Below are 57,671 nucleotides of genomic sequence, written 5' to 3'. Positions count from 1 at the left end.
GTGACGGCGCCATGAAAAGCGAACGCTTGTGTCCTGGATCACTCTCGTCTACGGTTCCGACGTACGGCCGTTCGTTCGTCTCTTGGTGCGTTTCACGTTCAGAGGTCGCTTCGCCGTCAAATCCTCGTGCGGGTGAAGTGCATCGAAACCAGTCCTCATGCAAAGAGAGCCACGATGACAAACTCAACGTCGCTACCCAAATCCGCACATACGGGCATACCGCTGACGTATGACCGCGAAAAGCAGGCCAAACGTGCTGCCATGTCGAGCTTCTTCGGCGGCGCACTCGAGTACTACGACTTCTACCTCTACACATCGGCAGCAGCACTCATCTTTCCCACCCTCTTCTTCTCGAAAGAGCTGGGAACCTCGAGTGCGACTCTGGCATCACTGGCCACGCTCGGTGTCGGCTATCTCGCGCGACCGGTCGGCGCGATCGTGTTCGGGCACATCGGTGACCGGTTGGGCCGCAAATCCGTACTGGTCGCCACCCTCGCCTTGATGGGGGTTGCGACGACGATCATCGGATTCCTTCCGACGTACGAGAGCGTGGGAGTGCTTGCTCCTGCGCTGCTGGTGGTCTGCCGACTCGCCCAGGGGCTCTCGGCCGGGGCAGAGACCACGGGTGCGAGCACAATTTCCATGGAGTCCGCACCCCCGGGACGGCGGGCGCAATACACCGCATGGACTCAGAACGGGAACTACGCAGGCTTCATCCTCGCCAGTATCGCCTGGCTCGGTGCCTCCGCGATGCCACGGGAGGTCCTGCTGTCGTGGGGATGGCGGATACCGTTCCTCGCCTCCATCCTGGTCGCCCTCGTCGCGTTCATCGTCCGCAGGAAGCTGGTCGAGCCGGAAATCTCCGCCGAGAACGTCAAGGGCAATTCGGGCACGCCGCGCAAGCCGCCGCTGATCGACGTTTTCCGGAGTCATCCGTGGCAGGTCCTTCGGACTGCATTGGTCTTGTTCCAAGGTGTCGGGTTGACGATCGTCTTCGGATTCGGTCTCACCTACGCAACCCAACCCCAATACGGAATCGAACTTCCCTACACGACCATGCTCTGGGTGGCCATCGTCTCGAATGCCGCTGCCATCGTGGCCCACCCCCCCTACGGAAAGCTCTCCGACCGTATCGGCAGACGCCCAGTGATGATTTTCGGAATGCTGGGGACGGCCGTCATGGGATTCGCCTACTTCGCGGCCGTGACGGCGAGGAACGTACCGGCGATCTTCCTGTGCGGCATCCTTCTCACGGGTGTCACGTTGGCAGCAACGACCGGCGTCTTCATGACGTTTCTCGGCGAGCAGTTCGACGCATCCGTGCGGATGACGGGAACCTCCGTCGGGTTCCAGATCGGGATGATCCTGGGCGGATTTTCTCCGACCATTGCGGCCGCCCTCATCGACGGCACCGACTGGCTGCCCGCAGCGTGGATCATCGCCGCGGCCTTCGTTATCGCTGCCACCGCAGTGTTCACCGCCCCGGAAACCAACAAGACGCCCCTGGAAGATCTCGGGCAGACCACGCACCGACGACAGAGCGAGCGAAGAGGAGCATTGTGATGCAGTCTGCCGAGAATTCCCCGCTGCCCGGTGTGCTGGATGCCGATCTCTACCAGGAAATCTGCCGACTCAAATCCGACTACTTCTTCGCGCTCGACACGAAGGACTGGGACCGCCTCCGGGGAGTATTCCACGCTGACGCGAGATTCGAAGGCTTCACCTTCGACGGGAGGGGAGCCGACGACTTCGTCCGCGGAGTCTCGGAGTGGCTGCGCGACATGAGAACAGTGCACCACGGCATGATGCCGGATATCCGCAGGGTGAGCCCGGCGCGCATCCGTGGACGGTGGGCGATGAGCGACTACTTGACCTGGCGCGATCGCGACTTCGTCTACAAGGGTTTCGAGATACCGGGAATGTACGGAGTGCGCGGATACGGCTTCTACGACGAGGAATACGCCCAGCAGGACGACGGTCGATGGAAGATCTCCTTCATGAGGCTCACACGCCTGTGGATCGATCCGCTGGTAGGTGACTACATCGATCCGCCCCGCTACAACGTCCCGGCCGTCGACCGGAACTGGCTGGAACCGGCCTGGACCGAACAAGTTCGCGCCCTGAACGAGATCGCCGGATAGGGCTGCAGTCGACCCGCGGCAAGCACCGGCCGCCCCCTCCCGTGGCGGCGGCCGGCGCCGTCGCGGGGAGTGCCCAGATGCCGCGGCGCTTCCGGCCGGCGGAGGCCCGGACGGACCGTCAGGCCGATGTGGGGCCCGCGAACTCGACACCGGGAATCGGAAATGTTTGACCAGTGGGTTTATCGGCCGTAGTCTTAAACGAACAATCGCTCGTACGTTAACGCGGCGGGTGCAGTCGGCGCTTTGAGGAGATTCGATGACAACGAATTCGGTGGGGACCGCCCCCCGGGTCCTGGGGCAACCCGACCGCTGGTGGGAAGACCTCGGCGTCGGAGACGTCCTGCGCGGTCCGGGCATGACGGTGACCGACGCGCACCTGGTGAACTGGGCCGGCCTGACCTGCGACATCGTCTCGCTACACCTCGACGAGGAGTACGCGGCCACCACCCAGTTCGGCCAGCGCATCGCACACGGACCCTTCACGCTGTCCCTCGCACTCGGTCTGACCACCCAGACCGGCTACTTCAGCAAAGTGGTGGCGTGGCTCGGCCTCGACGAGGTCCGTGCCCTACGCCCGGTCGTCATCGGGGACACGATCCATCCGGAGGCCGAGGTGATCGCCGCCCGTCCGACCAAGAAACCACAGCAGGGAATCTGGACGCTGTCCTACCGCGCCGTCAATCAAAAGGGCGACACCGTGATGACGTTCCAGAGCTCGTTCATCGTGCAACGCCGCCCCGAGGATGGAATCTGACGATGCTGTTCGAACCCCTGATCCTGCGCGGGACCACCTTCCCGAACCGAGCCTGGGTCAGCCCGATGTGTCAGCACTCCGCGACCGACGGTCGCGCCACCGACTGGCATCTGGTCCATCTCGGGTCCCGGGCGGTCGGCGGCGCCGGCCTGGTGATGGTCGAGTCCACCGCGATCCGGGCGGACGGGCGCATCTCGCCGTACGACGCCGGCCTCTGGAGTGACCAGCAGATCGACTCCTGGCGACGGATCACCGACTTTCTGCGCGAGAATGGTGCCCGTAGCGGGGTCCAGCTCAGCCACGCCGGCCGCAAAGCCTCCACCTACCGGCCCTGGGAGGGGACGGGCCCGCTGCCCGCGGAGGAGGGCGGCTGGCCGACTGTGGCGCCGTCCGCGCTGGCCTACACCGGTTTCGCGACCCCACATGCGTTGACCGAGCGAGAGATCGCCGAGATCGTCGTCCAATTCGGTGACGCCGCTGTGCGCGCGCATCGGGCGGGGTTCGACGTCGTGGAGATCCACGCCGCCCACGGATACCTCCTCCATCAATTCCTCTCACCATTGTCGAACACGCGGACCGACGGATACGGCGGAAGCTTCGACGCTCGTATCCGTCTGACCGTCGAGGTGGTGCGGGAAATCCGGTCCCGGCTCGCGGAATCGACACCGGTCTTCGTCCGCGTCTCCGCGACGGACTGGACGGACGGGGGATGGGACCTCGACGACACCATCGAACTGTCACGGCGTGTGCGCGATCTCGGCGTGGACCTGATCGATGTCTCGACCGGTGGCAACGTCTCCAACGCGCGGATACCAGTGCACCCGGGCTACCAGGTCGGCTTCGCCGAACACATTCGTCGTGCCGCCGACCTACTCACCGCCGCGGTCGGCCTGATCAATACTCCCGAACAAGCCGGCACCATCATCGCCACCGGGCAGGCCGACGCCGTGATGATCGGACGCGCCCACCTCGACGACCCCTACTGGGTCCGGCACGCAGCCGCCGCTCACGGCCACCAGGTACGCATCGACCAGTACGACCGCCCCGACCTGCGCAAGAGCACCACCTCCCCGAGCCGCTGACCTCGGACGCCTCGCGCTCAGCGGAGGCCCCGCACCACTGTGAAACAGACGTTTGTATCGAGAGGAGTACTGATGGCCGAGCAGGACAAGCCCGTTGTCACTCGCAAGGGCGAAGAAGTCCAGAACACCGGACAGTCCGGCGGCGCCGTTCGCGTGTCCGGGGTAAGTGTCCAGCACACCCCGGCAACGAAGATCTGGTTCGGGAAAGTCTTCAACGAGCCCGGTTACCGATCGCTCCCACATCACCACGGTGAGGCCGAGACCGGAGGATATGTCCTGACCGGACAGGCGCGAATCTACTTCGGCGAGAACTACAGCGAGTACATCGACATGTCCGAGGGCGACTTCGTCTTCGTCCCCCCGTTCATGCCGCACGTGGAAGCCAACATGAGCACCACCGACGAACTGGTGTGGCTGACCACTCGAACGCCGGAAAACATCGTCGTCAATCTTCCCGAGGTCGACGACAGCACCCTCGCCGGTTACATCCGCGTTAATGCCGCAGCGACCTCCTGAGCGACTGCGTCCGTAGAAGCATCGGCGTCACCGGAAGGGTGCGGACGGTCGCCGAACCCGTGACCGCCACTCGCGAGACGAACACCCCGCGCCCCGACGCGAGGATCCTGCCGGTGGCGCGTCCCAGCCCGCATCGAATGGAATTGTGGTGAACGTGTACTCCGACCGATCTGGTCAGCCGTCGGCAACGGAGGTGGGCTCGCAATCAGGTTCTCGATCCGATACGTCGTTGCATGATGAACACGTGAACGAGGGCGTATTCCTGGAGTTGCTGGCGAGGGGTGCCGATGCCTCGGCGTTCGATGAGCAGGTGCGCCTCGCGGCGGAATCCGGAGCCGGTCCGGAGCGCCTCGCAGAGCTTGAACGTCTGCGCGGACTGGCGCTGCGGACCACCGCCGTGCTCGAACGTCACGAGCGTCGAGAGTCGGAATTGGCCGTCCTCTTCGAGACGGCTCAGGATCTCACTCGCATTGGCGATGTCGATCGCCTGTTGCATGCCGTTGTCCGGCGGGCCCGCCGCATCCTGGCGGCCGATGTGGCCTACATTGCGTTGATCGATCGGGATCGACGCGACACCTACATGAGGGTCACCGACGGGATGGCTTCCTCGCCCATCCGCACCACACGTCTACCGATCGGGATCGGTCTCGGTGGTCTCGTGGCACAGGACGGAGTGCCCTATGCCACCAGCAACTTCTTCGAAGACGAGAGGTTCTCGCACACCGAAAACGTCGACCACGCAGTGCGTTCCGAAAACATCGTGGCGATCGTCGGCGTGCCGCTGTCGGTAGAATCCGACGTCGTCGGAGTCCTCTACGCTGCCGACCGGCATCCGCGTGAGTACCAGCCGGAAGACATAGCCCTGCTGTCGTCTCTGGCGGCCCTGTCGGCGGTCGCACTCGACGCCGCGAACGCGCTCGAAGAGGCCCGGCGTGCGGCCACGGAGTTGGCCGCCTCGCACGCTGTCGCAGACGAACGAGCCCGCACCCTCGAATCCATCTCCGAGGCACACCGCCGGCTGATGCAGACCGTCCTCGAGGGCGGAGGAGTGCACGACGTCGCGGCCGCCATCGCCGAAATCCTCGACGGGGACGTCGCGGTCCTTGACGCCGAGGGACTGACCTTGTGGTCCTCCCGCCACGCCACACCGGACTTCACACCGGCACAGGTAGACGAATCCGCCGTGGACAGTGACGGGCAGCCGTGGTCGGGGGTGACCGTGGCGGCGCGCGGTGTTCCCTTGGTACGTGTCCTCGTCGATCGCGCCGAACTCGACGCCGTCGAACACGGCGTACTCGAGCGGGGCGCTACTGCCCTCGCGCTCGTACTCGTCCTCGGTCGAATGGCCCTCGATGAGGAGGCACGATCGCGCGAGGAGCTGGTGGTAGACCTCCTCGCAGGGGTGCCGATGGACCGACTCGCCCTGCGGCGACGCTCCGAACGGGCCGGGCTGATGTGGGGCCCCTCCAACATCGTCCTGGTCGTCCGATCCCGAGACGACGAACGGAAGCGAATTCGGGCAGCGGTCGCGCGGTGGGCACCAGCGGGATCCGTGGTCGCAGAGTATCTGCAATCGACTCTCGTCCTCCTGGAGGGCCACGATGCCGGCCGTACCGCCAAGGCGCTGGCAGCGCACCTACGAGACGCTAGCCTGTCGACAGCCGTCGGCGGAGCCGGTCCGATCGACCTCCTCACCGACCTTCGGACGTCGTATGACGAGGCGAGCAGATGCGCCGAACTCCTCGTCGCGCTGGGACGAGGCGGGGGCGCCGAGCTGGCCGACCTGGGCCTCTTCGGTGTCCTTGGCGTACCGGAAGCGGCGGACCGCGCCGTCGAGTTCGTCGCCCGTGCGCTCGCTCCCCTGATCGAATACGACAACTCCCACGACGGTCACCTGGTCGAAACGCTGTCGGCCTATTTCGCCGCCGAACGGAGCCGGGCGAAAGCCGCCGCCGCACTTCACGTGCATGTGAACACCGTCGGAGCCCGGCTCTCTCGGGTTGCATCCCTGCTCGGTGCCGACTGGTCGGAGGGCTCCCGTCTGCTGGGGATCAGGATGGCGCTCGAGTTGCGGCCCCTTTTGGATGCGGAGCCTCCCCACTAACCCGAGCGCGCCGGCCAGAACGATTGCCGACTCTGATCGCGACGACACGAGACTGACTTTCGTTGTGGTGAAGAATATTTGCCCTACCACCAGGCGTCACATCCCGCCGAGGACTTGCCCCAGCGTGAACGCATCGGCCGGCGGCTGGTGCGTGACCACGGACCTGGCGGCCAGCCCGCAGGGTCTGGGGCCGGCCCCTGGTCAGCACTTCGTCCGACTGATCGCCGGCTGGGAGAGCATTACTTTCCGCGATTCTCGGCTCGCGGCGGACGCAGCCCGCGAACAGCGATGTTTTCGAGCACACCTTCTTCGGTGAAAACCTGTGTTCGGCAACATTGATGGTGGAAAGTGACCCACCTAACATTCTGAAGGTACTTATGGCGCAGGGCATATGACGACCCTCTCCACTGCTCGGAGAAGAATAGTGAGCGCACCGCCCGTCGACTCTCGACCGACACTCGCGATACTGCCCGCATCTGCGGAGTCAGGCTCCTTTTCCGTCCACGTGGGTGGCGGCCAGATCCGGCCATCCGTAGAAATCGAGGCTTAGGATGAAAAATGTCTGACGACCTAGCGGTCCTTGTTGCGGCACCGCCACATGCCAAGCCGCTCGCGCACAAACAATCACCGGCCAAGGTCATCCGTGCAGCAGTTGTCGGAACCGTTGTCGAGTACTACGACTTCGGCATCTTCGGTTATATGGCGACCACGATGGCTGCGCTGTTCTTTGTTTCAGGGAACCCGACGGCAAGTCTTCTCGGTACGTTTGCAACGTTTGCCGTGGCCTTCTTCATCCGAATCCCCGGCGGCATCTTCTTCGGCCACATCGGTGACAGATATGGTCGGAAGACGTCTCTCTCCTGGACCATTCTGCTGATGGTTGCGGCCACTGCCGGGATGGGCCTACTGCCCACGTACTACACACTCGGAGCGTGGGCGACCGCGATCCTCGTTCTCGGTCGCTGCGTCCAGGGTCTTGCCGCCGGAGGCGAGGTCGGCGGCGCAAACGCAATGGTCGCCGAATCCGCTCCCGCCCGTTGGCGTGCTACGCAAACGTCGATGGTCAACACGGGGACCTACCTCGGGTCACTGTGTGCATCGCTGATGGCGCTCGCAATCACCTCATTCTTTGACGAGCAGACGATTCTCGACTGGGTATGGCGGATCCCCTTCCTGCTCAGTGTCGTGCTCGGCGGCATCGGTATCTGGATCCGCAGTCAACTTGATGACACGCCGGAATTCGAGAAACTCGAGAATTCTGGGGAAAAGCAGGAAGTCCCCATACGGGAGCTGATCTCGACCTCCGGCGGCACTCTTGTCAAGATCATCTTCCTCGGTGCCATGATTACCGCCGGCTACTACATCGGTTCGGTGTATACGGCGACGTACCTCAAGACGACCGTCGGGCACTCGTCTCAAGTTGCGTTCCTCTCGACCGCGGTCGCGTTGATCCTTGGCATCATCACCCTTCCCCTGGCCGGGTGGGCATCGGACACCTGGGGACGTAAACCGGTGCTGTTCACGGGAAGTGCTGCGGGTATCGTGCTCGGCCTCCCGATGTTCATGATGATGTCAGGGGGCAGCGTCTGGGAGGCCATCGTTGGACAATCGACGCTGTTCATCTGTGTGTCGGTGGTCAACGGTGCATCGTTTGTCACCTATGCCGAACTGCTGAAGACCTCAGTTCGATATTCCGGTATCGCACTGGGAAACAACACCACCGTCACCCTCCTCGGCGGCACGGCCCCTTTCATTGCCACCTACCTGATCAGCGTCACCGGAAACCCACTCGCCCCAGCCGGATACTACGTCCTGGCAGCCGCTCTCACCTTTGGTGCCGTCTTCTTCATCGAGGAAACAAAGGGGATAGCGCTGAAGTCCGTCTGACTCCAAATTTCCATTGTCCGAAATTGTCTAGACTGTCGGGCCGGGCGCGCCCTCTTTGATGCTCTGGCATACAACCATTCCCGCGCAGTCTGAGAATTCAGGCTGCCTTGTTCACCAAAATCAATTTTTGAAAGGGCAATCAGCAATGACGCAGTATTTGACGGATCCCGCGACGACGTCCGAAACGGTCAGTTTCGACGACTACGCGGCCGTGACGAAGCTGAAGTCTCAGTACTTTCTGTTCCTCGATACGAAACAGTGGGCCCGCCTCCGCACGGTCTTCACGAACAACACCCGATTCGATGGATTCCCCTTCACCACATCGGATCCAGACGCCTTTGTCGCGGGCGTCTCCGAATTTTTCACCGACGTCACGACGACGCACCAGGGTTTCATGCCGCAGATCGTCCCCGCGGCAGACGGTCGTCTGCGCGGTCTCTGGTCGATGCACGATTTCCTGGTCTGGCCCCAGGACAGCCGCGTCTACAAGGGCATTGAGATACCAGGAATGTATGGGATCGACGGGTACGGGTACTACGAGGAGGAGTACACGAAAACCGACGAGGGCTGGAAGATCTCGTTCATGCGACTCGCGAGGACGCGGATCATCCCGCTGGTGGGTGGGCACATCGATCCGCCCAACTACGACGTGGCCTCTCCCGACCTGACCTGGATCGATGACGCTTAGTCCAAAGGCTCACGACGAAACCCGATCACTCCAGGCGGACCTCGAGTGGCCACGCGTCGACCAGTTTCGCAGCATGTCGTCAAGCTACAGGACTTGTCGAGAAGGGGAAATCAGAATATCTCGACCGGTGAAACGCGAGGTCCGACCGGGATCGTTCACGCACATAGCCCGAGCCCGATTTCGGGTTTGGTGACACTGGGCGTGTAGGCAACCAATCCGACAGAGAGGAACAGATCAATGACAGTCAACGGTGGACCGGTCCGCACGATCGCCCTGATCGGACGGAAACCGGGTATGTCGTTCGCCGAATTCGAAGAGTACTGGCGTGAAAAGCACGGCCCCATCGCGGCGAAGGTTCCTGGCCTGATCCGCTACGTGCAGCAACACATCGTCCCGCAGGAGGGGGCCACCGAACCGGACAACGAGTTCGGCATCGATGGCCTGGCCGTTCTTGATTTCGAGAGCGCCGAGGCGAGGGAGGCCGGATGGGCCTCGGGGGCCGGCCGGGCGGCTCTGGCGGACGGCGAGAACTTCATCGGCAAGATCTCCGTGGTGGTCGTCGAAGACCACGTCGTCGCCCGGTAACGGCCGACCGGAGCTCGGAGATCGTTCTCCCGGTGCCGGTCAATGTGGTTCCACCCTTGGCAGTGATTGAACGCCCGGCATGCGTACGCGAAACGGCTTCGCCGTTGAAGTCCGGACGCGAGACCACATGGCTCGCGCAGCCACGAATGTACCGATGGTTCAGAGCACATCATCTGCGCGCGAACGATGGGTTCTAAGACATTGAGGGCGGAACGTGATCTACCTAACGTTGGGAGTGTGCATATGGCACGAGCCCTATGTGACATCACGACCGCTCGGAGAAAACAATGACCGCACCGTCCTTCGCGTCCTCTGCCGACCTCGGGGAGAAGGAACAGACCCTGGAAGTTCTCGCCGATGGCGTGTACGCGCTGACGGCCGAGGGGGATCCCAACATCGGCGCCATCGAGGGCGAGGACTTCGTGGTCTGCTTCGAGGCGCTCGCCACCCCCGTGGCCGCTCAGGACTGGCTGCGCAAGCTGCGCGAGCACACCGACAAGCCCGTCCGCTACCTGGTGCTCTCGCACTACCACGCCGTCCGCGTGCTCGGTGCGTCCGCGTTCGACGCCGAGACCATCGTGTCGCACGAGACCACCCGCGCCCTGATCGAGGAGCGTGGAAAGGAAGACTGGGCGAGCGAATTCGGCCGGATGCCGCGCCTGGCCAAGGCTGCCGACTCGGTGCCGGGCCTGACGTGGCCGACGGTGACGTTCGCGGACAAGCTGACCATCGACCTCGGCGGCGACCGCGGTGACCTGGTGCTCCAGCACTTTGGGCGCGGGCACACCGAAGGTGACGTCGTCGCGTGGCTGCCGAAGCAGAAGATTCTCTTCGCAGGCGATCTCGTGGAGGCGCAGGCCGCGCTCTACACCGGCGACGCGTTCCATCGCGACTGGTCGACCGGCACCCTGGACGCCATCAAGGCGCTGGGTGCGGAGGTCCTGATCGGTGGCCGCGGCGCCGTCTCTCACGGCCGGGAGGCCGTCGACGCGGCGATCGAGCAGACCCGTCACTTCATCGAGGTCATGCTGGCCGAGGTCGGGGCGGTGCAGCAGCGCGGCGGCACCCTGAAGGAGGCGTTCGAAGCCACCCATGCCGCACTGAACGAGCAGTACGGGCACTGGCCGATCTTCGAGCACTGCCTCCCGTTCGACGTCTCCCGGGTGTGGGACGAACTCTCCGGCATCGAACGCCCCGTCATCTGGACCGCGGAGCGTGACCGCGAGGTCTGGGACCAGCTGCAGGGCTGACCCGCCGATCCGTCTAGTCCTTCAGGAGAAACTCATGACAGCGCAGTCCGAGCACGCGGCACCCCTTTCCGGTCAGGACAGCCCGACCGGCGACGAGGCGCCTCGCTCCATTCGTCGAGTCGTCACCGGCAGCATCGTCGGCACCGTCGTCGAGTACTACGACTTCGGCATCTACGGCTACATGGCCACCGTCCTCGCCGCGCTCTTCTTCCACGGTGGGGATCCGACCGCGGCTCTGCTCGGAACCCTCGCGGCCTTCGCGGTTGCCTTCTTCCTGCGGATCCCGGGTGGGATCCTCTTCGGGCACATCGGTGACCGATACGGCCGCAAGCGGGCCCTGTCGTGGACGATCATCTTGATGTGTCTTGCCACACTGGGAATCGGGCTTCTGCCAACCTATTTCACGATCGGAATCTGGGCGACGGTTCTGCTGGTGCTGCTTCGATGCCTGCAAGGCATCGCGGCGGGCGGAGAGCTCGGCGGTGCGACGGCATTCGTGGCCGAGTCCGCACCCCGGCACAAGCGGGCGGGACTGACCTCGCTGGTCAACGTCGGAATCAACCTCGGCTCACTCGCTGCTGCCCTGACCGCGCTGGCCGTCAACTCGGCCTTCACGCCCGAGCAAATCGAGGACATGGCGTGGCGTATCCCGTTCCTGCTCAGTCTCCCCTTGGCGTTCATCGGGATCTGGATCAGGTCTCGCATGGAGGACACCCCGCAGTTCGAGGAACTGAAGGAGTCCGGTGAGGTAGCGAAGGTGCCCGCGGTCGTCCTCTTCCGGGACTGGCGACCTACCATCGTGCGGATCGCGTGCCTGTCGGCGCTGTTCACCGGCGGCCACTACGTGGTCTACGTGTACGGGCCGATCCACATGCAGACCGTCGGAGACCACACCGCACAGATGTCCTTCGCGTCGACGTGTCTGGCACTGGTCTTCGGGGCCGTGGTGATGAATGCCGCCGGACACCTCTCCGACCGGGTCGGACGGCGCCGGGTGTTCCTGGCCGCGGCGATCACGGGCCTCGTGCTACCCGTGCCGGCGTTCGCCCTCATGGGCGGAAGCTCCACGGCTGCGGCCGTCATCGGTCAGGTCATGTTGAGCATTCCGGTCTCCCTGTCCATCGGCCCGGCGTTCTCGGCTTTCGCGGAGTTGATGAGTGCCCGTGTTCGGTACAGCGGGATCTCGTTGGGGATGAACGTCGCGCAGCTCATCCTCGGCGGCACGGCGCCCTTCCTCTGTGCATGGCTGGTCGACCTGACACAGGTGTCGCTGGCACCGGCGGGATTCTTCGCGGTCTGCGCCGCACTGGTGCTGCTCGGGTCCATCCGGATGCGGGAAACCGCCGGGTCTCACCTCATGGTGGATTGATCGGCGACCACACGGCCTCGGTATCCGGGATCGGATGCCGAGGCCGGCGCCGTCGGCCACACCGCACCTCGACACCATCCGCGCGATGACGCGAACTGCCCCGCCGGACCAGGTCGAGTTCCCGGCCCGGCTGGCGCTGCTGGTGGCGGGCGCACTCTTCATCCAAATTCTCGACTCCACCATCATTGCTCCGGCTGCGCCGCAGATGGCAGCGGACTTCGGCGTCGCGCCCGTCGACATCAATCTGGCGATCACGGTCTACGTGTTCACGGTCGGCGTGCTCATCCCGATCAGTGGATGGCTGGCCGACCGTTTCGGTCCTCGGCGCGTGTTCTGCCTGGCCCTGTCAGTTTTCACCCTGGCGTCGATCCTGTGCGCGCTCGCCCCGCACCACCTGGCACTGACCGCCGCACGGGTACTCCAGGGTGCGGGAGGGGCGATGATGGTCCCGGTGGGACGTCTGGCGGTGCTCCGAACCACCGCAAAGACCGATCTCGTCCGCGCCATCGCCTACCTGACCTGGCCTGCCCTGCTGGCGCCGGTCCTCGCCCCGCTGCTCGGCGGGGCACTGACGCAATACGCCTCGTGGCGTTGGATCTTCCTGCTCAACGTCCCCCTCGGGCTGGCGGCACTTCTGGTCGGCATGCGACTGGTTCCCGACCTTCGCCCCGATGCCGTGCCGCACCTGGATTGGCGTGGTTTCGCCTTCACCGCATTCGGTGTCGCGCTCCTGCTAATCTCCCTCGAGCAGCTCGGTGCCGGAGGCGGACCCGCCGCTGCTGTCCTGTTCGCGGTGGCGGTCGTCGCATTGACGTGGGCGGTCCGGCACTTGCATCGCTGCGACCAACCCCTGCTCGAGCTTCGGGTGCTGCGCGTGCGGACCTTTCGACTCACCGCGGTTAGCGGATCGGTGTACCGAGCGGTGATCATCACTATCCCGTTCCTGTTGCCCTTGCTGTTTCAAGTGGGACTGGGGTGGTCACCGGCCCTGTCGGGGGCGGTAGTCATTGCTCTCTTCGTCGGAAACATGGCGATCAAACCCGTCACCACGCCGCTGATGCGCCGTTTCGGCATCCGCACCGTGTTGTTCTGCTCGATCGCCGTCGGAATGGGCTGCCTCGGCGCAATGGCATGCCTCACCGCGTCCACACCGATCGCGTTGGTGCTGATCCTGCTCGCGGTCAGTGGTGTCGCCCGATCGATCGGTTTTACCGCCTACAACAGCGCAGCCTTCGCCGATGTGGAACCCGAGCGGATCAATCACGCGAACACCTTGCTGTCCACACTGCAAGAACTCGGTGCCGGCCTCGGAGTCGCGGTGGGCGCCCTTCTCGTGCGACTCGGACAGAACCTTCCCCAAGTCGTCCAGGAAGGGGCAGGTCCCTATCGCCTCACCTTCGCCATATTCGCGGTCGTGATGGTGCTCCCCGCGGTGGCGGCGCTGCGGCTGCCCCGGACTGCAGGGGACGAGGTCACCGGGCGAGCCTGATATCACCCGACCTTCACCGCGCTGTCCTCCGCCTGCTCATGCAAAGTAGGAACCTGGCCGTGGATGCGTGTGCGGAGCAGGATGGACCCGGCTGCGAGTGCCGAGAACAGGAGCCCGCTTAAAAGGAGGTTCTCGGTGCCGAGTTGCGAGATCACCCATCCGCCGACCGCGGAACCGATCGCGATGCCGAGGTTGGAAAAGGAAAGGTACAAGCTGTTGCCGAAAACGGGGGCCTCGGCGCATTCAGCGCTCAGCCAGGTTTGGCTGACAATCAGTCCGCCGGAGTGGAGGACGCCCCACACGACGACGAGCGCGATCATCGGCACCGCATAGCTCCCGAAAAACTGGACCAGAGCATAGACGGCGAAGAACGCGAGCGGATACCACATGACGGTGCGGTGCACGTTCCGGTGAAGAAGTGCCGCGAGAAGGTAGTTTCCGAGTACCCCGAAGATGCCGAAGACCATCAGCAGAACTCCGGTCCAGGGGTTCGCCAGTCCGGTGACGTCATCGAGGTACTCGGCAAAGTAGCTGTACACCGCGAACATGGCGGCAAAGATGAAGACGACCGTCGAGACATTCATCCACACCTGCGGCTTGCGGAGGATGCGCAACTGCTCCCCGTAAGACAGCTTCTCGCGGACCGGCATGGTGGGCATCACCAGCACGATCCCTACGACAGCGAACGCGCTGGCCGCGGCGGCGGCGAGGAATGCAACTTCGAGATTGACTGTGCCTGCGATGAAGGACGTGATTGGCACACCCAGCACCAGGCCGATGGCGACGCCGGCGAACACTTGCGCGCTGGCCTTTGTCTTGGTTCCGGGTCTGGCCATACTGACCGCGACCGCGATGGCGACAGAAAACAGCGACGCATGAATCAGCGCTGGAATCACCCGGAAGAGGAGGGAGAGTCCGAAGTTCGTCGAGAGGGCGTAGACCACATTGGAGAGCGCGAAGACGGACATCATCGCGACGAGAACCCACTTGCGGTTGAGTCCCGAGACTGCCAGGGCGACGAATGGTCCCGCGAGCGCAACGACGAGCGCGAAAAGGCTCACCAGCAGTCCGGCGCGCGAGACGGAGATTCCGAACCGCTCACCGAATTCGGGTAGGACGCCGACGACTCCCAGTTCGGTGGTGATCGCGGAGAAGACGCTGAGACCAAGGATGAGGACGACGGATTTGTATCGGGTGTGCATGATAGAGCCTCGTTCTTGAAGGGGCAGAGATGAATGACCGGGTCTTGTCGCGTTTGACAGCGTTATACGAGCCCGGCGCGAACGGGTTAGACTGCGAGATGAGAACAAATGCTCGTTCGTTAGATCGTGAGGGTGTTGTGAAGATCGGAGAATTATCGAAACTGACGGGCGTTCCGTCCCGACTGCTTCGGTACTACGAGGAGCAGGACTTGCTTCACCCCGACCGGGGACCCAACGGGTACCGGGACTACCCCGAAGCGGCAGTCGACCGGGTCCACCGCGTTCGTGACCTACTCGACGCCGGCATCCCCACTCGCGTGATCCGGGATCTGATTCCGTGCATGCCCGGTCCCGACGACACCATTGTCGGCGACGGAAGTCCCCGGCTCGTCGCGACACTGTCCGCGGAACTCGACGACATCGATCGGCGAATTGATGTCCTGACCCGCAACCGGGACGCGATAGCCCGTTACCTGCACGCCGTCGCGGCTCTCACCAACAAACCGTGACGGGAGGTTATGCGGACAGCGGGTGTGCTCGACCCGCCTCGGCGGCAAGAAATTCGACCGCACGCAAACGCGCCTCGGCGGCGGCGACGACGGGCAGGATCATGATCTGGTCGGTTCGGTAGCGCTGGGCGAGTGCGGTGAGACCCGCATACACCCGCGGCGCGGTGCCGGCGAGCACCCGCGGTTGATTTCTGGTGATCGCCGCTTTCTCGGCGGGTGAGTATTGATGCTGGCGGGCGGTCCGTACCGAGGGGAACCGGTGCACGGGCGCCCGCCGCCCCTCCACCTGAGCCAGCCACAGGTGCACGGTCGCCGCACTCTCGCGCGCCTCGTCCTCGGTGTCCGCGACGAACACAGCGACGATGACCTCAGGTTGGTCCAGGAAGGCCGAGGGAGTGAAGCGTCGGCGGTATGCGTCGGCGGCATGAGGACCGCGGCCACTGGGATTGATGAAGTGCGCGAACACAAATCCCAGGCCTTCGGATGCTGCAAGCTCCGAGGTGTTTCCGCTCGCCCCCAGGACCCACATCTGAGGCGTCGTTTCCAGCCGTGGCCGGGCGACGACACCGGAGAACCGATGGCCGTCCGGGTACGCCCCGCTCACAAACGCCTTGAGGTCTCGGACCTTGTCCGCATAGGCAAGTTCGACGCCCTTCTCCTCGTTGAGAGCGTGCGTGATCAGGTGGTCGGCCCCCGGTGTGCGACCGAATCCCAGGTCGACTCGATTCGGGTACAGCGCTTCGATCAATTTGTAGTTCTCGGCTACCTTGATGCTGCTGTAATGCGGAAGCATCACGCCGCCGGACCCCACACGGATTCGGTCCGTCGACGCCGCCAGGTGCATCATCAGGCCTTCGGGCGCGGTGGATGCCAGCGAATCGGTGTGGTGATGCTCGGACACCCAGAAACGCTCGAAACCGAGCGCATCGGCCTGTTGCGCAAGTCGCGTTGTCGCGTTCAGGGCGTCGCGAGCGGTCTCGCCCTCGTCGACGGGGGAGTAGTCCAGAATGCTCAGACGCATCGCGAACCTCTCTGTGCTCCGGGAATCGACGTGCTCGAATTCCCCAAGGACAACGCTAAACCTTCACATAGATGAGAAGGTCAAACCGAAGTGTCCTACCGCACAACGCGACTGCGCAGTGACCGCTGCGACGAATCCTGTCCGTGACAGTGTCCGGACGGGCGGCGCGACTTCACTTTCTTGGGCATCGCGCCCTCCGGGCGGCCATAACCCCGGGGGAGGTGTCCGTGGAGTACATGCAATGGCAATCGATTGCCAACATTTGCCATGCCCGGAACGTCCGAAAGCGGAGCTATGAAGAACACAGACCGGCACGCCGGCACGTCCGAGAGGGTTCCGACTCTCGCCGATGTGGCCAGGGAGGCGGGGGTGGTGATTTCCACTGCGTCGCGGTCGTTCACAAATCCACCGCGGGTCAATGCCCGCACCCGTGAGCGGATCGTCGAGGCCGCCGATCGGTTGGGGTACCGGCCCAATGCCCTTGCGCGGGCGCTCGAGTCCGGTCGGACACGCACCGTCGGGCTGGTAGTTTCCGACATCACCAATCCTCACTTCTTCGGGGTTGACCTTCGGATCCGACTTCTGCACACCCCCGCTGACCACCTTGGCCGGACCGCTCGAGATGGTCGGGCGCTCCGCCGTGGATCTCGTTCTAGCGGCCGGCAGGACGAACCGCGATGAGCTGACTCCACAATTGACAGCACCTGCGCATCTGGTGATCCGATCGACCACCGGTCCAGCCCTCTCGCGCGACTAAGGTCCCTCGCGTCAACGCAAACCCGAAAGAACCTGAAATACCGTTGGGCAACTTGTTTCGTCCCGCGACCAGAATCCCGCACCGACCGGGCGCCCGTGAGTTAGGCCGTCAATTCCTCGTGCGGCTGAAGTGCATCGGGCCCGGGACCGACCACCGTCGCTGGTGGCCGACAACGGAGCCTGGGCCTGGCTGCATGCCTACCCTCCGCGAGGTCTCTGGCACCGACAATCATCCGCCGCGCTGCAGGGTCTCGGGCCGCGCCGATATGGCGCGGCCCCGACAACGATTACCGGTCCCGGAAGCTCTGCAGGGCACGGTACGTCCCTGACACCCTGGTACGTGGCGTGGTCAGTCCTCACCGCAACCGACAGAAAACCAACCACCGAGCGATCGCTCAAGTCGGGGCATGCCAATCTCGGAGACCGCACTACGATCGCAGCGGGTCTCTCGCAATGAGAGCGGATCTGACACTTACCGTGAGATTCCCCCACGTGTCGAGACCGTACAACCCAGCGCAGGTCAGCAAGAACTCCGACATTCATGGCCGGTACAGCCGAGCCTTGGAGGAGTGCGGAGGCGTAGGTGTCGCGGTCGCAGACGATGAATTGGCATCAGGATCTGGTCGGGTAGGTGCCAGTCGGAGACGTCGACGATCCCCGACCGGACATGGCGGTGATCGAGCAGCGACGAGCCGGAGAAGAAGCCTTGCTCACCCATCAGCTCCTCGTAATACAACCCGCCGTCGAAGGTGTTGGGTGGGTATCGGCAGGACGGACCGAAGCTGCCGAGCACCAGCACGAATCTCGTTCCGGCTGAGTCACGCCGGGCAGCGGACGGCCCGGGGCTGGCCTTATTACAGGCGGGCCCGACGCGCGCACTCGACGCTGAGCAGGCTGAGCGCCCCGATGACGACGACGGCATACGCGGCGGACCCGGTGGCGTCGATGATCACCCCGAGCATCGGGGCCGCGATCACGGCGCCGATGTTACTGACGGTGACGATCATCCCGCTCACCTGGTCGCTGGCCTTGGGTTGAGAGAGCTCAGCCGCCCAGGCCCAGTAGGTGCCCCCGTAGAGGGAGGCAGCGAGGAACATCACGGCTGCTGGCTGCGACAGCACCCGGCCTGAGTCGCGCACAGCCTCAGGAATGTCTGTAGGCGAGCGCCTCGAGGTCCCCTTAAGTCAATCTGAGTTCCTCATATTCTGAAGTACGCCGCAGCGCGAATGTTCGACATTGACGGTACTGAATTCTTGGTCCTATGATGTCTATCACTAGACTGGCTGCGGGGAGTGGTTCGACACAAGCGCGCGAGAGGGAACCTCATGACAACACCACCTGTTTCGGGTGCGGTGGCAGCTTCACACGTGGTGGCGAGTCTCGTTGGTTCGGCGGGTTGGCTCTTCCTCCCCGTCGCCGTCCTGTCCGCTGCCATAGTCGTGTTTGGGCAAGCCTCTGCCCCGGCTCTCATTTCGCCGGCGCGCGCCTCGGCGACTTCTCGGCGCCTACGGTGCCGAACCTGTGTCGCCGTCATAGACGGCGCGTCTCGTGGCAGGTTCAATCCGGCAATCGCAGCGTCACCGCCGTGACTTCAACACGCTGAACACGCGACTGTCGAGAAGCTCATCCGCTACGACGATCTGCAACAGATACCTGTAGTGCGGCGTAGCACTCGGCAATTCGAGTAAGACGGCAGATCGATCGTCGTTCACGGCAGGCGCTAGCGGCGCCCCAAGATTCCAATCAAGTAGGCACTGGTGGTCACCTTCGAAGAAGTGATCAGACCACTGTGTCCTTGTTCTGCAGATGACAGATTCGACCAAGGAGATACAACAACATGAACAGACGACCTGTAGCGGTAGTAACCGGAGGCACAGGCGGAGTGGGTCAGGCGGTCTGCACTGGACTGGCGAGTCAGGGGTACGACATTGCCTTCACGTACCACAGAAATGAGGAAGGCGCACGAACTCTAGCCAAGGAAATCGCGAATCTTGATGCAGAGAACCACTTCGACAATCCGGATCTGTCGATACCACTGCAGGCAGACCGTTTCATTGGCGATGTCATGGAAAAATTCCACCAGGTCGATGCAGTAGTGCATGCGTCCGGCCCATACGTCGATCAAAGATTCGTGAGTACTTTTACCTCTGAGCAGTTCGACCGACACGTTCGGCAGGAGCTCACGGCGTTCTTCGAGCTCGTGCGGGTGACGCTTCCTCATCTCCGCGTCTCCGGTGGCTCGGTAACGGCAGTGACAACCATGGCACTTCGCAAGTTTCCGGCGAGGGATGCACTGTCCTCGATACCGAAGGGGGGCATCGAAGCTCTCATCCACGCACTTGCTGTGGAAGAAGGCCGCTATGGAATTCGAGCCAACGCCGTTGGGCCCGGAGTCCTGGCCGATGGAATGGGTGTGAATCTGGCTGCGACCGGCGATGTCCCGCCTGAAATGCGCGCGAAGGTTGAGCGTGAGATTCCGTTGCGACGCTTGGGTTCCGGTGCAGATGTCGCCCAGATGGTCTGCTTTCTCGCATCGAAGTCGGCGAGCTATGTCACCGGTCAGGTGATCGATGTCGATGGCGGTTACAGCTTATAGCCGTCAGTGCTGTGGTAGTCCGCGCGTCGATGAATTGCTGGCACCTTGTCAGGTGTCATGCCTGGCGAATTCATAGCTCCAGAGTGCGTTGCGATCCAGGACGCAGAACCTCTACTTCTCAGAAGGATGGAACATGTCAGGTTCGGGTACGCTGATCGTCTTCGCTGCTGCGACGCCAGGTTTGCAGTCGGAGTTTCGACGCTGGTACGACGAAGTCCATATTCCTGAAGTTCGGGCCGCCTACCCGGAACTGTCATCGGTCGAGCGCTACGACCTGACGCCGTCACCACAATTCGGCTCCTGTACTGGCTGGAGCTCTGTAGCGGTTTACTCGGTTGTGGGTGATCCCACCGAGGTCTGGTCGAGAATTTTGGCTGACGCTTCTCTCGGCAGATCCAGAAGTTTCGACTATGGGTCTGTGAGGGTGATTCCGCAGAACTGCAATCCATATCACGAGGCCGATGAGGCGCAGAACGTCAGCCATGGCAACGGACACGGCTTGCTCTGAGATCTAGGCACCCGAGCCGCTCTGAAAGACATACACGTCCTGACAAGTGACGTCGCAGAATCGAGAGAAGGAAGTGTTCGCGATGGAAGGTTCGCCTTCTTCGGCCGCAGGACTTGCAGGCCAGATGATGGAACAACCCCTGCTGTTGTCGTCAATCGTCGACCGCGCGGGAAAGATGTTCGCTGACCAAGAGGTTGTCGAATACAGCCCCTCCGGTGTAACCCGAGTGAAAGTGGGTGAGGTCGTCGCCCGCGCTCGCCGCCTTGCCTCCGCGCTGGATGCTTTGGGGATTCAACCAGGCGATCGAATCGCCACACTCGCGTGGAACTCGTCGCGCCACATCGAACTCTTCCTCGGAGTGCCATCGATGGGAGCGGTTCTCGTTCCCCTGAATGTCCGTCTCCACGCAAACGATCTCGAATACATTGTGCGCGACTCCGCGCCGCGCGCACTGTTCGTCGACGCATCCTTGGTGGAGCGCTTACCTGAGGCAGCCAAGGCAGTGGATCGCATCATCATCATGGATGATGGCGGTGCGCGGGCAGACGCTGTTGCCAATGCACTCGACTACGAAAGTCTCATACTTTCGGGTGATCCCGACCACGAGTTCGGGACTTTCCCCGAACGTTCTGCCTCAACGATCTGCTACACCAGCGGCACTACGAGTAAACCAAAGGGAGTGGTGTACAGCCACCGATCGACCGTTCTGCACACGCTGCTCGAAAGTTTGCCTGACTATTACAATATTAGTGAGCATGATGTGATCCTGCCGATTGCACCATTGTTTCACGGAAACGCCTGGGGATTGCCTTACGCTGCCTTGATGGCGGGGGCGCGTCTGGTTTTGCCGGGCTCGTTGAGGTCCCCGCAGGAGATCGTAAACATGATCGCGGAGCAGGGGGTCACCTTTGCGGGTGCAATCGTCAGCATCTGGCACGACATCTCGAAGCTTCCTAACCTCCCGGAGCTGCCGAGCCTGCGAATGGCTGTCGCCGGCGGTGCCGCCGTCTCGACTGCGATGATTCGTCGGTTTGACGAGTTGGGTATCCCGCTCGTGCAGGGGTTCGGGTTGACGGAGACAAATCCGCTCTTGTCGATAGGCGCTGTTCCGGCACGCTCGAGCGCACGAGGAGACGATCTGTTGGCCATCCGGTCATCGCTGGGCCGTCCTCTCCCGCTGGTACAGACAGCAGTCGACGATGAAGTCGGAGGTGAGCTTCTTTTGCGTGGGCCCACCATCGCCTCTGGGTACTACAACGTCGCCGATACGGAGCGATTCACCGCCGACGGATGGATGCGCACTGGCGATATCGTCCAGATTTCAGATGATGGCGTGATGAAGATCGTCGATCGGAAGAAGGACCTCGTGAAGTCAGGGGGAGAATGGATTCCGTCGATAGAGTTGGAGGGTGCGATTGTCGCGCACCCAGAAGTTTTGGAGGCGGCTGTCGTTGCGGTTCCTGACCCTCGTTGGAGTGAGCGTCCATTCGCCTTCGTGGTGCCGAAGGACGGCTGCGCCTTGGAGGCCACTGCACTCCGTGAGTACCTGCTAACCAAAGTTGCACGGTGGTGGGTGCCAGAGCGGATCGAAATTATTGCCGAGATCCCGAGGACACCCGGAGGGAAGTCGGATAAGCGCTCGATGCGCACGCGTGCCGAAGCGATCGTCACACCCTGACCCTCTCCGGGCCTAGCGGTCAGGACGTCAGCTATCTCCATTGGCTCGTCCCGATTCAAGGATGGAATGACACCAGCCGACGGGTCGCAGCTTCAGAACTCTTTGGTGAATGTCCAACATTGACGCTATCGAAGTTTGCGGGCTAAACTGCATAAACGGCGCGGTGATGTAGGACACACCGCTTTTGCATGCATGAGGGACATCACCAATCACCCCTCGATCCACCTACCTCCCTGATTCGAGGAAGCCCATGGTCACATCCGAGACCCGACCGTCTGAGGTCAAAATTGCTCGTGTCGCCGGCGCCAGCTTGGTCGGTACGACGATCGAGTTCTTCGACTTCTTCATCTTCGGAACCGCGTCAGCGCTGATCTTCAACAAGATCTTCTTCCCCTCGCTGAATCCGTACGCCGGTACCCTCGCCGCGTTCGCGACGTTCGGCGTAGCTTTTGCAGCCCGTCCCCTGGGTGCGTTGATCTTCGGTCACTTCGGTGACCGAGTTGGCCGGAAGGCCATGCTGGTTACGAGTCTGCTCCTCATGGGGATCGGCACTCTTTGTGTGGGACTGCTCCCGACGTATGCCCAAATTGGAATCCTAGCTCCCCTTCTCCTGGTCGTATGCCGACTCGTCCAGGGACTTGCACTTGGCGGCGAGTGGGGCGGCGCAGTTCTGATGGCTGTTGAACATGCACCGAAGCAACGGCGTGCCTTCTATGGGAGTTGGCCGCAGATGGGCGTGCCCCTCGGGCTCGTTCTGGCAACCGGAATCTTTTGGGTTGTTCAGCAGCTTTCTGACGACCAACTCATGTCTTGGGGATGGCGGGTGCCCTTCCTGGCAAGCGGCTTGATGATCGCCGTCGGCTTGTACATTCGCCTAAAGATCGAAGACAGCCCGGCATTCAAGGCTGTCCAGCAATCTGGCAGTCAGGAGCGTTTTCCAGCGCTCGCGGTCATCCGCACGGCGTGGAGAGGGGTCCTGATCGGGGCGATGGCAACCGCGGCAGGAAATGTGCCGTTCTACATTGCAACGGTCTACGCGCTCAAATGGGGCGCAGACAACGGGTTAGACCGAGGCACAATGCTCATCGCAATGTGCGTGGCGGCGATCGTGCAGGCAGTCACGATTCCACTGGTTGCAGTGTATTGCGATCGCCTGGGTCGGCGTCCCGTCATTCTTACCGGTTGCGTCTTCACCGCCGTCTGCGCCTTCCCGTTCTTCTGGCTTCTCGAGATGGGCACTCTCGGCGCCGCCCTTGCCGCGATGCTCCTTGCTCTGCCGTTGTGCAGCGCGCTGGTCTACTCGCCGCTTGCAGCCTTCCTACCCGAGCTCTTCCCAACCCAGCTGCGGTACAGCGGCTCCGGTATGGGTTACACCTTGGGAGCCCTGCTCTTTAGTGCGCCGGCACCGTTCATTGCAGCCGCCTTGGTGAACTCTTTCGATGCCACCTGGCCGTTGTCCGTCTTCATCATCGTTGCCGCAGCTATCTCGTTTACAGGTGTTGCATTGGCGCGAGAGTCGCGAGGTGATGACATCGACTGGATCGCCGATACATCGATCGAACCTGTTCCAGAGGGATCTACAACTGGAACGAACGAGATGAATCTACGTGGTGCTCAGGCCTGAAAGCTTGAGCGCGCTAAGGAGCAATAATGATGGACGGTTCGTCGATACGCCTGGCAGAGCAATTTCGATCGGTGTTTCTCAATAAGATCGATCCGGAGATCAGAGAGCGATGTCGAGAAGAGACTACAAAGTATCCAGAGGATATCGTTGCCGTGCAGCGTGTTCTGAACGAGCATGGCCTGGCGGTTCCTCACTGGCCGACCGAATGGGGTGGACGCAATTGGACGCCCTGGGAACATCATTTGCTCATGAGAGAAATGGGCCGCGCTGGGGTGCCGGAGCCATTGACGTTTAATGTCGACATGATAGGTCCGGTCATTGCTCGTTTTGGTACCGAAGAGCAGAAGGCCCGATTCTTAGGGCCGACTGCAAACCTTGACATCTGGTGGTGTCAGGGTTTCTCGGAGCCGGACGCCGGTTCTGATCTTGCGGCGTTGCGAACCCGAGCGGAGTTGCACGGTGATCATTTCGTAGTAAACGGCCAAAAGGCGTGGACCACGTACGCTCAGCACGCTGATTGGATGTTTGCGCTTGTCAGGACCGACGGCAATGCCGTAAAGAAGCAGGCGGGGATCAGCCTGATTCTGATCGATATGTCTTCTCCCGGCGTCGAAGTTCGCCCCATCAGGTTGATCGATGGCAGCCATGAGGTGAACGAGGTATTCCTGACCGACGTCAAAGTGCCCAGGGAGAATATTGTAGGGGACCTCAACTCGGGCTGGTCGTATGCCAAGTTCTTGTTGAGCAATGAGCGCGCGCGAATTGCGCGGGTAGGGGTCACACGGAGCAAAATCGAGCGAATTAAGCGCCTTGCCGGTGAGGACTTAGGCGACGGCAGGGGATTGCTCGAAGATCGATTTTTTCGGCGTCGCGTAGCCGAGATCGAAAACCAGCTCATGGCGCTTGAGTCCGCCGAGATTCGAGCTATTTCGGAAACCGATTTCGACGGACCCGGCTGCGGGCCCATTTTGAAACTGGTTGGTAGCCAGCTGCAGACCCGGTCGGCCGAGTTGCTGATGGACGTCGCGGGTCGTTATGGGATGGTCTCCGAGGGCCCCGAAAAGCTCGCACCGCTTTGGTCACAACGGTCTAGTTTGGAATACTTGGCCTGGCGAAAGGTCGAGATTTACGGTGGATCCACCGAAGTACAACGGATGCTCATTGCTTCGCAACTGCTTGGTGCTTGATCGCGCGGCCGTGGCATGTGGACGTTTGCTCCCCGAACCCCGCACTAATACTGCGAAGGACAAAGCGTGAACCTCGAATTGACTGCAGACCAGATTGCGTTGCGCGAAGCAACCAGGGATTTCTTGACTCGTCAACCTGACTTCGATATCAGAGAATCGACTGCCAAGCCCCAAAGGCGATGGCGGATTTCCACATGGGAGGCCCTCGGAGACCTCGGGGTGCAGGGATTGTGCATGCCGACGCAGTTCGGTGGTTCGGGTCTCGGGCCCGTTGAAGCAGTGATGATTGCCGAGGAGCTCGGGCGAGCGCTGGCACCTGAGCCCGTCGTCGAATGCGCTATGGTACCGGCAGAGGCACTTTGCCGTGCTGCTGGAGAGGAGCAGTGCGAGCGACTTCTGCCCTCAATTGCGTCAGGTGACGTACTGGCCGTTATCGCTCGCCCCGATGGCCCCTATTCTGTTCCGACGATCAATGCGTGGCGAGAGTCGGACGAATTCTTCGTGTCGGGGACGGCTCCGTTGGTGAGAAACGCGCAATCCGTCAACCTGCTCGTGGTCCCCGCTGTTCTTGACGACAAAGTGTCGTTTCTGTTGGTCGATCCTATCCAACCGGGTGTTCAGCGCACGGCTTACCTTTCACACGACCAAAGTCAGGGTGCAACGATCTGCTTTGATCGTGCGATCGCGGAGCTTATGCCGGCCGGTTCGGACGAGGTGTTGCGTACGGTTGTGGCCTTTCATCAAACTGCGCTTTGCTCGGAGGCGGTGGGCGTCATGGACACCGCACTGAAGACCACGGTGGAGTACCTGCAGCAGCGTAGACAGTTCGGTTCTCTGTTGGCCGATTTTCAGGCGCTCTCCCACCGGGCCGCTGAAATGTATGTATCAGTTGAACTCGCCCGCAGCATTACGCGTTATGCGAGTGTGGTCATAGGGCTCGATTCGATCGACGCGGATGAGCACCTCGCATCACGTTCCGCTGTCCAGGTCTGCCGCGCCATCCGTCAGATCGCCGAAACCTGTATCCACATGCACGGGGGAATCGGTGTCACCGAGGAACATCCAATTGGCAGACTAGCTGCTCGACTTATTGCGATTGAGCAGCAACTCGGGGGGATCGACTACCACCTCGACGTTCTGGCCGATTCCGTCAAGCCGGACCGGTCACCGGCAATCAGTGATGTCGAACTCGCGCTGTGAGAGAACATGAGGTGTTCCAGGTGAATGTGGCATCCGGTGCGGTGGAGGAGTCAGACTCTGCTGTGGCGGTTGATCTATTCCAATGCGTCCCGTAAGCCGGTACGCGGTGACACGGCGTTGCTCTCGCCACGTTGACAGTGCTGGCGACTGGGACGTGCATCACCCTTATGGGGGACTCGCCTTCGGTGGCGTCGCCCATCGGATAGCGAAGGTGCCGATGGGCGCTGTTGAGACAGCGCTCGCAAGAATTCTGAACGAACGGTGTATCCATCCCTCGTTGGATGCTCGTCAACTAGTTGCTGGGGCAGGGCCCTTCGCCGTAGTTCCTGAGGGGACGGACGGGGGCCGCTGACAGTGTTTGGATCGAAAGGAATTGGGATGGAGTTGATCGGAGTGATCGGCGGCGGCACCATGGGTGCCGGAATCGCCGAGGTATGCGCGAGGGCCGGGAGCGAGGTCCTGGTGCTTGAGACGAGGCAGGAGTTCGCGGAGGCCGCGAGCGCGCGGGTCGTGGCGTCGATCTCCCGCGGTGTCGCAAAGGGCAAGATCAGGCAGGAGGACGCCGACGCGGCTATCTCTCGGGTGCGGGTTACCCTCGACATCGGGGAATTCGCCGACCGCGACCTGGTCATCGAGGCCGCCCCGGAGATCGAGGCGCTCAAGTACGAGATCTTCGGCAAGCTCGACGAGATCGTCAAGCCGTCCGGCATCCTGGCAACCAACACCTCCTCGATCCCGGTGATCAAGGTCGCGCGCGCCACCACGCGTCCCGAGCACGTCGTAGGTATGCACTTTTTCAACCCGGTGCCGGTAATGCCGTTGGTGGAGATCATCTCCACCCTGGTCACCTCCCCGGAGTCGGCGGCCGCGGTCACCGACTACGCCATGAACACCCTGCGCAAGATCACCGTGCAAGCCGGTGACCGGTCCGGGTTCATCGTCAACGCGCTACTTGTACCGTACCTGTGCTCGGCGATCCGCATGTTCGAATCGGGCTACGCGTCCGCCGAAGACATCGATGCCGCAATGAAGGGTGGCTGCGGCTACCCGATGGGCCCGCTGACCTTGCTTGACAGTCTCGGCCTCGACGTCGCTCTCGCGACAACCGAGACGCTGTATGCCGAATTCGCCGAACCGCACTACGCCCCACCGGCGCTGCTGCGCCGCATGGTCGAAGCTGGCCGCCTCGGCCGCAAGACCGGGCGTGGCTTCTACAACTACACCTGAGACTGCAATTGTTCGGCATATCGGCTGGCTGAGAAGGCGAAGGTTCGTCTTCAAATCCTTCGGTAGGCTGCTCTGGCACATCGATCGGTTTGTCAAGGAGTGAGGCGGGCACTTCGTGGCGACTCAAGGTTTCTCGGCGATGGTTGTGGCCCAGGCAGTCGGCCAGACGACCACGGACACCGGAACTGTGACTCTCAGTTTGACCACGGCGTCAGCACCAGACTGACGCCGTCCTAACCTCAGATCAGGAATGAGATACGCATGAATGACGCAGTAATCATTGGCGCGGTTCGTACACCGGTCGGGAAGCGAGGCGGGGGCCTTTCGGAGACGCACCCCGCTGACCTCTCCGCGCACGTCCTTAACAGTCTCATTGATCGAAGCGGGATCAACCCGGCGGAGGTTGACGACGTCGTCTGGGGTTGCGTAAGCCAATTCGGAGAACAATCCTTCGATATTGCGCGTACCGCCGTGCTCTCGGCAGGTTGGCCGGAATCAGTGCCTGGAACCACTGTGGATCGTCAGTGTGGATCTTCACAGCAGGCTGTTCATTTCGGCGCCGCTGGATTGATCGCAGGGCATTACGACGCGGTCGTCGTTGGTGGCGTTGAAAGCATGTCAAGGGTTCCGATGGGCTCGGCGACCGCCGGGGGCAGCCCGTTCGGCGAGGGGTACGTCGCGCGTTACGGCGACGAGTTTCCGAACCAGGGTGTCGGCGCGGAGATGATCGCAGATCAGTGGAATCTGTCGCGAATGCAGCTCGACGAGTTCGCGTTGGAGTCGCACGCCCGCGCCGCTGCAGCTGTAGATGAAGGATTATTTGGCCGCGAGGTCACGTCGGTAACTGTGAAAGGCAAGGAAGTATCCAACGACGAAGGAATCCGCCGCAACGGCACCCTCGATAAGCTGGGTGCGCTTCGCCCCGTGTTTCGTGAAGATGGTCGGATCACCGCAGGCAACTCCTCTCAGATCTCCGACGGTTCAGCTGGACTGCTGCTCACGACATCCGAGGTAGCGGCCCGCATGGGCGTAAAGCCGCTGGCGCGCATCCATACGGCGGTCGTTGCCGGATCGGCACCGATGCCGATGCTTACAGGGCCAATTCCCGCTACGCACAAGGCGTTGGCCAAGTCGGGCCTAGCACTTAGTGACATTGGGGTATTCGAGGTAAACGAGGCCTTCGCGTCTGTGCCGCTCGCGTGGGCGAGCGAGTTCGGGGTGGACCTGTCACTTGTCAATCCTCGCGGTGGCGCAATCGCCCTGGGACATCCATTGGGTGGGTCTGGCGCAAGAATCATGACGACGATGCTGCACCATATGCTCGACGAGCAGATTCGATACGGTTTGCAGACCATGTGTGAGGGTGGTGGCCAGGCAAATGCCACCGTAGTCGAGCTTCTCTGATTCGAAGATGGTCGCTCTTGGACGCGGCGGCGGTCGCGAACTGCCGGGCATGGTGGCGGGGACGAAAAGCCAGGAGCAGGCGTGATCGCGCTGATCGGCGTTCTCGACAAGGTCGGGAGGATGGAGAGGGCGGTGTCGGTCATGAACCGTGTGCTGGGTCGGCCCTCCCCGGGGTGCTGAGGGCCGAGGGTGGCAGGCCGATGAGGGTGCCGATGCCGACGACGGGGCCGAACATCATTCATCTGCATCCACGCTGTCAGCTCGACGGCGAGGGCTACGACCACGAGCCAGATCTGATTCTGCGCGAAGCCGTGTAGCGGCAGGTTCCTCAGTGTGGTGTCCTTGGCTGTGCGGATGCGATCCCCGCAGCGGGCGCGGCGCCGGTGCCGCAACTCCAGAGCGGCCAGTTGACCGCGAGCGGCGTTGGTGACGAACGCGGCCAACCGCAGCCCGTTGACGTCGGTGAACCGCAGCTGCGCACCCGGGTGCGGGCGTTCCTTCCTGACGATCACCCGCATCCCGGCCGGACAGCCGGACAGGTCGAGGACGTCGGCGGCCTCGACCACCCGCGCGCCATCGCGAGGGTGGCCGTCGGCGTTGTAGGCGGGTGTCCACGCGGGCGCGGGGATGTCGTCGAGGCGGTGACCATCTGGTCGGTGAGCCCGAACCCGACCGAGTACGACAGCTTCTGGCGTTCGAGGTAGTCGACGAATGCGTGGGTGCCGCCGGCACCGACGGCGGTCGATCAGGACCTTGCGGCCGACGCGGCCACCTTTGGCGGTGAAGGGCAACTGTCGCAGGCATTCCCGTGCGAGTTCGATGTGATCGGCGGCAGTGTTCGAGCCGGCATTGCCCGGGCCAGCATCGGGTCCGTGGTCGACGAACCCGCACAGCGGATGGAAGCCGAAACCACGTTTGTAGATCGGGGCGGCTTCCTCCTTCTCCGAGTGTGCGGTGACCAGGGTGGCGTCAAGGTCGATGATCAACGGGTTCTCGGCGTCGATCTCGTGGTCGGGCGCAGCGGAACTGGCGTGAGACCAGGGGCGGGCGCGGGCCGTCGCTCGTGCGGTGTTGATCGCGGACAACGCCTTCGGAACATTTGATCAGCCGGGAAACGGTCGGGTCCGATGCCTTGCCGAAGACTGCGAATTCCTCGCGCAGGACAGCGATGTCGGCGAGACAGTCCCTGCCGACCGCGGTTGACGCAGCGAGGTCGAGCAGGATCTTGCCTGGATCGTGGGTCGCCAGAGGCCGTGCGCCACGGCGCCAGCGCCGTCGACAAGGTGGCGGACAGGCCCGTCTTCTTGGCGGTCCGCAGCAGCGTGACCGCTCCACCCTGCGACACGACACCCGTTCCCGTGGTGTCGACAGACAGCGACGGGTAGGGACCAGTAGACTTCATCACCCGACAGGTGCTCCTCGAACTCGCACGAACATGACCCTCAGCAAGTCATATTCTTGCAGTTCAGAGCACCATTCTTTCCGAGCGAAACAGGCCCACTCCCGGTTCAGTGTGAAAGCGCGAGGCTAGGCCATTATCCGGTGCGGCTCGGCGTCATGGGGGTCCAGCGACACCGCTGCACGTGGCTCGACCACGAAGCGAGCCCATATTTTTCACCGGATTCACCCTTGACTCTTTGGCCGCCCTGCGTCCTTCTTCGGCCGTCGTCTCCAGTGGGGAGGTCGGAACGACACCATGCCAAGCCGACGGAGACCACAACCCCTGCCGCAACCATGATTCTGGGATTTCTTATACCTCTGACAGTTCTTGCTGCACACGGGAGTCCAGGGATAGTGGCACAGCGGTGCACGTGCGCGCGCGACTGTCCAACGGGACCATATGGATGGGTCGAGTTGCTGACTACTCGCCGGATCACGAGGTAATAGATTGTTTCGAACATTGCCTCGACACGCTCGACGATGCTCTTCAGCAGGAGCGGTTCGTCCATCATCGTCGACGGAAACATGATCTCGTCCTGTTCCGTCCACGTAGTAGTCATCCTGCGATCCCTGATCTTTCCCATGCACGTACTGCGGTTCGCAGAACATGGATCTGCGTCTCCAGTGGAGCGGTGTCGTTCATGATCTTGAGAGCGAGCGTTGTCACCCCGGCGGCGGCGAAATCCTTCATCCGCTGGGCGATGCGGTCTTGGGTTCCGACCAGTGAGGTCCGGTCGATCAGGTCCCGAGGGACCGCCGCGCACGCGCCCGCCTTGTCGTTTCCGAGGTACCGGTCCTGAATGATTCCGGCTTCCTCCTCGAAGCCCATCTTGATCGCGGTCTCGTTGTAGTAGTTTTTCGCGCGGCTCCCCATGCCGCCGACGTAGAGCGCGACGTATTCGCGAACCTGGTCCGCTGCGGTATCCAACGACTCGTCGACGGAAATCGGAACCGTTGCCACTACATCGAATCCGTCCAGGTCCTTGCCGCTCGCGCGTCGCCCGGACCGGATCCGCGACAGGGCGTCGTCGGATTGGTCCGGGGAGTAGAACAATGCGTGCCATCCGTCGGCGATCTCGCCGGCAAGTTCGATCGCCTTCGGCCCAGTTGCAGCGAGGTACAACGGGATGTGTTCGCGCCGAGGATGAATGATCAACTTGAGCGGTTTCCCTGGACCGTCGGGCAACGGGAGCGGATAGTAGCATCCATCGGAAGTGACCCGGTCGCGGCGCCACACCTGTTCGAGGATGTTGACATACTCGCGGATCCGGGTCAGCGGTCGATCGGACCGGACCCCGTGCCAGCCCTCGGTGACCTGCGGCCCGGACGGTCCGAGCCCCAGCCGGAACCGGCCGCTCGACAACAGGTCCAACGTCGCCGCGGTCATCGCGGTCATCGCCGGTGTCCGGGCGGGGGTCTGCATGATCGAACTGCCGAGATCGATGGTCGACGTGTGTGCTGCGAGCCAGCCGAGGACCGACACAGCATCGGAACCGTAGGCTTCAGCGGCCCAGCACACCGAGAAGCCGATTCGTTCGGCTTCCTTCGCCAACTCGAGGCTGTGTGGATTCGAGAGAAAGTCCTGTCCGAAGTTCAGGCCGAGTTTCATACGCGGTCGTCCTTTCGTGGCGGGACCGGTATGACCGTGCGAACGGAGCACGGGCGGTCGAACGAGCGTATCGTCACGGGACGTTTCCGCGGTATTTGGCGGACCGGTACTGATCAGGCCAGTGCACGAGGTCTTCGACGCCGAGTTCCTTGGCCGCCCGCAGCGGCCACATCGGATCGCGCAGGAGGTTGCGACCGATGAACACTGCGTCGGCCGCCCCGTCCGCGAGAGTCTGTTCCGCCTGCGAAGATTCGTTTATCAGGCCGACCGCTGCGACGGGGATCCCGGTGGCTTCCCGTATCCGGCGGGCGAACGGGACCTGGTATCCCGGGCCCACCGGAATGACCTGATCCGGCGTCAGTCCACCGCTCGACACGTCGATCAGGTCGATGCCCGAGCCCTGCAGGCTCTCGATCAGTGCGATGCTCTCCTCGATATCCCAGCCGCCGTCGACCCAGTCCGTCGCCGAGATCCGGAGGAACAACGGAAGGTGTTGCGGCCACGCGTCCCGCACGGCCGCAACGATCTCTCGGAGCAGCCGGCTGCGTCCGGCGAGGTCGCCGCCGTACTCGTCGGTGCGGGTGTTGCTCAACGGCGAGAGGAACTGATGAATGAGATAGCCGTGAGCAGCGTGGATCTCGACGACTTCGAACCCTGCAGTGTTGGCGCGGCGTGTCGCGGCGGCGAAGTCGGCAACGACCTGAGTGATGTCCGCGTGAGACATCGCGCGGGGGACTGTCATGTCTCCCCAGGAAAGTGCCGACGGCCCGACCGTCTGCCACCCCCCTGCCTCTGGTGGGACCGTGGCGTACGCAGGACGTTCCCACGGAGGCGGCGTCGAAGCCTTACGGCCGGCGTGTGCCAGCTGAATGGCAGGGGTCGAGCCCTGATCGATGATGAATCGCGTGATCCGGGCAAACGCGGCCTTCTGCTCGTCGTCCCACAGGCCGAGGCAGCCGGGGCTGATCCGCCCCTCCGGGTTCACAGCGGTCGCTTCGGTCATGACGAGGCCTGAACGGCCCTTGGCGAATCCGCCGAGATGCACCAGGTGCCAGTCGTTGGGGACGCCGTCGACGGCGGAATACTGGCACATGGGTGCGACCCAGAGGCGATTGGGGGCGGTGACGCCCCGGATCGTCATCGGCGCGAATAGGCGGACGTTTCGGCTCTTCGGCGAATGGGTGCGACCCCTTAGCTGAACCGGACGATGATCGGTGTCTAGTTGATTCACGAGGTGACCTCAATCTTCGATGTACCGGACGCGCCGTTCGAGTCCGAGTTGCCGGCTGTGGTGGACCAGTTGATGTCGTCGTTGCGGGATTCGCGGGCGAGGGCGACACCGATGAACGAGATGGCGGCGGCGATGACGACGCAGAGCGCGAGTGGCCAGGTCGCATCGAACTTGTCGACGAGAGCGGCCGCGAGGAACGGAACCGGGGCGCTGAAGATAAGGGCGCCGAGGGTATAGGCCATGCCGGAACCGCTGTATCGCAACTGTGTCGGGAAGATCTCCGGCAGGAACACGGCGAGCGGCGCGTACACCATCGCACTTCCGAGAGGCAGGGCGAGAAACATCGCAAGATAGATCGCGGGCGTGCTGCCGGACTGGAGGAGCCAGAAGAAGGGGAAGGCCACCGAACCGGTGACGATGCAGCCTGCCAGAAGGACGGGACGGCGCCCGAGACGGTCGCAGTACATCGCGACGATCGGGATAGTGATGGCTTGTACGATCGAGGCGACGCACACAGCCATCAGCAGTGTGCCGCGTTCGAGGCCGTTGTCCGAGCCCCACTTGAGCGCGTATACGGTGGCCAGGTAAAACGGAACGTTGCCCGCGGCGGTGGCCATGGCGCCGATGATGACGCCCTTGCCGGCGGTGCGGAGAACGGTGATCGCGGGGAAACGTTCTTGTTTGCCTTCGCTTTGGACCGCCTTGAAGGCGGGGCTGTCTTCGATCTTCAGCCGGATGTAGAGACCGACGGCCACCATCAGTCCGCTGGCGAGAAATGGGATACGCCAGCCCCACGCCATCAGCTGATCTTCGGGGAGCTGTTGGACCAGCCAAAACATTGAAGTGGCCAGCACGAGACCAAGTGGGACGCCCATCTGCGGCCAACTGCCGTAGAACGCGCGTCGTCGTGGCGGTGCGTGCTCGATGGCCATCAGGACTGCGCCGCCCCACTCACCGCCGAGGGCTAGTCCTTGGATCAGTCGGCAGAGAACGAGGAGGATAGGCGCCAGGATGCCGACCTGCGCGTACGTGGGGAGTAGGCCCACGCACGCGGTGCCGATACCCATGAGCAGCAGGCTGGTCACGAGCATCGTCTTGCGTCCGAGTCGGTCTCCGAAGTGACCGAACAGCAGGGCGCCGAGGGGGCGGGCAGCGAAGGCGACTCCGAAAGTGGCGAACGCCGCGAGTGTCCCGGCGAGCGGGTCCAGCGCGGAGAAAAACACCTTGTTGAAGATGAGCGCCGAGGCGGTACCAAAGATGAAGAAGTCGAAGAACTCGATCGTCGTGCCGACCAGGCTAGCGCCGGCAACGCGCGAGATCCTTACTTCATTCGGTTGAGGGTTGCGTGTAGCCACTGGATTCCTTTGGCGAGGTGAGGAGTCGATGCGCAGGAGTGCCGGCCGCTACCGATCGGCCGAGTTGTTACTTGAGTCACGGTCTGTGGAGGTTAGCAATCTGTGGACAATCTATGCAAGAGCAGACATTCAAATGTAGGTCCTTTATGAGAGTGAGAATGCGTCGGCAAACCGGGGCAGCTTTCACGCCTGTCGCGTTCCGCGGGTGGCCACGCTCGAGTCGGGACCTCAATCGCCGGGACGAACAGCGCGCAGAACTTCCGGACGCCATATCACGAAGACCTGTTCGTCGCCCGTGGGGTTCGATCGAATGAAGGGGAGCTGTCGGGGGGAAATACCATCGGAGAGCTGGATCCCGGTTGCGGTCCAGGGGTGGTTGCAACGATGCCTTGCGGGCATGCGAGGTGGGTGTTAATGTCCGACCTTGACCCTCCCGAAGCTGAATCATCCACGTCGAGGGCGTGTCGGTGATCGTGAATTACGGAATCAATCGGACTAGGTTTCCACATCCGGCCCCGGTAGGTGTCCGGGGGCAGGGGCACTGCCACCTCGTGACCGCGACACCGGCCGCCGCAGGTCTCGAGGTGACGATCCGGGTGACCGTCGAGATCGAGGACGTCGACAAGCCTGCTTGTATCGCCGATCTAGTCAATCAAACCGGACACTGAGGAAGTCGTCGTTTCGCACTCGATGGACTCAGCCGCCTCGGAAATTCCGCTCCGCAACTGCACCTCCGAACTCAAGGATCGACGATGAATGACACACACGGTGAACTGCTCTGGGTGCCGACGCCCGATCGGGTCGAGCAGTCTGCAATGGCTCAGTTTCGCAGGTTCGTCGAACAGTCCTACGGACTTGACCTATCGTCCTACGACGCATTGTGGAGGTGGTCGGTCAGCAACGTCGAGCAGTTCTGGGCCGCAGTCTGGGACTACTTCGAAGTCGGGCATCGTGAAGGTGTCGAGATTCTAGTTGGTGGACCGATGCCGGAGCACCGCTGGTTTCCCGGCGCAACACTCAACTTCGCCGGCTACCTGCTCTCCCGCGGAAACGGGAAGGATCCTGCAGTTCTCACAGTGGGGGAGAGCGGTGAGGAGCAGTGGATCGATCGTGCCGAACTGCGTCGCCAGACTGGAGCACTCGCCGCTTCTCTGCGGACGGCCGGGGTGCGCCGTGGGGACGTCGTGGCGGGATACCTGCCGAATACCGCCCACGCCATCGTTGCGTTCGCCGCTGCAGCCACCCTCGGCGCGGTCTGGGCTTCAGTGGGTCAGGATTACGCACCCAGCGCCGTGGTCAACCGACTCGGCCAGCTGAATCCGACCGCCCTGGTCACTGCCGACGGCTACCGTTTCAACGGGCGCGCACACTCACGAATAGCGGCGGTGAACGAGATCGTCGCCGCGGTTCCGAGCATTAGGCACACGATTGTCGTGGACCGCATCGGCGAGGCCGCAGTAGGTCCGCACCGACAGCTGTGGGACAGCGCCGTAGCGGGTACCGCCTCGGTCTCGCCGGTGTCGGTCGACTTCTCTGACCCGTTGTGGGTGCTGTTCTCATCGGGGACTACGGGAGTCCCGAAAGGTCTGGTGCACAGCCACGGTGGGGTCTTGCTCGAGATGCTGAAGAATATCGGGCTGCACATGGATGTTGGCCCCGGAGATCGGTTCTTTTGGTATACCTCGCCGAGCTGGATGATGTGGAACGTCCATGCCAGCGCTCTGGCAACCGGGGCCAGTATTGTCTGCTACGAAGGTTCACCTACTTATCCGGACGAGTCGGCGATGTGGCGACTCGTGCAGAACCGCGGTGTCACATACTTCGGCACCAGCCCCGGATTCCTGCAGTCCTGCGCCGAAGCCGCTGTCGAGCCACGACGCGACTTCGATTTGTCCGCACTTCGTGGGATGGGGTCGACCGGTTCGCCGCTGTCGGCGAACATCCACCGCTGGGCGCGCGAACATGTCGGTGACATTCCCCTCAACTCGTTAAGTGGCGGAACCGACGTGGCAGGAGGGTTTCTGAACGGCTCTCCCGATGTGCCGGTCTGGGCGGGAGAGCTCTCGGTGCGCGCACTGGGAGTGCGGGTCGAGGCATGGGACGACGAGGGCAGGCCAGTGGCCACCGGCGACGTCGGTGAACTGGTGGTGACCAGACCGATGCCGTCCATGCCGATCAGGTTCTGGGCAGATGCCGACGGATCCCGGTACCGGGACACCTATTTTGCCAACTACCCCGGGGTGTGGCGACACGGTGACTGGATAACTCTCACTGAACGTGGATCGGCAATCGTCCACGGTCGATCCGACGCGACGCTGAACCGTAACGGGGTTCGGATGGGGAGTGGTGACATTTACGCGGTTGTCGAGGCCGTGCCGGGCATTTCCGAGGCTCTCGTGATCGGGGTCGAGAGGCCCGATGGCTCCTACTGGATGCCGATGTTCGTCGTTACGCGTGAAGGTCGACGTCTAGATGCCGATATGCGCGCGCACATCACGGAGTCAATCCGGCGGGATCTTTCGCCACGGCACGTCCCAGACGAGATCGTGGAGGTGCCTGGGATTCCGCACACCAAGACCGGAAAGAAGCTCGAAGTGCCCGTGAAGAAGGTCCTCCTCGGAGCCGACCCAGCCGCGGCAGCATCCTCGGATTCCCTGGACGACGTGTCGCTCCTCGAGCAATTCGCCGGGCTCCGGCCGGGAAGTTGTGCAAGTCTTTGTTCCTGAGTTCGACAGCAAACGGTGCTCACCTATGCAAATTCCACGGTGTCGACTGCCATGCTTCGGCACCGCCCGCGAATCATAGGTGGACGGCGAACCGTCCTTGGGGGCAGTTGTTGCCCGGCGATGACGGCGTAGGACCTGGACGTGGGACTGGCGTGTCGAACAGGTCTTCGCCCAGCGAAGTGTGGATACCAGTCCGGCAACGCCGACCGGTGCGCTACCCGCAATCAGGAAGCACAAGTTCCCGGGCCGGACTGTACCTTTGCTCAGCAGACCATCAGCTACGTCCAGAGCGTCAAAGCTGCAGTCGCCCCCCCGGTCTCGACCTGTCCAAGCGTACATGCGTACCCGCCAAGCAAGGAGCACGAATGAGCGAGAGTCGACCAGCACCCGCTTCCCACAACGGGGCTCCCACCACATCCCCGATGCGAATCGGACTGGTCGCGGAGACCGTGAGGGCCGAAACACGTGTCGCACTGACCCCGGATGCGGTGCGCAAGGTCGTCAGCCTCGGCTACACCGTGGACGTGGAGTCCGGGGCAGGTGAGCGCGCCGGTTTCGACGACGTCGCCTACCTCGACGCCGGAGCGAAGATCTCGACGAGCCACGTCTGGGATGCGGATGTGGTGGTGATGATCAACGCCCCGCAACCCGACGAGATCACCGCCCTGCGTCCCGGCGGTGTGGTGATCGCGATGCTGGCCCCGGCACTCGACCCGGAGCGGCTGGCCGCGCTCGCCGCCCGGGACGTCACGGCGTTGGCGATGGACGCGGTCCCACGGATCTCGCGGGCGCAGTCGATGGACGTGCTGAGCTCGATGGCGAACATCGCCGGCTACCGGGCGGTGGTCGAGGCGGCGCACGCGTTCGGCCGGTTCTTCACCGGCCAGGTGACCGCGGCGGGCAAGGTACCGCCGGCGAAGGTCCTCGTCGCCGGTGCCGGGGTGGCCGGGCTGGCCGCGATCGCGGCCGCGAATAGCCTCGGCGCCGTGGTGCGGGCCACCGACCCGCGGCCCGAGGTCGCCGACCAGGTCAAGTCGCTGGGCGGGGAGTACCTGGCGGTCGAGGTCGCGCAGGAGAAGAGTGCCGACGGTTACGCGAAGGCGACGTCGGAGGAATACGACCGGCGGGCGGCGGAGATCTACTCCGAGCAGGCCGCCGACGTCGACATCGTGATCACCACCGCCCTGATCCCGGGTCGTCCGGCACCGAGGCTGCTCGACGCCCAGCAGGTCGCGTCGATGAAGCCGGGCAGCGTGATCGTCGATATGGCGGCCGCGCAGGGCGGCAACGTGGCGGGCACGGTGGCCGGGGAGATCGTGGTGACCGACAACGGTGTGACGATCGTCGGCTACACCGACCTGCCCGCCCGGCTGCCCACCCAGGCGTCGCAGTTGTACGGCACGAACGTGGTCAACCTCCTGAAGCTGATCACTCCGGGTAAGGACGGGCTCTTGGTGCTCGACTTCGAGGACGTGGTGCAGCGCGGACTGACCGTCGCCCATCGGGGGGAGACGCTCTGGCCGCCGCCGCCGGTGTCGGTGAGTGCCGCCCCCGCGGCGGCTCCGCACGCCGCCGACACCCAAACCGAGCCGACGCCGACGAAGGCCGCGTCCCGGTGGGCGCGAGCGTCGGTGGGGATCGTCGGTGCGCTGGTGTTGTTCCTGGCCACCGCCTTCGCGCCGCCCGAATTGGCCGGGCACCTGACGGTGTTCGTGCTGGCGGTGGTGATCGGCTTCTATGTGATCGGCAACGTCCATCACGCCCTGCACACCCCGCTGATGTCGGTCACCAACGCCATCTCCGGAATCATCGTGGTCGGGGCGATCCTGCAGATCGGCGCCGGCGGCGCAAATGCCGGCGGGGAACTGGTCACCGGGCTGGCCGCGGTTGCGGTGTTGCTGGCCGCTATCAACATCGTCGGTGGCTTCGCGGTGACCCGCCGCATGCTGTCGATGTTCTCGAGGAGCTGAGTACGGTATGAGCGTTTCGACGTGGACTGCGGCGGCCTATCTGATCGCCGCCCTGCTATTCGTGACCAGTCTCGCGGGACTGTCCAAGTACGAGACCTCCCGCTCCGGTGTGGTGTTCGGGCTGGCCGGCATGACGATCGCGCTGGTCGTCACCGTGCTCACCGCACTCGAGACGGCGTCCGGTCTCGGGATCGCCCTGCTGCTGATCGCGTTGGTGGTCGGCGGCGGAATCGGGCTCTGGCGGGCCCGGGTCGTCGAGATGACGGGCATGCCGGAGCTGATCGCGCTGATGCACAGCTTCGTCGGTCTTGCCGCGGTGTTGGTGGGCTGGAACGGTTTTCTCGAAGTCGAGAGCGGTCACACGGAGCTGGCTGGTTCCCTGCTGGGGATCCACCACGCCGAGGTGGTGATCGGGGTGTTCATCGGCGCCGTGACGTTCACCGGCTCGATCGTCGCCTATTTGAAGTTGTCGGCGAAGATCCCGTCGACGCCGCTGCAGCTGCCGGGGAAGAATCTGCTCAACCTCGGTGCGCTGGCCGGGTTCGTGGTGCTCACGGTGATCTTCGTGACTGGCCCTACCGTGTGGCTGCTCGCCGCGGTGACGGTCCTGGCGATGGGCCTGGGAATCCACCTGGTCGCCTCGATCGGTGGCGGCGACATGCCGGTGGTGGTGTCGATGCTCAACAGCTACTCCGGCTGGGCTGCGGCGGCGTCGGGTTTCCTGTTGGCCAACGACCTGCTGATCATCACCGGCGCGTTGGTCGGGTCCTCGGGTGCGTACCTGTCCTATGTGATGTGCAAGGCGATGAACCGCTCGTTCCTCTCGGTCATCGCCGGCGGCTTCGGGGCACCCACCTCCTCCGGCGGGGCGGAGGTCACCGGGGAGCACCGGGAGATCAACGCCGACGGGGTGGCCGAGTTGCTGGCGGCCGCCACATCGGTGGTCATCACCCCCGGCTACGGGATGGCGGTGGCGCAGGCGCAGTACCCGGTGGCCGAGTTGACGCGTCGCCTGCGGGAGCAGGGCGTGCAGGTCCGGTTCGGGGTGCACCCGGTGGCGGGACGGTTGCCCGGGCACATGAATGTGCTGCTCGCCGAGGCACAGGTGCCCTACGACATCGTCCTGGAGATGGACGAGGTCAACGACGACCTCGCCGAGACGGACGTCGTCCTCGTCATCGGGGCCAACGACACGGTGAACCCGGCCGCATCGGAGGACCCAGGCAGCCCCATCGCGGGGATGCCGGTGCTGCGGGTCTGGGAGTCCGCCGACGTCGTGGTGTTCAAACGATCCATGGCGACCGGATACGCGGGCGTGCAGAACCCGCTGTTCTTCCGGGACAACACCCAGATGCTGTTCGGTGACGCCAAGGAGCGGGTGCAGGACATCCTCGCCGCCCTGAAGAGTCACGCGAAGGTCTGAGCAACCTCGGGATTGCGTCGAAACCTCTCTGCGGCAGTAGTTGTCGACATCGATGCTCTCGATCAGGTGGTCGGTGCTGTGCCCGAGTTCGGGCCATGCACCGACCATCTGGCTTTTCGGGAAGGGGCTTCGTCTAGTCTTGGGCGGCGTGACGTGCCCGGAGACGTTGTCCGTGGCCAGACGATCGCGGATGGTGTTCGTGCAGGTCGGGTCGCGTACCGGGGGGTGGTGCTTATGCTCGATCTCGGGAGTTTCGCCGAGCGAAGAGGTGCATCAGCATGTCCCGAAACAGTGGCAACCGGCCGGTCGGTGGTCCGGGGTTGGCGGTCGGGGTGCGGGTGCTGGTCCGCAGGAGCGCCGGGGCCGATCTGACCGGTGAGGTGGTCGAGGATTATGCGGCGGTGACCGACCCGGGCGGTGGTGGGCATGAGTGGGCGCCGGTGCATCGGTGGGCGGTCGCGCTCGACGATGGGCGGCTGGTCTTTGCCGACACCGAGGACCTGACCGTCGATCCGGGCGTCCACCGCTCTGCCCCGAACATAAACCGGAACCCTGGCCCGGGGACGGCCGTGCGGACACCGGGCCGGCACCGGGGAGAATGATCGGCGGCCGCCGTTTCGTGGCCCGGTTCCGATCGGTGTCAAACATCGTGTACACGAATGTCGCTAGCAGTCAGTCGATTACATGATTGACGCGGATGACGTTCTGAAGTGGTTACGTCGATCTCACTGGATGATCTGTCCGGGGTATGCCGCAGTCGTGGTATAGCCGCACCGGATGTGTTGTGCGCTGTGGTGTTGTTCGGAGCTGTGGTTTCTGGCTTACCGTGTCCGGTATGAGAGGTGACGAGGCTCGCGTGGCCCGGGCTTTTGCGGGGTGGTTGTCGTCTCAGGGGTGGACGGTCCGTACCGAGGTGGATGTCGTCGACATCGTGGCCGAGAAGGACGGGCACCGGCTCTACGTCGAGGTGAAGGCGGCGTCCACCGCGCCGGGGTTGGATGTCGATACTGCGATCGGGCAGCTGGTGCGGCGGATGCCGAGCGAGGCGGATCGGTCGGTGTCGTTTGCGTTGGTCGTGCGTGACGAGCCGGGGTCGGTGGAGGCGGCGGTGCGGGCGCCTGCGCGGGTTCTGGATTTGTTGGGGATGGCGCTGTATGCGGTCGATGAGGACGGTGGGGTGCGGCAGCTCGTCGGCCGGGGATGACGACGTCCCCGGCACGGGCGGGGACGGGCCAGCGAGGTGGCCGACAAACATCGTTTACGCGCGCTATAGCGAGATTGTGCGGTGATGGGTCGGTAGCTCAGTCGGTGAGAGTCGTAAACTCATCGATTCCGGTGACGCGTCGTGGGCTGTGAGCCGCTCGCGCTTCGCGGTCGGTGAGCTGTCCGGATCCGGAAATGCGGCGGGTTGGTTACTGACCGGCGACGCTTCGGAGTCGGTGTGGTGGTCGACGGGTACGCCGCGGACGCGGATGCCGGGTGGTCATGGGTGCGCTCCGGGCGGCGGTGGGTGGTGGCCGGCGACGGGTGTGTGGTGTTGGGCCCCGTTGGTGGCATCGCACCCACCACCCCTCGCTGGAGGGCTGTGAGGGGGCGTTTGTGCGGTACGGCTCCCGCTTCTGCTTTTTCGGCTCCGCTGTGACGCGATGACGAGGAGCGGGGTCGTTGCGGCCGGTGCGCTCGTGGGCGCGGCACGCGGGTAGCCCGACACGGAGGCCGCGGGGTTATAGGGGTGGGGTGTCGAGTTCTTTCCATTCGTGTGCCCAGCGCCGCAACCGGTTTCGGTGCAGCAGTGTGCGGGTGAGGGCGGTGGGGAGTAGGACGATGCCGGCGGCGAGGGCCCAGATTCCGAGTGCGGCGGCCACGGCGACGATCGTGTTCTCCCCACTGCTCGACATCGGGCCGATGGGGTTGCCGTCGGCGCCGATGCTGATGGTGACCGCCTGCCCGGCTTTCGCGGGGGTGTCGGTGGGCACGGCACCGGTGCGGTCTCCGTGGGGTGTGGACCAGCGGGCTCGGGCGGTGTTCTGGGCGCCGGCGGCGCGGAGGGTGCCTGCGCTGGTGTCGGGTGTGGGGTGGGTGTCCTCGAGCAGCACGGCCGGCACCTGCTGTGTGCCGGCGCGCAGGGCTTGGGTTTGGTGTTCGAGTCGGGTGTGGGTCGCGGTTCCGTATGCGGCGGCGAAGGGGATCGCCAGCAGCACCAGGGTCGCGGCGACCAGGACGAGGAGGGCTTCAATGCGGTCGCTGGACCGCATGAGGTGGTTGCGGTTCCACGGGCGTAGTCGCCACCACCGGATCGGTGTGGGTACTGGTGCGCGCGGTTGCGGTCGCATGGCTCACCCCCAGTTGGATTTCACGTCCTTCTCTTTCGATTGTGCGTCGGAATCCGGTGAGGTGCCCTCGCGTGCGGGTCGGGCGTGCCCAGTTGCTGGGGGGCGGCGATTCCCCGACCGTCGACCGGTCTCGAAAGCAGCGGCTCGACCTGCGGGGATGGCATGTCCCTTGGATGGTGCGTTGGGCACGGTGGCGGCGGCGTCAGTGTCTTCCTCGATGCTACCGAGCGCACGATGGGGGATGAGCACTCGCTTCACGGCAGGATGAGACGGTGAGCGACCGAACTGTGGCAGACCTCGAGTGTGAACTCGCTGTGCTCGCCTACGTCCGCGAACGCATCCGGGTGTCGGAGGGGGACACCTTCCGTATCCCGACCACCGCGGTCGATCAGGTGCTCGATGAGCTGAACAGTCTTGAACGGCCGCCGTGCGATCCGACGTGATGCCGAGTGAGTGTTGGTCGAACTGGGCCATCCATTTTCGGCACGATGGCCACCCACGCCGTCCCACGAACTCGACGGGATGTTGACCGGCCGGGATGTGGTGTTCGAGATCGAGACCGGCCGGGACATGTATCCGGGCCGGTCGGACTCGGTCGACGACACCGCGCCTATGCTGCCGCGGGGGATGCGGTTCGAGGTCGTCTCCTGTGGCGAGAGTCGGTACCGTCGCCCGGACGGGCGCATCGGCCGGCGGATGCTCGTGCAACTACGAGCCGTCACCGAGGACTGAGGGGTTTGGGATGGGACTGTTCACCGACGGCAAGGGCCGCCCCGAACTGGTCGTCCACCCCGACATCAAGCTGGGGCGAGCGACGGTCCGGCCCGTCGACGAGAGCGATCCGGTAAAGCAGACACCCCGGCAACGGGCCCGGCGGGAGCAACTGCGGCGAATGACCCAGGAACGGCTGGCGAAACAGAAAACCGGAGACACCGACCCCGGGAAGGGATAAACGCCTCCGGCTCACTCTGTGCAACCGCAGTAGCTGACTATAACCTCCCATCGCGAAAACACTAGAAAGCAGGTGCGGTCCGTGGATCAACGACCAACAACGAATGAGGAAATCCATCCCCTCGGCCCCGAAAACGGCGAGGAGTGGTGCACCCGTGCAGAACTGCGCGACTGGGGCTACAGCACTGCGGGCATCGACCAGCTCTTCGGTCCGGAAACCACCGGGCCCGGCGGGGTCACCGGCTGGGCCCGGGCTCACATCGACCATGTCGAGGACACGGTCGTCGCCCCGGCTATCCGACTGGTGTGGGAGGGATTCGAGGACCCGGAAGCGCCCACCGACGTCCTCTGCAGGGCGGGGATGTGATCTCGGGTCCGCCGGCGCCGTCGGTCTTCCCGCTTCGACCGCGCGGGGACGTGTCGTCTCCGCAGGTCCGCGCAACTGTCGGTGTCGCGGACCCCCGACCGTAGGGCACGCCTCGGGGTCGCGGGTGTCAGGGCCGGTGGCCGGAGGTGGGGCCAGATGTGGGCGAGGTGCTCGAACAGCGCCGGCCATCCGCGGCGCAGCCACGTCAACCGTCCCCGGTCGAGATGGTTGCCGTCGAGCAGATGGGAGAGGCGATGCTGGCTGTCGGGGGCCCCGAGCTGGGTGAGCCTGTCGTAGACCGGGTTCACCGGAAGCCGATGCCGGGCGATGTGTGTCCAGACGTCGCCGGTGGTCCAGTTCCAGATCGGCCCGTACGCGATCGTCCCGTCGGCGCGGGTGACGGTCCCGTCGCGTCGGCCACCGCGGCCGTGGAGCAGGCGTCGGGCGGCGGATTCGTCGGCACGCACACCCCACAGCTCACCGGGCCCGAGTAAGGCGTGTGCGCGGCGGGCGGGTTCGGTGATCAGGATCTGCTGCAGATCCACCTGCGCGGCCGCGGGATTGGTGGGGCGGTGTGGTCCCAGAGACCAGAAGCCGCCAGCACGTCGAGTAGTGGCGGTTCGGCGGGGATGCGGTGAAGGTCCAGTTCCCATCGGTCGGCGAGGTCGGTGAGGTAGTCGTAGGTTTCGGGGTAGTCGAGGCCGGAGTCGAAGAACACACCACCGGCACATCGGGTTCGACGCGGCGGGCGAGGTCGAGGACGACGAGGGAGCCCTTGCCGCCGGAGAACGCCACGTACCCGTCATGGGCGGCCAGGTGCGCCTCGATCCGGGCGGTGATGTCCGTAATAGCCGCAACACTGCTTTTGGTCGACGGTGCCCGGAGCCCGCGCAACGTCGAGATGTCCAGGCCCGGGTTCGGTGTCGTCGTCGCCACAGTGGCCAGGCTACGACCTCGCCACCGCACGTCGCCGAACAGCTCCGCTCCCGCGTCGACACGAAGACCTATGGCCCATATGGGTGCTCATAGCCGGTAGAGCGACACACGATGGTGCTGGGTGCGGCGCCGAGATGTGACATGGCCGACTCCGATCCTCGGTACCGGTGGTGTGCTGCGGTTGAATGGGAGGCATGGGGTCGCCTGCGGTGGAGCAGCTGTGGCAGACGTTGTCCGAGAACGAGTTGGCGTTGGTGTGCGTCCGTGGCCCGGAGTGTGAGTGGGCGGATCTGATGACGGGCTGGGACCACGCGGTGGGGGAGCTGACCTGGTTGGCCCGGGAGACAAGCGAGATCGCCGAGCAATACCCCCGAGGCGCCGGTCACCGCACTTCGGCGTCGTGACGGCGCCGAACCTCACCGCGGCAGAGTAGGACGCGGTGTGGGCCGCCGATACCGCCGCCGTCGTCGGTATCCCGGACCACGCCGAGACTGCCAACCGGGTGGCCGCGCTTGCCGTCGTAGGGTGGTCAGCGCCGCTCGCTCCCAGACTCGGGCGGCCTCGACCCCGCCGGCCGGTACACATTGCGACTCGCGATTGGCCGGCGGGGAAGGGATCAGCGCTGGCACGTCAGTTCGCAGGTATCCGCTGGCACCGCACAGGCGGCAATGCGCACGCTGGCGCGCAACGTCGTCTGCTGTGGTCGGCTGCGGTGGCCGGGTGCTCACGGCCCCGTGATCTGCCCGGGAGCTCGGTCGGGCCCTTTTTGGTAGGGCCGTCACTGTGATCGGCCACTCGGCGGCGTGGGGTGGATCGGTCGGGGCTGTGGTGGACGGTGTCGGGCGGGTGTGGGTACTCTGAAGTGGAATGATTCATTGTGAATCACGCGAGGAGGTGCTTGTCGTGGACACCATCGACCACAAGGCTGTCGCCGCACTCGATGCTGCGGCCGCCCGCCGCCGGGTCGCCGACCTCGACGTCCTGCGGGCGGTGGCCGAGGCGAACGCCGCCCACATCACCCAACGGGTCATCCATGAGCACATCGGAATCTCGCAACCTACGATTCATCGCATGCTGCGCACCGTGCTGGAGAACCCGGCCCTGCTCGATCGGACCCCGACCGAGGTCATCGACCGCCGCACCGCCGGCCAGATCAGCGATACCGAGATGATGCAGGTGCTGCTGGACTGGCACTTCACCTTCGGCCGGGTCCCGGTCAGCGGCGGGGTCTCGGCGGATGCATACGAGGCCGGCAGCTGGGACGAGATCGAACGCGCTTACTACCGCGGACTGCTGACCGACGACGAGATCGGCCGGCTGATGGAACGAAACAAGGACGCCCTCGAGCAGGCGGCACGGTCTGCGTGAACTCCCCGGATCCGCTGCGCGGCAAGGTCGCCGCGCAGCTCACCGCCATGTCCGTGCCCGGTGGGCTGCTGCACACCAAATCCGACACCAGCACGATGATCCGCTTCGCGGCATCCCCTACCCGGCTGCGGTTCCGCCGCACCGTCATCGACCGGTATCTGGCACGGGACACCCCACTGCGCGAGGGACGTTCGGCAATCCTCACCGCGGGTGCACCCGGGGCCGGGAAGAGTACTTTGCTGCGCGACCACATCCCCGATCTGGACGGGTACCGCAGCCTCGATGCCGACGTGGTCAAGGATCACCTGATCGAACAAGCGCTCCGCGACGGGGGACTATGCGGAACTCCTCGGCACCGAACTCGCCGATGGAGCCTCGCTGGCGCCGCGGGAGCTGGCCGCGCTCGTCCACGACGAATCCACCGCCCTGATCGACCAGATCCGCCGGCTCTGTCTGGACCGCGGCGAGAACGTGCTGATCGAGGGAACCCTCCGCTGGCCCGGTCAAGGCCCGAAGGTGTACGAGGAACTGGTAAGCGCCCACTACACATCCCTGCGGGTCATCGGAGTCGAAGTCCCCCGCGACACCGCGCACGAGCAGGCACTGTCCCGCTGGTGGCAGGGCCGCCGCGCCTGGCACGCCGACCCGTCCTCGCTCGGTGGACGGTTCACCCCGCCCGCCGCGATCGACGACTGCTACGACGACGCCCCGATGTCGAAATGCGCCCGCAACGCCCAAGCCCTCGCCGCGGCGGCACACGGCCGAGAGGGTGCGACGGTAGTGGAACTCGAACTGTTCCGACGCGCTCCCACTGGAGGCTTCGAAACGCTCGGGTAAGTCGTAGCTTCGGCCCGTATCGGTCCGCGATCCTCTGGGAATCTGCGGTGAAGCCGCCGCCCATCGTCTCACGGATCCGGCGCGGTCTGTCGCACCTTCATGGAGGTAAAGAAGGTGGATAGCTGGGTGCTCCCAGTGGCGCAGGACACCAAATTGATCGCCGAGAGCGGGATCTAAGAGTCAAGAATGCTTGCCGGTGCTCGTAGAGAGGACAGGCCGGCCAGCAGCCAAGTCAGAACGAGTGCGTGACCGTCTCCACAAGGCGCGCTCACGGAGTGTCGCGGCCATGACGCCGGTTGAGGTTGCAGAATAGAAACTCAGACCAGCAGCGTGGCCGTGGCTATCTGAAGGGGAACTAGTGCGAGCAAAGAATGTATGTCCATGCGAGCCTTGCCATGGTCGGGATCAGCGCCCAACCGGTGGAGTGGTGCGGCTGTGACAGCATTCGAACGCGGACGTGAAGTTCTGACGAAACTGGCGGAGCGTAGTGAAAAGACGGATTACAACGAGGCGACAACCCGACGCAATGTTATCGACGTAATCGTGAAGGACGTCCTCGCGTGGCCGGACGATCAGGTCATGTGTGAGGAACATGTGGATGGAGACTATCTCGACTACACACTAGGGTCCCCGGAGCTCCGCGCCGTGCTGGAGGCGAAGCGAAGCGGGAACACCTTCGAGGTTCCTGCGGGTACCGTCAGTGGCCGAATTGACCTGTCGACGATACGTAATCACTCGACGCGCAACCAGTCCGCTGTCGATCAGGTTCTCGGGTACTGCCAGAAGTCTGGAATAGGGATTGCGATTCTCTCTAACGGATTTCAGCTAATCGCGTTCTTGGGTAGCCGTTCTGACGGACGAAAGCCGACAGAAGGCAGGGCGATTTTCTATGCGAGCCTAGATGATGCGATAAAGGAATTTCACCAATTTTGGGACTATTTCTCGCTTGACGGAATGATCCGCGGCGATATAACCCGAGCGCTCACGCATAGAGCCGCGGCGACGCCTCCACCGCCACCATTGTCGAGTCGTATCAACACCTATCCGGGGTACAGGATAGGCACGGAAATGGAGACCGACCTGAGGATCTTGGGTGACCTATTTATCCAAGACGTAGTTCGTGAAGAGAGCATTACGGACGACTTCTTGGCGGAGTGCTACTGCTCCAGTGGGGCCCTCTCGCAATATGCGGTAGTGAGCAAGGAGATATTGAAGACTCGGTATCTCATGCTCGGGGAGCAAGTCAACGCCGAGACCGCACGCGATCGACGTGGAACAAATCCCGGCCTTCGCGACGACGTAATCGCTGGAGCTATAACGAAGCGCCCGATAATTCTCCTCGGAGATGTGGGTGTGGGGAAGAGCATCTTTCTGAAACACCTATTTCGAATTGAAGCGAAGGATCTGCTCGATAAAACTACCGTATTTTATGTCGACTTCCTGAAGCACTCCGGGTTAATCGGGGATGTTCCCGGTCATATCGTGGAAGTAGTTAAAAGCGCGCTGAATGATATTCACGACATCGATATAGACGACCGCCAGTTTGTTCGTTCGGTGTACAATAAGGAGCTCAATTCCTTCAAGCGCGGAATCTTCGGCGAATTGGAGCACTCCGATCCGGGCGAGTATCGTCGACGTGAGATCGAAATGCTCGCTGAAAATTTAACAAATTCATACGAGCATGTGCGGCGCTCGCTCGCCTTCCTGCAGACGTCGCGTGGATACAACTTTGTGGTTGCCCTGGATAATGTGGACCAGCACCAGCCCGCCTTTCAGGAGCAAATTTTCATTGCAGGGCAGTCGTTAGCCGAGACTTGGCCTAGCGCCGTCTTCATGTCCCTGCGTCCGGACACCTTTCATGAATCCCGTAGGTCTGGCGTGCTTGCCGCCTATCAGCCCAGAGTTTTTACTGTTTCCCCTCCGAGAAAGCGATCAGGTGGTTACAAAGCGGCTGGAATTCGCGAAGAAAGAACTTCTCCAGTTTGGCCGTCTTCCAGGATTTCCGACTGGGCTTACCCTCGATTCGGACAGTCTGGTGATTTACATAGATGTCTTGCTCGACGCATTTGCGCAAAATGAGCAGCTGATAGAACTCGTGGACAACTTGAGCTCAGGCAATACCCGGCGTGCATTGGATTTCATATCTACCTTTGTCGGCAGTGGATATGTTCAAACTTCACGAATATTGGAAGCGCAGAAGACTGGAAGAGCATACGTTGTTCCGTTGCACGAGTTTGTTAGGGCAATTCTGTATGGTGACCACAAGTATTATGATCCGAAAACCTCTCCCGTGCCGAACCTCTTCGCTGTGTCATCCCTTGACAGAAAGGAGCACTTTCTGCTCCCTTTGCTCCTCGCCACTGTCCAGTCGCTTGGGGAGAGAGAGACCGGCGGACTCGCTGACCTGAAGATCGTGTTCTCTCAGCTGCAGTCCGCGGGATATCTAATCGATCAGATCGAATTTCATCTCGACCGCGCGGAGCAGAGCGGGTTGGTGGAGAGTGCCGATCATGGCGATGCAGGTAGTTTTGTCCGGATAACCCCCTCTGGAGGATATCTTCACAAGAAACTGGTGAGCAGTTTTGCGTATGTCGATGCTGTTATCGTGGATACACCAGTCTTAGACCCAGGAGTACGAGCTTCGATCAGAGACGTCTTTGACATCGAAGATCGAATCGCCCGCGCTGATACCTTTGTGAATTACCTTGATGGGTGTTGGCCCTTCGGCGACGAGCAACTTCCATTCGTTTGGCCGCTCGTTCGTGCGGAGTGGGGAGCCTCGCTGGAGGGTGTGCGGCGAGGAGCAGTACGAGCCGCCGAGCGCCGAGGGAGAAGATAGACCCTGGAGGAGAAGGCTCGCGCGCGTTGCTCGCGTTGCTCGCGTTGACCGATTGTGCGCGCCATGAACGGCCCTGTCGCGCTCTGCAGGTAGCAGGTGACGGCGAGTGCGGTGAACTCGATCGTCAGGTGCGCTTCGATCGCCTCTCGGGTGTGGTGGAACATCGGCCGCGCCCGCAGGTCCGTCTTCGACATGCGGAACGACTGCTCGACATGCCACAGGTCGTGCTACTTCGAACGCCACCGCCGGGCGAGCAGGACCTTCGGCGCGCTGCCGCAGCAGAATCTGTCGGGTGTACCGGATGCCACCGTGCCCGTCGGCTGACGGCAGTATCACCATTTGCTGCGGTCTCCGTTGGTAAGGGGCGGCACGGGGGCCGTGGTGGGTGTGGACGGCGGGGGCGTCGGTGGGTGCTCGCCCGCGTCGGCGCTGACTTCAATTGGTCGGCAGTGTCATTCACATGAATTACAGAGCCCGCCGGGGTCTGTCGGCACGCTCAACCCGGTGGTCCTGCCGCCGTGCGTTGTTTGCCAGGTGATGGCCAAAGGCCAAAACGGACCGGCTAGTATGCGCTTTTGATGCGGCGGGCGCCGGAGTCGCCAAGCTCAGGCTCGGTCTGACCGTGCAGGATGGTGCGATTCCGAATCGTTCGAAGGTGGTGGGTGGTGGAGCTTCCGTTGCTGTCGGACGGTGAGAGGCCCTCTCTGCCTGGTGATGTGGATCAGGCGCACAGCTGGGAAACGATCGGAGACGAGCGATGACGCCGAGTGCTGGTGCTGCACTACCTGACGTGGACTTTCGGCAGATCCGGCCCTACGGCTCGCCCGCGTCCCGGGCAGATGCGTTCGAGGAGTTGTCATCGATCCTCATTCGTGATGGTTTGCTCGACTGGCCCGCTGGCACTGTCTTCCACCGGTTCGGCAATCCTGACGGTGGGCGTGAGGGCATAGGCGTCCTGCCGAATGGTGATGTATGGGCGTGGCAAGCCAAATACGTGTTCGAGTTCGGCAACGACGAGGTCGGACAGGTCCACAAGTCGGTCGTCCGTGCCCTCGACACCGAGCCGGCTTTGAAGCGGTACTACGTCGCGCTGCCATACGACCGGCCCGCCGGAGACACCTCGGGCAAGAAGGCGGGGAAATCAGGTGCGAAGCCGAGGAAGTCGGCTTTCACCAAGTGGACCGAGAAGAAGGCCGAATGGGAGGGACTCGCTGCTGCTCGCGGGATGGAGGTCGACTTCATCTACGTGGGTGCCCACGAGCTTGTGAGTGAGCTGACGAAGCCTGAACACGCAGGCCGTATGCGGTACTGGTTCGACGCGTCGGTCCTGTCCCCGGACGGTCTGAAGCAGCGGCTTGCCGATGTCGTCGCCAAGGCCGGTCGCCGGTACAGCCCACAGGTGCACGTCGAGGTCGAGGCCGTCCAGGTACTCGAGGGGCTGGGGCGTACCGAGGGATATGTCCGGAAGGTCCAGGTCGCGCTCGCCGGCATCCGGAAGTCACGAAGCGATAGATGGTACGCACCGAAGGGCGACGAGGCCGCCTTCCAGGACAGCATCGACGACTGCATCGAAACGTTGACGAAAGCCGAGGTTGCCCTCCAGGAATTCTTGGAGGCGGTGAGAACGACCGGTCCACTGCCTGATGTCATCGATGAGCTCCGGCCGGTCGAGGACAGCCTCGACGCGGTTCACCGTCTGCTCCGAGAGCGCCACCTCAAGGGCGGCCGGCATTACGTCGATTCGGCTGGATATTTATACGGCACTGTGGGGCAGGCACGTGAAGCGCTGTGGGAGGCGCTCTCGCTGATGAGGTCTCCGGACACCGACGCGGCTAGGGCTGGTCGTCTTCTGATGACCGGCCGCGCCGGTGTCGGGAAGACACACCTGTTCTGCGACGTCGCGACCCGGCGAATCGCAGCGGGATTGCCGACACTCGTTGCACTCGGCCAGGACTTCGACGCGAGCAAACTTCTCCCTCAGATCGGGGAGCTCGTCCAGATCGAGGGAACTCTCGAAGAGGTCATGGAGGTGCTCGACGCCGCCGGCGAGGCGTCCGGCAAAGAGGCCATGTTGATGATCGACGCCGTCAACGAAGGGACAAATGCCGAGCGGTGGGTCGATGATCTACGCGTCCTGGCCGGCGCCGTAGAGCGGCACCCGAACGTCGTGCTGGCGGTCTCGTGCCGCACCGAGTTCGTCACACCGGTCGTCGGCGATGCGGACGGATTCCCTTCCGTCGAGCATTTTGGGTTCGTCGAGGCCACCAGCGAGGCCATCGACCGCTACACGCACGAATACAACCTCGAACCGCTGACCTTCCCGGTGCTGAACCCCGAATACGGAAACCCGCTGTTCCTCAAGCTCGCGTGCGAAGCGCTCACCACTTTGGGTGGTGCTTACTTCACGCTCGGAGCTGCGGGCCTGGCCACGGTATGCAACGCGTTCATGGAGGCGGTCAACAAGCGTCTCGCCGCTCCGACCCGCTGCGACTATGACGAGATGACGAACCCAGTACAGGCCGTCGCGCGTGCACTCGCGGCCCTGGGACCGGGCCCGTACGAACGCACTGAAGCGCAAACCATCACCGAGACGCTGGTGCCCAATCGCCCATGGTCCAAGAGCCTGTTGCTCGGCCTCATACGGGAGGGCGTCCTGATGGATACCTACGACAACCACGTCACCTTCAGCTACCAGCGCCTCGGGGATGTCCTACGCGCGCTTCTCCTGGCGGAGCAGACCGGGGCCGAGCTGTCCGATTGGTATGCATCGCTCGGCGACAACCGGTGGGAAGAACGCGGGACCATTGGAGCACTCGCAGTCATCGCACCGGAAACACTCGGCACCGAGATCATCGATCTCTTCGCGGACGAGAAGAGCCGCGTCGAGCACGACGTAGTAGATGCCTTCGTAGAGAGCCTCGCGCTGCGCGCGCCACAACACACCACCGACCGGACGGCTCGAATCGTCGAGCAGCTCATCGAGTCCGACAAGTGGGCCGACGAGGTCTGGGAAAAGCTGGTCCGTGTGGCCTGCGTCCCTGGACACAGAGTCAATGCCGAGTGGACCCACGAGCTACTGGCATCGAAGCGGTTGCCGCAGCGAGACTCGACCTGGTCCGAATGGCTTATCGAGTCAAACGATTACAGGGGTGAACATCCAGTTGGAGTGCTGCTGGACTGGGGCTGGGATCCCAGCAAAGCCACCCGCGAAACCTCCGATCTGTCAACGGACGTCGCCCGCCTGGCGACGCTGATCTTGGGATGGATGTTGACCACACCGGACCGACGTGTCCGCGACCGCGCAACGAAGGCGCTCGTCGGCATCGGTGAGCGGGGACCGACAGGATTCGCCACTGCGATCCGGCAGTTCCGGAATTGCGATGATCCATATGTCCTCGAACGGCTCGCCGCGGCCGTATGCGCCGTCGCCCTCCGCTCACCTGACCCCACGGTCGTCATACAGGTGGCGGATGCTGCGGTCGAGTTGGTCGTCGACGAATGGCCAGTACACCTCCTCACCCGCGACTATCTGCGGCGTACGTCGGCGATTGCACGCGAACACGGCTGGGCCGGACCGGAGTGGCTTCCTCCCTACGGCGCCCAGTGGCCCGTGCGTGCACGGTCCGCCCAGACAATCGAGTCGATGGTCAAAGCCCCCGGCTACAAATACTCATCGATCTGGGCATCCCTGAACGGAATGCTCGGCGATTTCGGTCGGTACATCCTCGAACCCGCCCTGGGACATTTCGACGACCCTGATCACAAGAAGCTTCGCGCCCGCGCAGAGCGGATCATCTTCAGCCGCGTCCTGAACCTCGGCTGGACCCCCGAACGGTTTGAACGCCTCGAGAGCGGACGACGACGCGGCAGGTCCGACGGACCGGTCGAGCGATACGGCAAAAAGTACCAGTGGATCGGCCTCTACGAGGTCCTCGGCCGTCTCGCCGACAACCACCAACTCCGAGATCGATGGAGCGGTACGACCGGACCGTTCGAGTACGAGTACGCCGAACAACTCGTCTACAGAGACATCGACCCGACTGTTCTGACACCCGGTGGAATCAAGGACCCCGACGTCGACGCGGGCCCCTGGTTCATGCCCGTCCACGCAGCCTTCCCCGTCGAGGTCGAGAACGATTACCCCCGCGACCTTCACGGCGTGCCGGACCCACTCGACCTCATCGCGCTGACCTCACCCGACGGCACGAAGTGGCTGTCGCTGATCCGGCACGGCAACTGGACGCAGGTGCATCCCCCGGAGATCGCGGCTCTCAACGTCCCCAACCTCAACATTTGGATGCAGATCCGCGGATACCTCATACCCGTCAACAAGGCAGATGCGTTCCGGACCTGGGCGGCCGGGAAAGACTGGGACGGCCGCTGGATGCCGGACAACGCCGAGGTACACAGCCGACTGCTCGGAACACACCCGCAGTCCCCGGACTGGGACTGGGCTGATGGGAGCGCCGAGCCACGCAGCTTCGGTGATGAAGAGTTGCCGACCGACATTTACCACCCCATCGCCTTCTACGGTGGCACCGGAACATCACGTGAGAATGCCGGCACCGAGGAACCCACTGGGTACGTCCCCAGCCGGATGCTTTTCGACGCGCTCGATCTACGTCGCGGCAACGACTTCCAGTGGGCCGACTTCACGGGGCTAGCCGTCCTCGACCCCACCGCCGGCATGAACGAGGCGTCGACACTAGTGATGCGACGCGACTTGACCGACCGGCTCGCAGCTGCAGGTTACAACCTCTTCTGGACCGTACTGCTGAACAAGCAACGAAACGACCACGACCACGGTCATCCCGGACCGAACTACAGGTGGCTGAGCGCCAGCGCTTCGTACCTCATGACCGGGAAGACCATCGAATGCGTGTCTGCAAACGCATGGAGGCGTTCGCCCTACGGGGAAGGAGACCCCGAACCAGTCGAGTGGGAGATCCGTCGGACAGGATGACCCCCAGATTGCTCACACCCACGCGCTCCACTGCGATGGGTCACGTGGCGGCGCGCCCAACCCAGGCCAGATGACGATCTGCCACAGAGCTTTTGTTGCGGTGACGTCCCTTGAGGATCCCAACCCGTGTTCTCCCCTCAATGACCTGAAGACCACGTCCAGGCGGATTGAGGAGTTCACGATCGATCAAGACCGGCCACCGCTTCCACGTCCCGTGCGTCTCCCAGCACTGAGATACACCCACGTGGACCCCGTGCCGGCGAACCTGGACCCAGTGGTCCGGATTGGCGGCGATCTCATCGATGTAGTCGCCATCGCTTGGCCCCGTCGGCATGGTAAGGAAGACCTCGAGCGAGATCGCCTCGACGTCCCATCGAATCTGTGAGAGGTCGACGCTCCCATAGTCACGGAGAAACCGGCTGTTGTCCGCGTGGTCGTACAGCCACTGTTCTACAACGTCATCGGGCCACTGGAGATTGAGGACGCTGGGATTCCGTCGAAATTCTTCAAAGTGATACGCAGATTCGCGAGACGACATGGCGAGCTGGGAAAATTCGGAGAGATGCACGCGCGTCAGTTCAGCGGTCATGCCGGCGGATGCTGGGCCGCTCATACTGGAAGTGCAGCTTGTTTCCTGCTGCACGGGTTTCGGTGAACCTGTCGAGGCCCCTAATCAGCTGGAGACTGGCCTTGTTGGCGGCGTCGATGTGGCACGAGAACACATCGACGTCATGGAGAGAGGGGGATGCAAGGACGGCTGCGAGCGTTCGTGTGCCGTATCCGCGTCGCCGGTAACCCTTCGCGACTGCGTAGATGAATCCGAATGTCTGGGGGCCCTGCACCTTCGGTGAAACGTTGGCGTCGTGAGACTTGGACGTGCTGGTCATTCTTGGCACGCGGATCTCTCCGCCGACGAATGCGACGGGACACTCGTCAGCGTCGAACCCGATCCATGCGAGGGCGTCGAGTCGAAACTCGTCCCCCACGTCCTCGGACGTACCGAGTTTCGACTTGAAGTACTTACTGAATTTGAACCCGTCCATCCACTGGCTGACGTCCGGGGTGGAGTACCAGCGTTCGACCTCGTCGAGGACTTCGGAACCGGCATGGATCTGCTTGACTCGGAGTGGGTAGGCGGTCATGATCCGAGACCCTACGCATCAGGGGCGCCTGGTGGTGGCGCAGCAGATGCCCGGGATGGTCGCTGTGGCGCGCAGTGACACCCGGCAGGTGTTCAAGGTGTTCTCCGAGGGTTATGAGCCGCATCAGTACCGTGAGTGGCTTCTGGGGGCGGTGTCGAACATCCTCGGTGACACGTTGGTGGTGACCTCGGCGGGTGTGCTGCGGCATGGTGGGCAGGCGTGGGTTGAGGTCTCTGTTCCCGAGACCCTGCACGACGGGTGCACGGGGTTCAGTTACCGGCCCAATCTGTTGGCGGCGACGTCGCTGGACGGCAGTCTGGCGACGACGTACGGGCGCACCGTTACCGCGACGGTGTGTGATAACACGATGGCGATCGCGCTCGGGCAGGCGCGGGGTCAGCAGGTGAAGATCCGGCACAGCTGGTACTCGGGGTTGCGGATCGAGCAGGCCCGGCAGGCGCTGAGTCTGGTGGAGGAGACCGCTGACGAGTTCACCGAGACGCTGCGGCACCTGTCGTCGACGACGGTGAGGGATCGGCTGTGGTTCGCGTTCCTGGATGCCTGGCACCCGATGCCGGAGGAGGCGGGCCGTGCGCGCACGATCGCGACCCGGGTGCGTGAGGAGTTGGTGGAGATGTACCGGCACGACGTGCGGGCCAGCACCTGGCAGGGAACCGCGTTCGGGGTGGTCCAGGCGGTGAACACCTGGGCGCACCACAAGCAGCCGGTGAAGGGTGCTTCGCGTGCCGAGCGGAACCAGGAAGGCACGATCTCGGGCCGCTTCGACAAGCTCGACGCCTCCGTCGTGAGCACCCTCGAGAAGGTCCTCACCAGCTGATCCTGCCCACCTCCACCGGCCCGCACTCGACTTCCGGGGTGCGGGCCGGTGGTGCGTGTGATCGGGTTGTGACCTGGTGTGATGGCATGTTCCCGGTTTGTGATGTGGGGGTGCCGGCGATCTGGTGGGGGAGCGCCGGCATCGGGTTGTGGGGTTGTCGGCGGGGCGCGCGGGTGTCTGTTTCGCCCGTTTTGAAGACGTTTTGAAAGTTGTTGATTGTCAATATATTTGGGTAATCAATTGATGAGTAAGTTTTTACGGGAATTGTGCACAAGTATGATCTTGCTAGATTCATAATTTGTTGTAAATCAATATATTTGGGCTTTTCGAGTTTTTCGACTGTTTTGGGTTGCGCTGAGGTCGGTGGTACGCTGCGGGTACGACATGGAGCGGCATGGGAAGGCGAGTGGGCGACATGTCGGGCGCACCCTCCGGCCTCCCCAGCTTTCGTTGGGGTGTGGGGGAGCGGATCAAACGAGTCGATCAAAAATGCAGTTGAGAACCTAATCTCGGAAACTCAGAGGAGCGAAGCGACTCGATCGAACGGCAACGGGAATGGACCACTG

47 protein-coding genes and 3 pseudogenes are annotated in these 57,671 nt (G+C 63.2%); 37 read left to right on the top strand and 13 right to left on the bottom strand.

Features of this window, described 5'->3' with window-relative positions:
* Positions 1–261: 261 nt before the first annotated feature.
* The 5 genes from ACFTZB_RS04770 to ACFTZB_RS04750 all read left to right on the top strand — a co-directional run bounded on the left by ACFTZB_RS04770 (position 262) and on the right by ACFTZB_RS04750 (position 4,493).
* Positions 262–1,563 (top strand): MFS transporter, encoded by a 1,302-nt coding sequence (locus ACFTZB_RS04770; protein ID WP_378430337.1) that lies wholly within the window; start codon positions 262–264, stop codon positions 1,561–1,563.
* On the top strand, positions 1,563–2,141 hold the full coding sequence (locus ACFTZB_RS04765) for a nuclear transport factor 2 family protein (RefSeq protein ID WP_378430336.1): 579 nt from the start codon (positions 1,563–1,565) through the stop codon (positions 2,139–2,141). The genes ACFTZB_RS04770 and ACFTZB_RS04765 overlap by 1 nt, the downstream gene beginning before the upstream one ends.
* A gap of 256 nt (positions 2,142–2,397) precedes the next feature.
* On the top strand, positions 2,398–2,895 hold the full coding sequence (locus ACFTZB_RS04760) for a MaoC/PaaZ C-terminal domain-containing protein (protein ID WP_378430335.1): 498 nt from the start codon (positions 2,398–2,400) through the stop codon (positions 2,893–2,895).
* A 2-nt stretch (positions 2,896–2,897) separates the two neighbouring features.
* A complete protein-coding gene (locus tag ACFTZB_RS04755; protein WP_378430334.1) occupies positions 2,898–3,977 on the top strand; it encodes an NADH:flavin oxidoreductase/NADH oxidase in 1,080 nt (359 codons plus the stop codon).
* Positions 3,978–4,049: 72 nt separating this feature from the next.
* A complete protein-coding gene (locus ACFTZB_RS04750) occupies positions 4,050–4,493 on the top strand; it encodes a cupin domain-containing protein (RefSeq protein ID WP_378430333.1) in 444 nt (147 codons plus the stop codon).
* Between the two features lie 205 nt (positions 4,494–4,698).
* Here ACFTZB_RS04750 and ACFTZB_RS04745 read toward each other — a convergent pair whose 3' ends face one another.
* Positions 4,699–4,989: a hypothetical protein gene (locus ACFTZB_RS04745; RefSeq protein ID WP_378430332.1), complete on the bottom strand. Its 291-nt coding sequence runs from the start codon at positions 4,987–4,989 to the stop codon at positions 4,699–4,701.
* Between ACFTZB_RS04745 and ACFTZB_RS04740 the strand changes: the two genes are divergently transcribed.
* From ACFTZB_RS04740 to ACFTZB_RS04710, 7 genes are all read left to right on the top strand, one after another.
* A complete protein-coding gene (locus ACFTZB_RS04740; protein WP_378430331.1) occupies positions 4,984–6,597 on the top strand; it encodes a helix-turn-helix domain-containing protein in 1,614 nt (537 codons plus the stop codon). The genes ACFTZB_RS04745 and ACFTZB_RS04740 overlap by 6 nt on opposite strands.
* Positions 6,598–7,155: 558 nt before the next feature.
* Positions 7,156–8,484, top strand: coding sequence for an MFS transporter (locus ACFTZB_RS04735; protein WP_378430330.1), 1,329 nt, complete (start codon positions 7,156–7,158; stop codon positions 8,482–8,484).
* A 145-nt stretch (positions 8,485–8,629) separates the two neighbouring features.
* The gene (locus ACFTZB_RS04730) at positions 8,630–9,172 is read left to right on the top strand and encodes a nuclear transport factor 2 family protein (RefSeq protein WP_378430329.1); all 543 of its coding nucleotides are present in this window, start codon (positions 8,630–8,632) and stop codon (positions 9,170–9,172) included.
* 294 nt (positions 9,173–9,466) lie between these two features.
* Positions 9,467–9,757 carry an EthD family reductase gene (locus tag ACFTZB_RS04725; protein WP_378430328.1) on the top strand — a complete coding sequence of 97 codons (291 nt, stop codon included), beginning with the start codon at positions 9,467–9,469 and terminating at the stop codon, positions 9,755–9,757.
* Between the two features lie 287 nt (positions 9,758–10,044).
* Positions 10,045–11,007, top strand: a complete 963-nt coding sequence (locus tag ACFTZB_RS04720; RefSeq protein WP_378430327.1) for an MBL fold metallo-hydrolase — start codon at positions 10,045–10,047, stop codon at positions 11,005–11,007.
* Between the two features lie 34 nt (positions 11,008–11,041).
* Positions 11,042–12,376, top strand: a complete 1,335-nt coding sequence (locus tag ACFTZB_RS04715; RefSeq protein ID WP_378430326.1) for an MFS transporter — start codon at positions 11,042–11,044, stop codon at positions 12,374–12,376.
* An 85-nt stretch (positions 12,377–12,461) separates the two neighbouring features.
* Complete coding sequence (locus ACFTZB_RS04710; RefSeq protein WP_378430325.1) at positions 12,462–13,865, top strand: MFS transporter; 1,404 nt, start codon at positions 12,462–12,464, stop codon at positions 13,863–13,865.
* 2 nt (positions 13,866–13,867) lie between these two features.
* On the opposite strand, the gene ACFTZB_RS04705 is transcribed toward ACFTZB_RS04710, so the two are convergent.
* Positions 13,868–15,067: an MFS transporter gene (locus ACFTZB_RS04705; RefSeq protein WP_378430324.1), complete on the bottom strand. Its 1,200-nt coding sequence runs from the start codon at positions 15,065–15,067 to the stop codon at positions 13,868–13,870.
* A 98-nt stretch (positions 15,068–15,165) separates the two neighbouring features.
* On the opposite strand from ACFTZB_RS04705, the gene ACFTZB_RS04700 reads away from it, so the two are divergent.
* Entirely contained in the window at positions 15,166–15,576 is a 411-nt protein-coding gene (locus tag ACFTZB_RS04700) for a MerR family transcriptional regulator (protein ID WP_378430323.1), read from the top strand.
* 7 nt (positions 15,577–15,583) lie between these two features.
* On the opposite strand, the gene ACFTZB_RS04695 is transcribed toward ACFTZB_RS04700, so the two are convergent.
* On the bottom strand, positions 15,584–16,597 hold the full coding sequence (locus ACFTZB_RS04695; RefSeq protein ID WP_378430322.1) for an LLM class flavin-dependent oxidoreductase: 1,014 nt from the start codon (positions 16,595–16,597) through the stop codon (positions 15,584–15,586).
* Between the two features lie 267 nt (positions 16,598–16,864).
* Between ACFTZB_RS04695 and ACFTZB_RS04690 the strand changes: the two genes are divergently transcribed.
* A complete protein-coding gene (locus ACFTZB_RS04690) occupies positions 16,865–17,278 on the top strand; it encodes a LacI family DNA-binding transcriptional regulator (protein ID WP_378430321.1) in 414 nt (137 codons plus the stop codon).
* Positions 17,279–18,207: 929 nt separating this feature from the next.
* On the opposite strand, the gene ACFTZB_RS04685 is transcribed toward ACFTZB_RS04690, so the two are convergent.
* Complete coding sequence (locus ACFTZB_RS04685) at positions 18,208–18,474, bottom strand: hypothetical protein (protein WP_378430320.1); 267 nt, start codon at positions 18,472–18,474, stop codon at positions 18,208–18,210.
* A 716-nt stretch (positions 18,475–19,190) separates the two neighbouring features.
* Here ACFTZB_RS04685 and ACFTZB_RS04680 point away from each other — a divergent pair.
* From ACFTZB_RS04680 to ACFTZB_RS04645, 8 genes are all read left to right on the top strand, one after another.
* The gene (locus tag ACFTZB_RS04680) at positions 19,191–19,949 is read left to right on the top strand and encodes an SDR family NAD(P)-dependent oxidoreductase (RefSeq protein WP_378430319.1); all 759 of its coding nucleotides are present in this window, start codon (positions 19,191–19,193) and stop codon (positions 19,947–19,949) included.
* Between the two features lie 133 nt (positions 19,950–20,082).
* On the top strand, positions 20,083–20,457 hold the full coding sequence (locus ACFTZB_RS04675; protein WP_378430318.1) for a hypothetical protein: 375 nt from the start codon (positions 20,083–20,085) through the stop codon (positions 20,455–20,457).
* Between the two features lie 46 nt (positions 20,458–20,503).
* Positions 20,504–22,135, top strand: coding sequence for a long-chain-fatty-acid--CoA ligase (locus ACFTZB_RS04670; RefSeq protein WP_378430317.1), 1,632 nt, complete (start codon positions 20,504–20,506; stop codon positions 22,133–22,135).
* Positions 22,136–22,385: 250 nt separating this feature from the next.
* Positions 22,386–23,759 carry an MFS transporter gene (locus ACFTZB_RS04665; RefSeq protein ID WP_378430316.1) on the top strand — a complete coding sequence of 458 codons (1,374 nt, stop codon included), beginning with the start codon at positions 22,386–22,388 and terminating at the stop codon, positions 23,757–23,759.
* A 26-nt stretch (positions 23,760–23,785) separates the two neighbouring features.
* Complete coding sequence (locus ACFTZB_RS04660; protein WP_378430315.1) at positions 23,786–24,946, top strand: acyl-CoA dehydrogenase family protein; 1,161 nt, start codon at positions 23,786–23,788, stop codon at positions 24,944–24,946.
* A gap of 66 nt (positions 24,947–25,012) precedes the next feature.
* On the top strand, positions 25,013–26,146 hold the full coding sequence (locus ACFTZB_RS04655) for an acyl-CoA dehydrogenase family protein (RefSeq protein WP_378430314.1): 1,134 nt from the start codon (positions 25,013–25,015) through the stop codon (positions 26,144–26,146).
* Between the two features lie 378 nt (positions 26,147–26,524).
* On the top strand, positions 26,525–27,373 hold the full coding sequence (locus ACFTZB_RS04650) for a 3-hydroxybutyryl-CoA dehydrogenase (protein WP_378430313.1): 849 nt from the start codon (positions 26,525–26,527) through the stop codon (positions 27,371–27,373).
* 261 nt (positions 27,374–27,634) lie between these two features.
* Positions 27,635–28,777, top strand: coding sequence for a thiolase family protein (locus tag ACFTZB_RS04645; protein ID WP_378430312.1), 1,143 nt, complete (start codon positions 27,635–27,637; stop codon positions 28,775–28,777).
* Positions 28,778–29,016: 239 nt separating this feature from the next.
* Here the strand turns inward: ACFTZB_RS04645 and ACFTZB_RS04640 are convergent.
* From ACFTZB_RS04640 to ACFTZB_RS04625, 4 genes and pseudogenes are all read right to left on the bottom strand, one after another.
* Positions 29,017–30,182: pseudogene (locus ACFTZB_RS04640) on the bottom strand (IS1380 family transposase); the annotation flags it as partial.
* Positions 30,183–30,773: 591 nt separating this feature from the next.
* Entirely contained in the window at positions 30,774–31,826 is a 1,053-nt protein-coding gene (locus tag ACFTZB_RS04635) for an LLM class F420-dependent oxidoreductase (protein ID WP_378430311.1), read from the bottom strand.
* Positions 31,827–31,899: 73 nt separating this feature from the next.
* Entirely contained in the window at positions 31,900–32,967 is a 1,068-nt protein-coding gene (locus ACFTZB_RS04630) for an NADH:flavin oxidoreductase/NADH oxidase (RefSeq protein WP_378430310.1), read from the bottom strand.
* 86 nt (positions 32,968–33,053) lie between these two features.
* Positions 33,054–34,412: an MFS transporter gene (locus tag ACFTZB_RS04625; RefSeq protein ID WP_378430309.1), complete on the bottom strand. Its 1,359-nt coding sequence runs from the start codon at positions 34,410–34,412 to the stop codon at positions 33,054–33,056.
* A gap of 752 nt (positions 34,413–35,164) precedes the next feature.
* Here ACFTZB_RS04625 and ACFTZB_RS04620 point away from each other — a divergent pair.
* From ACFTZB_RS04620 to ACFTZB_RS04600, 5 genes are all read left to right on the top strand, one after another.
* Complete coding sequence (locus ACFTZB_RS04620) at positions 35,165–37,138, top strand: acetoacetate--CoA ligase (RefSeq protein WP_378430308.1); 1,974 nt, start codon at positions 35,165–35,167, stop codon at positions 37,136–37,138.
* 422 nt (positions 37,139–37,560) lie between these two features.
* Positions 37,561–39,108, top strand: coding sequence for a Re/Si-specific NAD(P)(+) transhydrogenase subunit alpha (locus tag ACFTZB_RS04615; protein WP_378430351.1), 1,548 nt, complete (start codon positions 37,561–37,563; stop codon positions 39,106–39,108).
* A gap of 7 nt (positions 39,109–39,115) precedes the next feature.
* Complete coding sequence (gene pntB / locus ACFTZB_RS04610; RefSeq protein WP_378430307.1) at positions 39,116–40,531, top strand: Re/Si-specific NAD(P)(+) transhydrogenase subunit beta; 1,416 nt, start codon at positions 39,116–39,118, stop codon at positions 40,529–40,531.
* 278 nt (positions 40,532–40,809) lie between these two features.
* Positions 40,810–41,133, top strand: coding sequence for a hypothetical protein (locus ACFTZB_RS04605; protein WP_378430306.1), 324 nt, complete (start codon positions 40,810–40,812; stop codon positions 41,131–41,133).
* Between the two features lie 254 nt (positions 41,134–41,387).
* Entirely contained in the window at positions 41,388–41,735 is a 348-nt protein-coding gene (locus ACFTZB_RS04600) for a hypothetical protein (protein ID WP_378430350.1), read from the top strand.
* Positions 41,736–42,255: 520 nt separating this feature from the next.
* On the opposite strand, the gene ACFTZB_RS04595 is transcribed toward ACFTZB_RS04600, so the two are convergent.
* Entirely contained in the window at positions 42,256–42,864 is a 609-nt protein-coding gene (locus tag ACFTZB_RS04595) for a hypothetical protein (RefSeq protein WP_378430305.1), read from the bottom strand.
* 272 nt (positions 42,865–43,136) lie between these two features.
* Between ACFTZB_RS04595 and ACFTZB_RS04590 the strand changes: the two genes are divergently transcribed.
* The 3 genes from ACFTZB_RS04590 to ACFTZB_RS04580 are packed head-to-tail and all read left to right on the top strand — an operon-like array spanning position 43,137 to position 43,816.
* A complete protein-coding gene (locus tag ACFTZB_RS04590) occupies positions 43,137–43,307 on the top strand; it encodes a hypothetical protein (RefSeq protein ID WP_378430304.1) in 171 nt (56 codons plus the stop codon).
* 10 nt (positions 43,308–43,317) lie between these two features.
* Positions 43,318–43,596: a hypothetical protein gene (locus ACFTZB_RS04585; RefSeq protein WP_378430303.1), complete on the top strand. Its 279-nt coding sequence runs from the start codon at positions 43,318–43,320 to the stop codon at positions 43,594–43,596.
* A gap of 10 nt (positions 43,597–43,606) precedes the next feature.
* The gene (locus tag ACFTZB_RS04580) at positions 43,607–43,816 is read left to right on the top strand and encodes a hypothetical protein (protein WP_378430302.1); all 210 of its coding nucleotides are present in this window, start codon (positions 43,607–43,609) and stop codon (positions 43,814–43,816) included.
* A 506-nt stretch (positions 43,817–44,322) separates the two neighbouring features.
* On the opposite strand, the pseudogene ACFTZB_RS04575 reads toward ACFTZB_RS04580, so the two are convergent.
* A pseudogene (locus ACFTZB_RS04575) lies at positions 44,323–45,118 on the bottom strand (phosphoadenosine phosphosulfate reductase family protein); the annotation flags it as partial.
* A gap of 194 nt (positions 45,119–45,312) precedes the next feature.
* Here ACFTZB_RS04575 and ACFTZB_RS04570 point away from each other — a divergent pair.
* From ACFTZB_RS04570 to ACFTZB_RS04550, 5 genes are all read left to right on the top strand, one after another.
* A complete protein-coding gene (locus tag ACFTZB_RS04570; protein ID WP_378430301.1) occupies positions 45,313–45,522 on the top strand; it encodes a hypothetical protein in 210 nt (69 codons plus the stop codon).
* Positions 45,523–46,021: 499 nt separating this feature from the next.
* A complete protein-coding gene (locus ACFTZB_RS04565; protein ID WP_378430300.1) occupies positions 46,022–46,486 on the top strand; it encodes a helix-turn-helix domain-containing protein in 465 nt (154 codons plus the stop codon).
* Between the two features lie 378 nt (positions 46,487–46,864).
* Positions 46,865–47,323, top strand: a complete 459-nt coding sequence (locus ACFTZB_RS04560) for a zeta toxin family protein (protein WP_378430349.1) — start codon at positions 46,865–46,867, stop codon at positions 47,321–47,323.
* A 435-nt stretch (positions 47,324–47,758) separates the two neighbouring features.
* The gene (locus ACFTZB_RS04555; RefSeq protein ID WP_378430299.1) at positions 47,759–49,402 is read left to right on the top strand and encodes a hypothetical protein; all 1,644 of its coding nucleotides are present in this window, start codon (positions 47,759–47,761) and stop codon (positions 49,400–49,402) included.
* Positions 49,359–50,162, top strand: a complete 804-nt coding sequence (locus tag ACFTZB_RS04550; protein WP_378430298.1) for a hypothetical protein — start codon at positions 49,359–49,361, stop codon at positions 50,160–50,162. Before ACFTZB_RS04555 ends, ACFTZB_RS04550 begins: the two co-directional genes overlap by 44 nt.
* A 50-nt stretch (positions 50,163–50,212) precedes the next feature.
* Here ACFTZB_RS04550 and ACFTZB_RS04545 read toward each other — a convergent pair.
* Positions 50,213–50,389 (bottom strand): annotated as a pseudogene (locus ACFTZB_RS04545) (IS1634 family transposase); the annotation flags it as partial.
* 653 nt (positions 50,390–51,042) lie between these two features.
* On the opposite strand from ACFTZB_RS04545, the gene ACFTZB_RS04540 reads away from it, so the two are divergent.
* Positions 51,043–55,125 (top strand): hypothetical protein, encoded by a 4,083-nt coding sequence (locus ACFTZB_RS04540; RefSeq protein WP_378430297.1) that lies wholly within the window; start codon positions 51,043–51,045, stop codon positions 55,123–55,125.
* Positions 55,126–55,165: 40 nt separating this feature from the next.
* Here ACFTZB_RS04540 and ACFTZB_RS04535 read toward each other — a convergent pair whose 3' ends face one another.
* Both ACFTZB_RS04535 and ACFTZB_RS04530 read right to left on the bottom strand, forming a co-directional pair.
* The gene (locus ACFTZB_RS04535) at positions 55,166–55,714 is read right to left on the bottom strand and encodes a hypothetical protein (protein WP_378430296.1); all 549 of its coding nucleotides are present in this window, start codon (positions 55,712–55,714) and stop codon (positions 55,166–55,168) included.
* Positions 55,704–56,267: a GNAT family N-acetyltransferase gene (locus tag ACFTZB_RS04530; RefSeq protein ID WP_378430295.1), complete on the bottom strand. Its 564-nt coding sequence runs from the start codon at positions 56,265–56,267 to the stop codon at positions 55,704–55,706. Before ACFTZB_RS04530 ends, ACFTZB_RS04535 begins: the two co-directional genes overlap by 11 nt.
* Here ACFTZB_RS04530 and ACFTZB_RS04525 point away from each other — a divergent pair.
* Entirely contained in the window at positions 56,266–57,105 is an 840-nt protein-coding gene (locus tag ACFTZB_RS04525) for a DUF932 domain-containing protein (protein ID WP_378430294.1), read from the top strand. The genes ACFTZB_RS04530 and ACFTZB_RS04525 overlap by 2 nt on opposite strands.
* Positions 57,106–57,671: the final 566 nt, after the last annotated feature.

The organism is Rhodococcus sp. NPDC057014 (assembly GCF_042673295.1).
GTDB lineage: Bacteria > Actinomycetota > Actinomycetes > Mycobacteriales > Mycobacteriaceae > Rhodococcus_F.
This window is presented reverse-complemented; position numbering and strand designations above follow the sequence as displayed.

Bases quoted from the DNA above. Each gene is read 5' to 3' on its own strand.
- ACFTZB_RS04730 (WP_378430329.1), top strand. From the start codon at position 8,630: ATGACGCAGTATTTGACGGATCCCGCGACGACGTCCGAAACGGTCAGT.
- ACFTZB_RS04615 (WP_378430351.1), top strand. From the start codon at position 37,561: ATGCGAATCGGACTGGTCGCGGAGACCGTGAGGGCCGAAACACGTGTC.
- ACFTZB_RS04620 (WP_378430308.1), top strand. From the start codon at position 35,165: ATGAATGACACACACGGTGAACTGCTCTGGGTGCCGACGCCCGATCGG.
- ACFTZB_RS04720 (WP_378430327.1), top strand. From the start codon at position 10,045: ATGACCGCACCGTCCTTCGCGTCCTCTGCCGACCTCGGGGAGAAGGAA.
- ACFTZB_RS04650 (WP_378430313.1), top strand. From the start codon at position 26,525: ATGGAGTTGATCGGAGTGATCGGCGGCGGCACCATGGGTGCCGGAATC.
- ACFTZB_RS04645 (WP_378430312.1), top strand. From the start codon at position 27,635: ATGAATGACGCAGTAATCATTGGCGCGGTTCGTACACCGGTCGGGAAG.
- ACFTZB_RS04690 (WP_378430321.1), top strand. From the start codon at position 16,865: ATGCCCGGAACGTCCGAAAGCGGAGCTATGAAGAACACAGACCGGCAC.
- ACFTZB_RS04680 (WP_378430319.1), top strand. From the start codon at position 19,191: ATGAACAGACGACCTGTAGCGGTAGTAACCGGAGGCACAGGCGGAGTG.
- ACFTZB_RS04745 (WP_378430332.1), bottom strand. From the start codon at position 4,989: ATGCAACAGGCGATCGACATCGCCAATGCGAGTGAGATCCTGAGCCGT.
- pntB (WP_378430307.1), top strand. From the start codon at position 39,116: ATGAGCGTTTCGACGTGGACTGCGGCGGCCTATCTGATCGCCGCCCTG.
- ACFTZB_RS04660 (WP_378430315.1), top strand. From the start codon at position 23,786: ATGATGGACGGTTCGTCGATACGCCTGGCAGAGCAATTTCGATCGGTG.
- ACFTZB_RS04605 (WP_378430306.1), top strand. From the start codon at position 40,810: ATGTCCCGAAACAGTGGCAACCGGCCGGTCGGTGGTCCGGGGTTGGCG.
- ACFTZB_RS04735 (WP_378430330.1), top strand. From the start codon at position 7,156: ATGTCTGACGACCTAGCGGTCCTTGTTGCGGCACCGCCACATGCCAAG.
- ACFTZB_RS04770 (WP_378430337.1), top strand. From the start codon at position 262: ATGTCGAGCTTCTTCGGCGGCGCACTCGAGTACTACGACTTCTACCTC.
- ACFTZB_RS04570 (WP_378430301.1), top strand. From the start codon at position 45,313: ATGGGGTCGCCTGCGGTGGAGCAGCTGTGGCAGACGTTGTCCGAGAAC.
- ACFTZB_RS04710 (WP_378430325.1), top strand. From the start codon at position 12,462: ATGACGCGAACTGCCCCGCCGGACCAGGTCGAGTTCCCGGCCCGGCTG.
- ACFTZB_RS04715 (WP_378430326.1), top strand. From the start codon at position 11,042: ATGACAGCGCAGTCCGAGCACGCGGCACCCCTTTCCGGTCAGGACAGC.
- ACFTZB_RS04755 (WP_378430334.1), top strand. From the start codon at position 2,898: ATGCTGTTCGAACCCCTGATCCTGCGCGGGACCACCTTCCCGAACCGA.
- ACFTZB_RS04630 (WP_378430310.1), bottom strand. From the start codon at position 32,967: ATGACGATCCGGGGCGTCACCGCCCCCAATCGCCTCTGGGTCGCACCC.
- ACFTZB_RS04525 (WP_378430294.1), top strand. From the start codon at position 56,266: ATGATCCGAGACCCTACGCATCAGGGGCGCCTGGTGGTGGCGCAGCAG.
- ACFTZB_RS04635 (WP_378430311.1), bottom strand. From the start codon at position 31,826: ATGAAACTCGGCCTGAACTTCGGACAGGACTTTCTCTCGAATCCACAC.
- ACFTZB_RS04530 (WP_378430295.1), bottom strand. From the start codon at position 56,267: ATGACCGCCTACCCACTCCGAGTCAAGCAGATCCATGCCGGTTCCGAA.
- ACFTZB_RS04765 (WP_378430336.1), top strand. From the start codon at position 1,563: ATGCAGTCTGCCGAGAATTCCCCGCTGCCCGGTGTGCTGGATGCCGAT.
- ACFTZB_RS04700 (WP_378430323.1), top strand. From the start codon at position 15,166: ATGAGAACAAATGCTCGTTCGTTAGATCGTGAGGGTGTTGTGAAGATC.
- ACFTZB_RS04725 (WP_378430328.1), top strand. From the start codon at position 9,467: ATGTCGTTCGCCGAATTCGAAGAGTACTGGCGTGAAAAGCACGGCCCC.
- ACFTZB_RS04750 (WP_378430333.1), top strand. From the start codon at position 4,050: ATGGCCGAGCAGGACAAGCCCGTTGTCACTCGCAAGGGCGAAGAAGTC.
- ACFTZB_RS04695 (WP_378430322.1), bottom strand. From the start codon at position 16,597: ATGCGTCTGAGCATTCTGGACTACTCCCCCGTCGACGAGGGCGAGACC.
- ACFTZB_RS04705 (WP_378430324.1), bottom strand. From the start codon at position 15,067: ATGCACACCCGATACAAATCCGTCGTCCTCATCCTTGGTCTCAGCGTC.
- ACFTZB_RS04665 (WP_378430316.1), top strand. From the start codon at position 22,386: ATGGTCACATCCGAGACCCGACCGTCTGAGGTCAAAATTGCTCGTGTC.
- ACFTZB_RS04675 (WP_378430318.1), top strand. From the start codon at position 20,083: ATGTCAGGTTCGGGTACGCTGATCGTCTTCGCTGCTGCGACGCCAGGT.
- ACFTZB_RS04595 (WP_378430305.1), bottom strand. From the start codon at position 42,864: ATGCGACCGCAACCGCGCGCACCAGTACCCACACCGATCCGGTGGTGG.
- ACFTZB_RS04760 (WP_378430335.1), top strand. From the start codon at position 2,398: ATGACAACGAATTCGGTGGGGACCGCCCCCCGGGTCCTGGGGCAACCC.
- ACFTZB_RS04535 (WP_378430296.1), bottom strand. From the start codon at position 55,714: ATGACCGCTGAACTGACGCGCGTGCATCTCTCCGAATTTTCCCAGCTC.
- ACFTZB_RS04580 (WP_378430302.1), top strand. From the start codon at position 43,607: ATGGGACTGTTCACCGACGGCAAGGGCCGCCCCGAACTGGTCGTCCAC.